Origin of the sequence: Gordonia oleivorans, assembly GCF_040044975.1 — a bacterium.
Lineage (GTDB): Bacteria > Actinomycetota > Actinomycetes > Mycobacteriales > Mycobacteriaceae > Gordonia > Gordonia oleivorans.
Map to the genome: position 1 here is coordinate 1 of NZ_JBDZDI010000027.1, position 57,671 is coordinate 57,671.

35 protein-coding genes and 3 pseudogenes (1 of these 38 running past the window's edge) are annotated in these 57,671 nt (G+C 67.2%); 12 read left to right on the forward strand and 26 right to left on the reverse strand.

The window, feature by feature from the left end; all coding sequences use genetic code 11:
* The 5 genes and pseudogenes from ABLE92_RS23715 to aroQ all read right to left on the reverse strand — a co-directional run.
* Positions 1 to 212 (reverse strand): annotated as a pseudogene (locus ABLE92_RS23715) (hypothetical protein); the annotation flags it as partial.
* A gap of 486 nt (positions 213 to 698) precedes the next feature.
* The gene (locus tag ABLE92_RS23720; RefSeq protein ID WP_348807263.1) at positions 699 to 1,022 is read right to left on the reverse strand and encodes an ArsR/SmtB family transcription factor; all 324 of its coding nucleotides are present in this window, start codon (positions 1,020 to 1,022) and stop codon (positions 699 to 701) included.
* The gene (locus tag ABLE92_RS23725; protein ID WP_348807264.1) at positions 1,015 to 1,467 is read right to left on the reverse strand and encodes an SRPBCC domain-containing protein; all 453 of its coding nucleotides are present in this window, start codon (positions 1,465 to 1,467) and stop codon (positions 1,015 to 1,017) included. The genes ABLE92_RS23720 and ABLE92_RS23725 overlap by 8 nt, the downstream gene beginning before the upstream one ends.
* A gap of 82 nt (positions 1,468 to 1,549) precedes the next feature.
* Positions 1,550 to 3,322, reverse strand: coding sequence for a protein kinase domain-containing protein (locus ABLE92_RS23730; RefSeq protein WP_348807265.1), 1,773 nt, complete (start codon positions 3,320 to 3,322; stop codon positions 1,550 to 1,552).
* Between the two features lie 328 nt (positions 3,323 to 3,650).
* Positions 3,651 to 4,115, reverse strand: a complete 465-nt coding sequence (gene aroQ, locus ABLE92_RS23735) for a type II 3-dehydroquinate dehydratase (protein ID WP_348807266.1) — start codon at positions 4,113 to 4,115, stop codon at positions 3,651 to 3,653.
* Between the two features lie 36 nt (positions 4,116 to 4,151).
* On the opposite strand from aroQ, the gene ABLE92_RS23740 reads away from it, so the two are divergent.
* Complete coding sequence (locus ABLE92_RS23740) at positions 4,152 to 7,499, forward strand: arabinosyltransferase domain-containing protein (protein ID WP_348807267.1); 3,348 nt, start codon at positions 4,152 to 4,154, stop codon at positions 7,497 to 7,499.
* Positions 7,500 to 7,697: 198 nt separating this feature from the next.
* Here ABLE92_RS23740 and ABLE92_RS23745 read toward each other — a convergent pair whose 3' ends face one another.
* The 3 genes from ABLE92_RS23745 to ABLE92_RS23755 all read right to left on the reverse strand — a co-directional run bounded on the left by ABLE92_RS23745 (position 7,698) and on the right by ABLE92_RS23755 (position 15,196).
* The gene (locus ABLE92_RS23745; RefSeq protein WP_348807268.1) at positions 7,698 to 11,033 is read right to left on the reverse strand and encodes an arabinosyltransferase domain-containing protein; all 3,336 of its coding nucleotides are present in this window, start codon (positions 11,031 to 11,033) and stop codon (positions 7,698 to 7,700) included.
* Positions 11,026 to 14,400: an arabinosyltransferase domain-containing protein gene (locus tag ABLE92_RS23750; protein WP_348807269.1), complete on the reverse strand. Its 3,375-nt coding sequence runs from the start codon at positions 14,398 to 14,400 to the stop codon at positions 11,026 to 11,028. The genes ABLE92_RS23745 and ABLE92_RS23750 overlap by 8 nt, the downstream gene beginning before the upstream one ends.
* 100 nt (positions 14,401 to 14,500) lie before the next feature.
* A complete protein-coding gene (locus ABLE92_RS23755) occupies positions 14,501 to 15,196 on the reverse strand; it encodes a hypothetical protein (protein WP_348807270.1) in 696 nt (231 codons plus the stop codon).
* 110 nt (positions 15,197 to 15,306) lie between these two features.
* On the opposite strand from ABLE92_RS23755, the gene ABLE92_RS23760 reads away from it, so the two are divergent.
* The 7 genes from ABLE92_RS23760 to ABLE92_RS23790 all read left to right on the forward strand — a co-directional run bounded on the left by ABLE92_RS23760 (position 15,307) and on the right by ABLE92_RS23790 (position 28,241).
* Positions 15,307 to 18,726, forward strand: coding sequence for an arabinosyltransferase domain-containing protein (locus ABLE92_RS23760; protein ID WP_496560842.1), 3,420 nt, complete (start codon positions 15,307 to 15,309; stop codon positions 18,724 to 18,726).
* A gap of 118 nt (positions 18,727 to 18,844) precedes the next feature.
* Complete coding sequence (locus tag ABLE92_RS23765; protein ID WP_348807297.1) at positions 18,845 to 22,102, forward strand: arabinosyltransferase domain-containing protein; 3,258 nt, start codon at positions 18,845 to 18,847, stop codon at positions 22,100 to 22,102.
* Between the two features lie 387 nt (positions 22,103 to 22,489).
* A complete protein-coding gene (locus tag ABLE92_RS23770; protein ID WP_348807271.1) occupies positions 22,490 to 23,035 on the forward strand; it encodes a Dps family protein in 546 nt (181 codons plus the stop codon).
* A 121-nt stretch (positions 23,036 to 23,156) separates the two neighbouring features.
* Positions 23,157 to 23,306, forward strand: a complete 150-nt coding sequence (locus ABLE92_RS23775) for a hypothetical protein (protein WP_348807272.1) — start codon at positions 23,157 to 23,159, stop codon at positions 23,304 to 23,306.
* Between the two features lie 119 nt (positions 23,307 to 23,425).
* Positions 23,426 to 24,634, forward strand: coding sequence for a DICT sensory domain-containing protein (locus ABLE92_RS23780; RefSeq protein ID WP_348807273.1), 1,209 nt, complete (start codon positions 23,426 to 23,428; stop codon positions 24,632 to 24,634).
* A gap of 113 nt (positions 24,635 to 24,747) precedes the next feature.
* Positions 24,748 to 25,506 (forward strand): VIT1/CCC1 transporter family protein, encoded by a 759-nt coding sequence (locus ABLE92_RS23785; RefSeq protein ID WP_348807274.1) that lies wholly within the window; start codon positions 24,748 to 24,750, stop codon positions 25,504 to 25,506.
* A gap of 503 nt (positions 25,507 to 26,009) precedes the next feature.
* Positions 26,010 to 28,241 carry an HNH endonuclease signature motif containing protein gene (locus ABLE92_RS23790; protein ID WP_348807275.1) on the forward strand — a complete coding sequence of 744 codons (2,232 nt, stop codon included), beginning with the start codon at positions 26,010 to 26,012 and terminating at the stop codon, positions 28,239 to 28,241.
* A gap of 277 nt (positions 28,242 to 28,518) precedes the next feature.
* Here the strand turns inward: ABLE92_RS23790 and ABLE92_RS23795 are convergent, their stop codons facing one another.
* From ABLE92_RS23795 to ABLE92_RS23805, 3 genes are all read right to left on the reverse strand, one after another.
* Complete coding sequence (locus ABLE92_RS23795; RefSeq protein ID WP_348807276.1) at positions 28,519 to 29,076, reverse strand: TetR/AcrR family transcriptional regulator; 558 nt, start codon at positions 29,074 to 29,076, stop codon at positions 28,519 to 28,521.
* A gap of 31 nt (positions 29,077 to 29,107) precedes the next feature.
* Positions 29,108 to 30,127, reverse strand: coding sequence for a spirocyclase AveC family protein (locus ABLE92_RS23800; protein WP_348807277.1), 1,020 nt, complete (start codon positions 30,125 to 30,127; stop codon positions 29,108 to 29,110).
* Between the two features lie 121 nt (positions 30,128 to 30,248).
* Positions 30,249 to 32,564 carry a class I adenylate-forming enzyme family protein gene (locus tag ABLE92_RS23805; protein WP_348807278.1) on the reverse strand — a complete coding sequence of 772 codons (2,316 nt, stop codon included), beginning with the start codon at positions 32,562 to 32,564 and terminating at the stop codon, positions 30,249 to 30,251.
* Positions 32,565 to 32,641: 77 nt separating this feature from the next.
* On the opposite strand from ABLE92_RS23805, the gene ABLE92_RS23810 reads away from it, so the two are divergent.
* Both ABLE92_RS23810 and ABLE92_RS23815 read left to right on the forward strand, forming a co-directional pair.
* Positions 32,642 to 33,811: an acyl-CoA dehydrogenase family protein gene (locus ABLE92_RS23810; RefSeq protein ID WP_348807279.1), complete on the forward strand. Its 1,170-nt coding sequence runs from the start codon at positions 32,642 to 32,644 to the stop codon at positions 33,809 to 33,811.
* Positions 33,808 to 34,860, forward strand: a complete 1,053-nt coding sequence (locus ABLE92_RS23815; protein ID WP_348807280.1) for an acyl-CoA dehydrogenase family protein — start codon at positions 33,808 to 33,810, stop codon at positions 34,858 to 34,860. Before ABLE92_RS23810 ends, ABLE92_RS23815 begins: the two co-directional genes overlap by 4 nt.
* Positions 34,861 to 34,903: 43 nt before the next feature.
* Here ABLE92_RS23815 and ABLE92_RS23820 read toward each other — a convergent pair whose 3' ends face one another.
* Both ABLE92_RS23820 and ABLE92_RS23825 read right to left on the reverse strand, forming a co-directional pair.
* Positions 34,904 to 35,656, reverse strand: a complete 753-nt coding sequence (locus tag ABLE92_RS23820) for a FadR/GntR family transcriptional regulator (RefSeq protein WP_348807281.1) — start codon at positions 35,654 to 35,656, stop codon at positions 34,904 to 34,906.
* Positions 35,657 to 36,037: 381 nt separating this feature from the next.
* Entirely contained in the window at positions 36,038 to 36,826 is a 789-nt protein-coding gene (locus tag ABLE92_RS23825) for a FadR/GntR family transcriptional regulator (protein ID WP_348807282.1), read from the reverse strand.
* 165 nt (positions 36,827 to 36,991) lie between these two features.
* On the opposite strand from ABLE92_RS23825, the pseudogene ABLE92_RS23830 reads away from it, so the two are divergent.
* Positions 36,992 to 37,222: pseudogene (locus ABLE92_RS23830) on the forward strand (FAD/NAD(P)-binding protein); the annotation flags it as partial.
* Here ABLE92_RS23830 and ABLE92_RS23835 read toward each other — a convergent pair.
* Entirely contained in the window at positions 37,198 to 37,389 is a 192-nt protein-coding gene (locus tag ABLE92_RS23835) for a hypothetical protein (protein WP_348807301.1), read from the reverse strand. The pseudogene ABLE92_RS23830 and the gene ABLE92_RS23835 sit on opposite strands and share 25 nt — an antisense overlap.
* Between ABLE92_RS23835 and ABLE92_RS23840 the strand changes: the two are divergent.
* Positions 37,343 to 37,725 (forward strand): annotated as a pseudogene (locus ABLE92_RS23840) (ferredoxin); the annotation flags it as partial. The gene ABLE92_RS23835 and the pseudogene ABLE92_RS23840 sit on opposite strands and share 47 nt — an antisense overlap.
* Before the next feature lie 146 nt (positions 37,726 to 37,871).
* Here ABLE92_RS23840 and ABLE92_RS23845 read toward each other — a convergent pair.
* The 12 genes from ABLE92_RS23845 to ABLE92_RS23900 form a co-directional block, all read right to left on the reverse strand.
* A complete protein-coding gene (locus ABLE92_RS23845) occupies positions 37,872 to 39,419 on the reverse strand; it encodes an acyl-CoA carboxylase subunit beta (RefSeq protein ID WP_348807283.1) in 1,548 nt (515 codons plus the stop codon).
* 19 nt (positions 39,420 to 39,438) lie between these two features.
* Positions 39,439 to 44,769, reverse strand: coding sequence for a polyketide synthase Pks13 (gene pks13 / locus ABLE92_RS23850; protein WP_348807284.1), 5,331 nt, complete (start codon positions 44,767 to 44,769; stop codon positions 39,439 to 39,441).
* Positions 44,770 to 45,037: 268 nt separating this feature from the next.
* Entirely contained in the window at positions 45,038 to 46,960 is a 1,923-nt protein-coding gene (gene fadD32, locus ABLE92_RS23855) for a long-chain-fatty-acid--AMP ligase FadD32 (RefSeq protein WP_348807285.1), read from the reverse strand.
* A 319-nt stretch (positions 46,961 to 47,279) separates the two neighbouring features.
* On the reverse strand, positions 47,280 to 48,287 hold the full coding sequence (locus ABLE92_RS23860; protein ID WP_348807286.1) for an LLM class F420-dependent oxidoreductase: 1,008 nt from the start codon (positions 48,285 to 48,287) through the stop codon (positions 47,280 to 47,282).
* 284 nt (positions 48,288 to 48,571) lie between these two features.
* Complete coding sequence (locus tag ABLE92_RS23865) at positions 48,572 to 49,585, reverse strand: cutinase family protein (protein WP_425476277.1); 1,014 nt, start codon at positions 49,583 to 49,585, stop codon at positions 48,572 to 48,574.
* A gap of 37 nt (positions 49,586 to 49,622) precedes the next feature.
* Complete coding sequence (locus ABLE92_RS23870; protein ID WP_348807288.1) at positions 49,623 to 50,165, reverse strand: DUF732 domain-containing protein; 543 nt, start codon at positions 50,163 to 50,165, stop codon at positions 49,623 to 49,625.
* Positions 50,166 to 50,435: 270 nt separating this feature from the next.
* Positions 50,436 to 51,848: an alpha/beta hydrolase-fold protein gene (locus ABLE92_RS23875; protein ID WP_348807298.1), complete on the reverse strand. Its 1,413-nt coding sequence runs from the start codon at positions 51,846 to 51,848 to the stop codon at positions 50,436 to 50,438.
* A 349-nt stretch (positions 51,849 to 52,197) separates the two neighbouring features.
* Entirely contained in the window at positions 52,198 to 53,226 is a 1,029-nt protein-coding gene (locus ABLE92_RS23880; protein ID WP_348807289.1) for an alpha/beta hydrolase, read from the reverse strand.
* A 318-nt stretch (positions 53,227 to 53,544) separates the two neighbouring features.
* Entirely contained in the window at positions 53,545 to 55,917 is a 2,373-nt protein-coding gene (locus ABLE92_RS23885) for an arabinofuranosyltransferase AftB family protein (protein WP_348807290.1), read from the reverse strand.
* On the reverse strand, positions 55,904 to 56,824 hold the full coding sequence (locus ABLE92_RS23890; RefSeq protein WP_348807291.1) for a decaprenyl-phosphate phosphoribosyltransferase: 921 nt from the start codon (positions 56,822 to 56,824) through the stop codon (positions 55,904 to 55,906). Before ABLE92_RS23890 ends, ABLE92_RS23885 begins: the two co-directional genes overlap by 14 nt.
* Positions 56,821 to 57,558, reverse strand: coding sequence for a phosphatase PAP2 family protein (locus ABLE92_RS23895; protein WP_496560843.1), 738 nt, complete (start codon positions 57,556 to 57,558; stop codon positions 56,821 to 56,823). The genes ABLE92_RS23890 and ABLE92_RS23895 overlap by 4 nt, the downstream gene beginning before the upstream one ends.
* A protein-coding gene (locus ABLE92_RS23900; protein ID WP_348807300.1) for a glycosyltransferase crosses the window boundary here: on the reverse strand, positions 57,539 to 57,671 show its end. Its footprint extends 1,766 nt past the window's final position; only the last 133 of its 1,899 coding nucleotides appear in the window; its start codon lies beyond the right edge, outside the window; its stop codon occupies positions 57,539 to 57,541. Before ABLE92_RS23900 ends, ABLE92_RS23895 begins: the two co-directional genes overlap by 20 nt.

Genomic DNA, 57,671 nt, shown 5'->3' on the forward strand with positions numbered 1-57,671 from the left:
TGCAGTAGCTCTTGAAGTTTGCGGCCTTCCTTCTCTGCGACCTTGAGGTGATCGCAGAGTCCGACAAGCACACTGGCGTGGTGATCGACCAGGTTGCGGATCAGCAGGATGGCGTGCAGTGCGCGCTTTGCGTCCTCGCGGGTGAGGCTGCTGTTGGTGTAGTCGAGTTCGGATAAGAAGTCGATGGTGGTGTCAAGTTCCCCCGATGTCATGTTCACCACAGTACGCCTCGTTGGCGGTCGACGCAAGGGTCAATTTCGTGAATCCTGTTGCTGTGCATAACTTTTGATCTATGGATAACTTGTTCGTGGCGGGATCTTCTTGTCGGTGGGGTGTGGTATGGCGCGGCGCGTTTCGTGGGAGATGTTGTGGTGGTGGGGGTTCCAGCATCATGTTGCGAGGTCTCGACTCGGACTTCGCTAGCGCTCCGTCCGGCTCGACCGGCGGGATGGGGTCGGCTCGACCGGCGGGATGGGTCGGCTCGACCGGCGGGATGGGGTCGGCTCGACCGGCGGGGCGGGGTCGCATCACCGTAAACAGAGCGCTGTCAACGAGGTTCAGGGCGCTGTCAACGTAGCCAAGAGCGCTGTCAACGGAATAGAGAGCGCTGTCAGTGAAGAACCGGGCGCTGTCGGTTCGGCAGGACTGTCACCGTCGGATCCACGACCCAGCAACCCGAAGGCGAGTCGCAACCTCGGTCAGTCGTCGCCCTCGGCGAGATCCTTGATGCGCGAGAGCCGTCGCTCCCACCCACCGGCGATCTTCTCCAGCTGGCGCGCGACATCGGACAACCGCGCTCCGACTGCCTCGTAACGGATTTCGCGCCCCACCTTCATCGGCTCGACGAGTCCGACGTCGGCAAGTATCCGCAGGTGTTTCGCGATGGCCTGGCGTGTGATGGGCAGTCGGTCTGCCAGCGCCGACGCCGATGCTGGCCGGCGGCCGAGTTCTGCGAGGACCTGCCAACGGCTGTCGTCGGCCAAAGCCGCGAAGACGTCGACCGGCGACGAGACCTCAGGCATGCGAAGTCGATTCGGTGAGAGCTTCTTTGGCGAGATTCAGTTCGAGTCGCCAGCCCTCGCTGTGATCGTCGAAACGTGAACGACGATCCATCTCGGGTTCGTCCAGCGAGGCGAATCCGCTCTCGGCGACCTTGAGCTCGACACCGCCGTCGGTCTGGGTCAGCCAGAACTCGACGAGAGTCGCTGCGCTGTCCAGATTCTCGGCATCGGTCAGCCATCGGAAGGCGGCGTACCGAGGTTCGTCGAGTTCGATGATCCGCATGGCGAAGGAGCCGTGAGTCGGGTCGTGGACGATGGTGACGTCGCCGCGGGTCTCGATGCGATGTTCGGTGAGTGCGCGATCGTTGATGTACCAGCCCGGTTCACTGACCAGCGCCCACACGCGGTCGATGGGGGCGCTGATGGTGACCTGGTGCTCAATGCGGTCGAAATCGGTGGTGGACATGGCGACTCCTGGATTGATCGGTTATATGCAACTCTATGGTTGCACTCAATCCACCTCAATGCAACCCCCCGGTTGCAGTTAGTCAGTGCCCCGGCGGCTTGAGGAGCCCCATGCAGAACAGATCACCGCTGCGGATCGCGCACATACCTCGGAATGGCACCACCACTTTCGAGGCACCGTCGAGCCCGTCGATTTTCACCGGTGTCGGGACGTTGTCCCCCAGAGTGCCGTTGGGGTTGGGAATGTAGTCGTAGTTGCTGCCCCAGCAATAGACCTCGTGAGCAGACGAGATTCCACAGATGAGCGGTCCCGAACCGACAGCGATGTCCAGGTACCCATGGACACCGGGCACCGGGGTGGGCTTCGGCACGTCGGCGTACTGACCGTCATCGCCGAGAAGGTGGCCCCAACATTCCGGGGTGCCATTCTGCAGGACGCAGAATGCTCCGCCGCCACCGCTGATCTTGGTGATGCCGGCAATCCCGGTCATATCGACGACCGGTCGTGGAGTCGACTCCACTGCGTTCTCGTCGACGCGGCCGTTGCCGAGGAGCCCGTACGCATTGTTTCCCCAGCAGTAGGGCGTGCCGTCGCTCAACGCGCAATACGCAGAACCCGAGATCGCGACGTCCGTGACATGACCGAGTCCGGGCACCTTGGTCGGTACGGCAACGTAGTCCGTGTCGTCGGGGTACTCCAGCGAGTCGGCCACCCGGTAGCCCTTGTTGTGGCCCCAGCAGTAGACGTCACCTTCGCTCAGTGCACACCCCGTCGACGCGCCGACGATCTTTGTCACCTTGTCGATGCCGGCCAGTCGGGTGGGCGTGGTCACCGGCGGCGAGTAGTCGGCAGACCCGTAGCTGCCCCAGCAGTACACCTCCCCACCCGCGACCGCACAGCCCGCCTTGCCATCAAAGCTGACGTCGGTGACATCCTGTAGCGAGCCGAATGGCGCAGGGTTCGCATCGGGGAAGAAGTCGATGTACGTGTGCGACCACTCCTCGTCGGCCCAGCAGTACAACTCGCCGCCGTCGACGCCGCAAGCGGTTCCCATGAATCCGTCCACAGCCGTCCAATTCGATCCCGCGGCCGGATTGGCGATCTGACGAGGATCGGGGTCGCCACCACCACCCCGCACGACCACCACCGCGACGATCGCGATCACCGCAAGCAGCGCCACCACACCAACAGGAATGGCCCACAACCACTTCCGCCGCGACGAGGGTCGGGCAGGCGGAACCACCGGCCCACCCGGCGCAACGGGAGCAGCCGGCGCACCCGCCTCCTTGGTCAACGACACACTGCGCTGCCCAACCGAACCCGCAACCCCCACAGCAGCTTTCAACGCACCCGCGAACTCACCACACGACACGAACCGCGCCCGCGGATCCTTCGCCAACGCACGCGCCAGCACCGCATCGACCGCCGGATCACCCACCGACGGCACCGGCGCCGACAACTGCGCCATCATCAGTCCCGCCGGGGTCGGCGCCTCGAACGGGAGTCGTCCTGTGAGGCAGGCGAATACCAGCACCGCCAACGCATACTGATCCGACGCCGGCGACGGCATCCCACCCTGCAACAACTCCGGCGCCGCGAACGACAACGACTCCGGACCCGAATCAGCGCCGGCAACACCGAAGTCGGTCACCACCACCCGAGCGATGGCACCGTCGTCGCCGCGTGTCACGATCACGTTCGCCGGCGTCACCGCCCGATGGAGAACACCTTGGGCGTGCGCCGCATCCAACGCCGCGGCCACATCGCCGACGACCCGCGACAGGTCGGTCGGCGACAGTCCGCCGGCGTGGGCCAGGTCCGGCCCGTCGACGAACTCCGTCGCGCACCACGGCACCCACCGGACGCGAGGTCACCCTCCACCCCGAACCGGGTGATCGTCGCAATGCTCGGATGCGACAGCCCCGACACCGCTCGCATCGAAGCGATGAACTGCTCGGGCACAGGCCCACCACGATCGGGCTCGATCACATGCAGCGCGACCCGAGACCCGTCCTCCAGATACTCGGCCTCATACATCGTCCCGGTGCGGCTCGACCCCAGCGTGCGCACCACCCGGTAACCGGCGAATTCCTCGTCGGGCTGCATGACCGTCCCCCTCGATCTACTACGGTTCGCAGCAGAATACCGACGCCAGTCCGGACGGGAAGAACCGCGTCAGCTCGTCAACCGACCAACTCGACCAATCGTCGGATGGCGAACTCATAGCCCCGGATGCCGTAGCCGACGACGATGCCGGCCGCGATCGGCGAGACATACGAGTGATGCCGGAACGCCTCGCGCTTGTGCACATTGCTGATGTGCACCTCCATCACCGGAACCTCGGGGATGACGAGTGCGTCGGCCAGGGCGACGGAGGTGTGCGTCCAGCCGGCCGGGTTGATCACGATGCCGGACACGTTCCCACGCGCCTCGTGAATCCAGTCGATCATCTCGCCCTCATGATTGGTCTGGGCGGCACGCAGTCCGTAGCCGAGTTCGGCGGCGGTACGTTCGGCCAGGTCGACGACGTCGGCGAGGGTGTCGGCACCGTAGATCTCGGGCTGCCGCAAGCCGAGCGTGTTCAGGTTCGGGCCGTTGAGCAGCAGGATCGGCAAGGGTGTGGCGTCGGGAGCGGCATCGGTCGACATGACGGTCAGCGTACCGGCGGCGAAATGCGTCGCGTGATGCAACTACGATCACTCTTTGTGCCAGCAGCGTCGACGGTAAGGCGAGCAAGACTCCTCGCCATCATCACCGGACTGCTCGGGGTGTTCCTCGCTCTGGCGACTCCCCTGATGCCGGTCAAGCAGACCACCGCGGAGATCTCGTGGCCGCAGCACGGCGAGATCACCTCGGTGACCGCGCCGCTGGTCAGCTACGTACCCATCGACCTGGACGTGAGCGTCCCGTGCTCGGCGGTCGACGACCTGACGCCCGGCGAGTCGGTGCTCCTGTCGACCACACCCAAGAGCGCGGAGAAGGCACCCGAACGTGGCCTCTTCATCCGCACGACCGGCCCGACCGGCGGCGGGCAGACCGTCGAGGTGGTCAACCGCAACGTGCCGCTGGTCTCGGCCACGCTCGATCAGATCCGGGCACAGGACTGCCGCGAGATCGTCGTCCACGCCGATCACGACGAGGTGACCGCCGAATTCGTCGGCATGACCAACGACAAGGGCGAATCGCTCACCGGCACGACCGCCGACCGCGAGCTCTACACCTCCGACCAGCGACCGCAGGTCACCGGCCTGTTCACCGATCTGTCCGGCGCGGCGTCGGCGATCCCCGGGCTGACGGCCCACGTCACCATCGACTCGCGGTACACGTCGACGCCGACGATCCTCAAGTGGCTCGTCCTCATCGTCGGCATCATCTGCACGTTGCTGTCACTGTCGGCGCTGGCGGTGCTCGATTCGACCGACGGCCGCAAACACCGTCGTATCTTCCCGGCCCGCTGGTGGCGTCTGAATACCCGCGACTACGTGGTCATCGGCGCGCTCATCATCTGGCATTTCGTCGGACCCAACACCTCCGACGACGGGTATCTGCTCACCATGTCGCGGGTCGCGCAGAACAGTGAGTACACCGCCAACTACTTCCGGTGGTTCGGCGCACCCGAAGCGCCGTTCGGGTGGTATTACCAGGTCTTCGGACTGCTCAGCCACGTCTCGGTGGCCAGCCCCTGGATGCGGCTGCCGGCACTGCTGTGTGGCATCTGTTCGTGGTTGATCATCAGCCATGAGGTGCTGCCGCGACTCGGTCGGGCCGCGATCATCCGCCCCGGGGTGGGCTGGACGGCCGCCTTCGTGTTCCTGGCGTCGTGGTTCCCGTTCAACAACGGCCTGCGTCCGGAGCCGATCATCTGCCTCGGCGCGCTGCTGACGTGGTGCTCGGTGGAACGCTCGATCGCGACCGGCCGGCTCCTGCCCGCAGCGCTGGCGTGCCTGTTCGGTGCGTTCAGCCTCGCCGCCGGTCCGACCGGTCTGCTCGCCGTCGCCGCATTGATCGCCGGGGCGCGGCCGATGATCCTGGCGCTGATCAAACGCGCCCGGGCCATCGGTGGTGGCTGGCGCGCCTACCTGGCGCTGCTCGCCCCGATCGGGGCGGCCGGGACCTTCGTGGTCTTCGTCGTCTTCTCCAATCTGACGCTCCGTTCCTTCATGGAGGCGTCGAGCATGAAATCGGCGCTCGGGCCGTCGCTGCACTGGTACAACGAGATCGATCGCTACTCGTCGTTGTTCGCGTTCTCCGCCGACGGTTCCATCGCCCGACGCTTCGCGGTGCTCGCGATGATCCTCGGCCTGGTGGTCTCCGCGGCCGTGCTGATCCGCAAGTCCCGCATCCCGGGCACGGCACTCGGCCCGTCCCGACGCATCGTCGGAATCACCTTCGCGTCGTTGGTGTTCCTGATGTTCACCCCGACCAAGTGGACCCACCACTTCGGTGTGTTCGCCGGTCTGGCAGCCGCTTTGGCGGCCATCGCCGCCATCGCGGCCAGCCAGAGCGCCATGCATTCACGCCGCAACCGCACCCTGTACGCGGCGCTGGTGTTCTTCATCGTCGGCCTTGCGTTCACCGGCCCCAACTCGTACTACTACTCGTCGGCCTGGGGTATGCCGTGGGGCGTCGACCAGGTGACCATCGTCGTCCGCATCGGCACCGCGATGCTGGCCGTCTCACTGGTCTTGTTGTTGCTGGCGTTGTGGTTTCACTTCCGGGAGCCGTTCACCGGCACCGATCCGGAGGCCGACGAAGAAGCCCACTGGACCGAGAGGCCGCATCCCTGGTATCGACGCGTCTGGCATTCGCTGGCCGGGTCTCCCCTGGCCTGGGTGGCCGCGGTGGTGGTGGCCTTCGAACTGATCACCGCCGCCTTCGCCGGAATCCATCAGGCCGAGTCGTATTCGGTGCCGCGTTCCAACCTCGAGGCCCTGACCGGCAAGCAGTGCGGCATGGCCGACAAGATCTGGGTCGAGCAGAACCCGAGCGATTACCAACTCACCCCGGTTGATTCGACGCTGGCCGATCCGCTCGCCGGACCCGCCACGCAGCCCGCGGATTCGACCCGGCAGGCGACCACGGGGTTCACCCCCGACGGTATGCACGACGACCTCAACGCGAACGCCCCGGCCGGATCGCTCGGCGTCCTCGCCGGCGACGCCGCCGCCGACCCGGATGTGCTGATCGCCAACGCCGGCGGCACCGGCGGTGGCGAGGAGACCACACCCGGCATCAACGGCAGCCACGCATCGTTGCCGTTCGAGCTCGACCGGTCGAAAACCCCTGTGCTCGGCAGCTATTCGGATACCGACCAGACCACCGCGCGGCTCACCTCCGGCTGGTACCGGATGCCCGCCGACTACAAGTCGTTCCCGCTGGTGACGTTCTCGGTGGCCGGGATGTTCGACTATCCGCAGAATCTGCAGCTCGAGTACACCACCGATCCCATCGGTGACGGCACCCGGGACGCAGACCTCACCGCCGCCGGCGCGAAGGACATGATCGATCCCGGTCCGCGTCCGTCGTGGCGCAACGTGCGACTACCCACCAGCGACCTGCCCGATGGAGTGACCGCGGTGCGCATCGTCGCCACCGACGACAACCTGTCCCAGGACCGCTACATCATGGTCACCCCGCCGCGGCTACCGAAGATGCAGACCCTGCAAGAGGTTGTCGGAAGCAGCGATCCGGTGCACGTCGACTGGACCTCCGGCCTGGTGTTCCCCTGCCAACGTCCCTTCACCCATCACGACGGCGTCGCCGAAATCCCCCAGTGGCGCATCGAACCCGGCGCCGATCTCTCGGCCGCCGTGTCGGCGTGGCAGGACAGCTTCGGCGGCGGACCCTTGGGGTGGGAGCAGGTCCTCCTCGACCCGACCGCCGTCGGCACTTACCTGCAGGGCGACGTCGGACGCGACTGGGGATCGCTGGAACGTCTTGTCCCGTACGACGATGTGACCACGAACGCGGACATCACCACCGGAACACAGACCCGCAGCGGGCTGTGGAGTCCCGCGCCGATTCGGTACTGAGCTGGATCGCTTTCACGTTGGGGTGGTCTCGATACGCCCTTCGTTCCTCGGGGCTACTCGACCGGCGGGGGGATGGGCGCTCAACCGGCGGGGGATGGGCGCTCACCCGGCGGGGGGTAGGGTGCTCGACCGGCGGGGGATGGGCGCTCAACCGGCGGGGGGATGGTGCTCAACCGGCGGCGGTGAGCACGGTCAGCGTCAGTTGGTGATCGCCCGCATCGGTCCGGGGGTCCAGAGTCCGGTGTGGACGTCCTGCGTCACTTCGAGATTCGCCACCGGAACCTGATCGACAAGCGGGGTCAGCTTCTGCAGACTGCCCCAGTCCTTGGCCCAAGCGTTGCGTAGATAGGACGGCAACACCGTCGGCCGCAGATCGTTCTCGACGATGCCGAGCGGGCCGCCATAGTCACCGGCCATCCAGCGCCGCGAATTCACCCGCTCACCCTCGGCGTCCGGGGTGATCCGCCATTGCGGAACCTCCAGGATGCCGTTGTGCACACCGGCCGGCCGCTGACATGGGAAGGCGAAGGCCACCTCCCAGTCCAGCAGCACCGGATCCTCGCTGCCGACAAGATCATTCAGTGTCGTCATCGGCGTGACGCGCGGCGGGGTGAGCGCCAGCCACTGCGCCGGGTCCGAGCTCGTGTCGGCGGCGACGACGCGAACGACAGTGGCGCGCGGCGGCGCGGATTCCAACGGGAAACGCAGGTTTCGCCACTCGGGGGCGGTGTCGATACCCAGCGGCACCATCGAGGCGACGGTCGTCACCCGGCCGTCGGGCTCCACCCGCCCGAACTCCATCGTGAGCTTCTGCCCCGGATGCGTCACCGCGAGCTCGTCCACGTACTGCACCTGCCCGGCCACCGACATCGTGACGAGGGGCTTGTCCTCGCCGCGTGCGGGCAACTGATACCAGTCGGAGGTCAACTGCGCCCGGCCATTCGGCGCCCCGAAGCTTCCAAGGACGGGCACCTGGGACTGGTCCAGGCCGAACGGCAGCTTCACCGACGAACCGTTCACGCCCTGGTTGGCGGTGGTGCCGCCACCGGTGTCCGACGATCCCGCGGTGCCCGACGACAGATCCTGCGACGTGGTCGGTTCGGTCTGCGCCGGGTCCTGTGTGGTCGCATCCGAGCCATCGGAATCGTCGTAGGTGTCCTCGAGATTCGTGGCCACACCATTGGGTGTGAAGCCGGTCATCCCGGCGCCGGCCAACGCCGCCCCGGGCGACGGATTGTTCTGTCCGGCAACCTGTGCCGGTGCGAGAATCCCCTTGTTCGGGTCGGCCTCGACGAGTACCGCGTCGGCCAATGCGCACGGATCACCCCGCAGCGCGTTGACGTTGGAACTCGCCCATGACCACGAACCTCGCTGTGTCTGAATCGCTTTCGCGAACGAGATCATGTTGAACACGAGCACGATCGCCAACACGATGGCCAGCGAGTACGTCGGCATCCGCCCGAGCCACCCGCGCACACCCGTGCTCGACTCCTCGACCGGCTCGCCGGCCTGGGCGCGACGGTCGTCCCGGTAGTACTGCCACGCACCGAGAATCGTCAACGCCACCGCGACGAGCAGGATCGGAATGTACAGTTCGATACCCGCGACGTTGGGGGTGTCGTCGCCCCAGGGGATTCCGTAACTGCCGACGTACCACCACTGATTGCGGCCGGCGAAGGTGACGGCGAGCACGTAGGTCGCGGCGGCCGCGATGAACGTGCGATTGCATCGGCGTCGGATCACCTGCGGCGAGATCATCGCCGTCGCCGACGCCACCAGCACGCCGGTCATGCAGGCGAACGCGCCCATCTGGTGGGTGGCCTTGGTGGGCGAAAATGCCAGCACCAGAACGGCTCCGGCCAGGATCGCGACCACTCGCCACAGCGGCGCCGTCGCGATGCGCGGCACCCGGCGTTTGCTCAGCAGGGTGAGCACGATGATGATGACCGCGAGGAAGGTCACGAAGATACCGATGCGTCGGGCGATGGAGCCGTCGGTGGTCGGATTCTGCAGGATGTAGTACCGCATCGCCTCGGTCCACCACTTGTTGGTGGGTCCGACGATGCCCTGCACCTTGACGCCCTCGAGGATCGATGCGAGGGGCTGATCGGCGAAGATCTCGTACAGCACCAGCAGACCCGACGCGAGAATCGGCACCAGCACCGGTAGCCAGCCGTCGCGCCGGATGCGGTAGCGCAGGCGTGTGACGATGGGCCGCAACGCCGCAACGAGTGCGAGTGCGGCGATCGCGCCGGCCGGGTGCACGGTGAGCGTGAACGCGGCGACGATGATCGCCAGCGTCAGCGGGAACAGCCGTCCGGTGGCCACCGTGCGTTCGACGAGCAGCCAGGTCGCGAGGATGCCGACCGCCAGGATCGGCTCGACGCGCAATCCGTTGTTGAACGCCAGCCACACCGCCAGGAACCCGAACGCACCCGCCCACCGTGCGGCGGTCGAGGTTCGCACGGCCGCACCGATCCGTCCGAACGCGGCCCGCGACAACAGGAACCACCCGGCAAGGGCGAACAGTAACGGCAGCAGTCGCAACCACGGCGTGGCCGTACTGACCTGCATCCACAGCGCGAGGTACTGGTAGTGCCATCCGAAGGGGTCCTGCGGCACACCGAAATACCGGTAGTAGTTGTCGAGGTATCCGGCGCCGGGCGCGATGCGTCCGACGGTCAGCTGATATCCGTCGTCGGCGGTGTTGCCACCGATGAACAGCCAGATCACCAGGGTGGCAACGACCACCACGTCGGCGAGGGTGATCCGCCACCACCGTCGAGGCAGCCAGCGACGCACCTTGCGGCCATCCTGCGAGTCGAGGATCGCCAATGCGACCAGCGAGGCGATCGTCATGATCACGCCGACGATCGCGGCGATCAGTTTCAGCGCCGTCGGGCTCGACACGAAGCGGGTGTCCACCGTGGAGCTGTACGAGAGGCCTTGGGCGTCAACATCCTTGGGCAGGTCGGTGAAGACGCCGATGATCTGCGGACGCGCATTGGGGTCGCGCAGATCGAAACTCGGCGGTGCCCCACCGTCGGTGGACAGGCCCCGGATCTCGCCGCGGGTGCCATCGGTGTCGGCATGAATGACCACCGTGCAGTCGGGGGTGCTCTGTGCCTGCTCTCGCGGTGCGTTGAGCAGCACCGCATTTCGCTGCGTCACCAGCAGACGATCCGAGGTGGCCCGGACGAACAGGCCCACCTTGCCGGCCTCGACCCCACTCTGCGGGACCGTCGACACCAACACCCCACCCTCGGCGGGCAGGTCGGCGGCCAATCGGCACGGCACCGTGATGTCCATGTTCGTCGGCGTGTAGGACACGTTGGGCGCCACCACATTCTCGACACCCTGCTGCGGCCAGTTGAGCACCACCTTGGTGAAGCTCACCGGTAGCAGCGGCATGGCCACGGCCAGCAGAATGCCGATCGCGCCGGCGACGACGGCAACGATCCGAGCGATCCGGATTCTGCGGTCGGACACCCCGGTCTCGGACACCCCGGACTCGGTCACCTCGCGGTCAGTCATTCTCTGCCACCACTCTGATCGCACCGTCGCGGGTCCATCCCCATTGTGTCGCCTCGCCGGTGGCGATCCGGGCCGCCGGGGCGTCGGGCACCAGCGGTGTGAGGCGTTGCAGGCTGCCCCAATCGCGGTACCAGTCACCCTCGAGGTAGGTCGCCAACGTGTCCGGCTTCGTCAACGCATCGGCTGTGGTGAGGGCACCACCACCGATCGCCGATTGCCATGACTTGGATTTGGAGAACGTCGTCGTGCGATCCGGGGTGATCCGCCACTGCGGGATCTGGCTGACGCCGTTGCTGACGGTGGCCGGCTGCTGGCACGGGAACTGGCTACCCACCGACAGATCCAGCAGCACCGGGGCGTCGGAGCCGACGAGGTCCTGCAGGGTCGTCAGCTGCGGTGCGCGTGGCGGGGTGAACGCCAGCCACTGGTCGTTCGCCAGGTTGTCGTCGACGGCGACGATCCGCATCGCGGTGGCCTGCGCGGGCACCGCGGACATTGGGATGCGCAGGTTCCGCCACGGCCGATTCGGGCGGTCGGGCCCGGGATCGATCGGCACGTACGAGGCGCCGATGCGCCGGAAGTCGTTGCCCGACACCGTGCCGAACTCGACGGTCAACGACCGTCCGGGGGTGATCACGCCGTCCTGGTCGACCGAGAACACCGGTCCGGCGGCGGTGATGACGAGCAGCGGTGAGGAATCGCGGGCCGGCAATCGGTACGGCAGCGAGGTCAATTCGGCGGTGCCGTTGTCGTGGCCGTAACTGCCGAGCACCGGTGTGGTGGCCGGGTCCAGACCGAAGGGCAGCGCCGCCGTGGAGCCGTTGACCCCGGCCGGGCCGACGCCGCCGATCGTGCCGGGCATTCCCCCGGTCACCACGTAGGGTCGCGCGAGATTGCCTGCGGTGTTGATGGTTCCGGCGCCCAGCGTCGTCGACTCCGGGGTGAGGTCGCCGGCGACACCGTCGGGGGTGAAGCCACTCTGTTCCCCGGCCAGCGCCGCGGAGACGTCGGTGGTGCCGATCGGTTGCAGCGCACCGGCATTCGCGTCCGGCTCGACGAGCACCTTGTCGGCCATGCCGCACGGGTTGCCGGTGACGGCGGCGACGTTGGCTCCGAAGGTGGTGTAGGTGTCACTGCGGTCGGCGGCGGCCTTGGCGAACAGCACCAACTCGGCCAGCACCACCACCGAGACGATCACCACCATCGGCGCCGAGGCGAGACCGGTCCGCCAACCACCCGCCGACGCGGAATCTGTTCGCACCCGACCTTTTTCGGCGTCGATGTCGATACGCAGGTGGAACCACACCGCTACTGCCAGGGACAGGACCGTGAGCACCAGGAACACCGACGACAGCGGCCGCCCGGCGATGACGGGCGCCTTGTCGAACCAGGCGATACCGAAGTCGTAGGCCCAGCCCCAGGCGTTCTGGCCGGCCACCGACACCGCGCACACGAACATCAGGCCGGCGATGTAAATCCACAGATTGCGCGGTGAGCGGCGGGCGATCTGCGCCACCGCCACCGTGGTCACCGCGGCCATCGCCGCCGCGAGTCCGGTGTAGATCCCGAACTGCACCGTCCACTTGGTCGGGGTGAACGACAGCAGCAGGACGGTCAGTCCGACGGCACCGATGAGACGCCACACCGGTGCCGAGTCGACACCGCGGATGTGTTTGCGGCGCAGCATGATCGCCACGGTCACGAAGATCGCCGCGAAGAACAGCAGCACCGGAACGCGACGCACCATGGTGCCGTCGGTGGTGGTCAGGGTGAGGTAGTAGTACCGCAGGAACTCCTGGTACCAGGACAGTGTCGGGCCGACGGTCTCCCGCACGCGCAGCGCCTCGGCGACGGTGGCCAGGCTCTGGTCGCGGAAGACCACCATCACCACGAGCCCGGCGGCCGCGGCGAGCGGCGCGAGCAGCGGTACCAGTCCCGATCCCCAGAGTGTGCGCCCACGCCACCGTAGGTGCAGGTCGGCCGAACGCAGGCGCAGGGTGCGCAGCATCGGCCGGGAACCGGCCAGCAGCAGCGCGACCGCAATCACTCCGTGCGGCGCCAGGGCCAACGTCATCCCGGCGGCGAGGGTCGCACCGGCGGCCGGTAGCAGTCGCCGGGTGGCGACCGTCTGCTCGACGCCCCACCAGGTGAGCAGCGAACCCAGCACGATGATCGGTTCGGCGCGCAGCCCGCTGCACAGCGGCATCCAGAAGGCCACGAACACCGCCGCAGCGGTGAACATCGCCCACTGCGACCGACGGATCGCGCCACCGAGTCGCGGCAGCAGGATGCGGCTGAGGATGAACCAGCTCGCCAGCCCGGCCAGCAGGGCCGGTAACCGCATCCACACGCCGGCGGTCGACACCTGCGACCAGAGCGCGAGGAAGGAGTAGTACCAGTCGAACGGCGCCTCGGGGATGCCGAAGAATCGGTAGTAATCGGCCAGGTATCCGGCATCGACGCTGTTGCGCGCCATCCCGAGGATGTAGCCGTCATCCGACGATCCGGCGCCCAGGAAATGCCAGATCACCAGCACCGCCGTCACGACGATGTCGACGGCCCGCGGCATCAGCAGTCGACGGACGTCGATCCGGCCGATCCGCCGGTGATATCCGCCGATGACGTCGAGGGCCGCGATCGCGACGAAGGACAGCAGCGCCGCGAGCACCCCGAGGATCATCACCACGAGTTTCAGCGCCGACGGACTGGTGTCGAAGCGGTTGTCGATGTCGACGCGCACGGCCAGACCGGTGGTCGAGTCCAGGTCGGTGAACAGTCCGGCGATCTGTGGCTGGTCGGCGGGTTCGGCGGTGCCCGCCGCGTCCGGGCCGCCCACGCCGAGGAATCGGGCGCCGACCCCGTCACGAGCCGACCACACGTGCAGCCGGCGGCAGGTGTTGAGCTGGTCGGCGGTGGCCGCGGCGATCTCCGTGCCGCGGGTCACCACGGTGACCCCGGTGCGGGTGGCGGTGATGACCAGGGCGCCGTCGCGGGCGCGCTGGGCGTCGGCGGGCATGGTCGTCAGGACGGTGCGACCACTCGTGTGCGCTGCGCGCACAGCGTCGGCGAGCAGTCCGCAGTCGGCGCTGACGTCGAGCCTGGCGGCGGTCTGCGCGGCCAGCGGCGCGGTGACCCCGGGTGTCGCCTGCTGCGACTGACCCTGCGGCCACGTGATGGTGGCCGTGTGGGCGGTGACCGGCAGGAACGGGGTCAGGATGGCCGCGATGACGGCGACGCACCCGGCGACGGCGCTGAGCAGGGCCCAGAACCTCGGATCGGAGTGGATCCGGCGGCCGCCGATGTGGAGTGCACGAGTATCGCCACGCCGATCGGGCGTGACGGACGTCGGCGTCTGGGGCTCACTCATCTCAGTCGGACACAGTAGTGGACGATCCTGGGTGGTCGTCTCGGTGCATCGGATTGCGGCATCGGATCATGCCGGGGAATCCGACAGGCCGGACTCCGCGTCAGCGCTGTGCAGACGAATACCTGAGCAGTTCCAGGGCCGTGTTCTTGATCATGATCTCGGCCTGCACCCGCATCCTCGCCTCGACGGGTTCACCGTTGCGCGCGGCCACCTCGACGGCGGCGGCAGCCGACTGGACGCATCGTGAACACCAGTCGCGGGCGATCACGTCGCCGGCGGGCAGGGGTTTGCCGAACGGATAGAGCACCCGCGGGCCGATCTCGACGTCGGCGGGACCGGTCTCGATCGCCGGGTTCACCGACTGACAGGCGAAGGGACTCCCCCAGTGTTTGACGAGGCCGACGACACCCTTGGATTCGACGACGTCGAGTGCCGGGACCTCCACGCAGTACACCGCCGGCACCCCGTGGACGTCGGGCGCGATGAAGTGCAGTCGTGGCGCGCGCTGCCCGCAGCGCTCACAGACCCACGGGTCGTCGGAGTCGAACACCCGCGCGGCGAGCTCCTCGGCCGCGGTCAGTTTCTCCTGATCGGGCTCGTCCGGATGCCCGTCGGTGGTGCCGGGCCGTTTGAGGAAGGTGTCGCGGCTCTGAACGCGGCCGTCCCGGGACCGCAACCAGTCCTGATAGCGCGGCGACCACAACACGCGACGTGTGGCGCTGTGCGCATGCGGCAGGACCACCGCGTAGAACTGCGAGAACAGTTCGGGACCCGACATATCGCCTTCGAAGTGCATGCCGCCCATTATCGTGGCCCGACGGGCTCTGCGGCACCGACCGACACGCATCCGCCCGCAGTACGCGCCCGCTCGGTTCCTCTCAGTTCCGTCACATAGCATCAATCATCGTGCCCGCGACAGCCCCGCCTCCCGCGTCGGGATCACCTCAGCAGGCGTCGGCGGCGGACGCTCGGCGCGGCGTTCCGGTCGGCGTGATCGCCGTCGTCTCCGGTGTGCTCGGGGCACTGCTGTGTCTGCTGACCCCGCTGCTGCCGGTGACGGTGAAACAGTCGTCGTTCGACTGGCCGCAGGCACAACTCGCCGGTGACACCTCACCCGACGTGGTGGCCCCGCTGATCGCGCAGACCCCGCAGTCATTGGACATCTCGATTCCGTGCACCTTGCTGAGCGCGACACCCGCCGACGGCGCGGTCGTCCTGTCGACGATGCCGACCGCCGCGCCGGACAGCAAGAACAAGGCCCTGTACGTGACGGCGAGCCGCGACGCGGTGTCGGTGACCTTCCGCAACACCCAGGCGGCGAGTGCCCCGCGGTCGGCTCTGGGGCGGTGCTCGCACGTGCAGATCACCTCGTCGGCGACGGGCACCGGCGCCCGGTTCGTCGACGCGGCGGGCGCCGAGCCCGAGGGTGTGCGGTCGGCGGGCGATCTCGGTGCCGATGCCCGCCCGCAGGTGGACGGCATGTTCACCGCACTGCCCACCCAGCAGATCAGTGCGGCCGTCGACCAGGGTCTGCGTGCCCACGTCGAGATCGACAGCCGGTTCACGAGTTCGCCGTCGACGATCAAACTCGTCGTGATGATCCTCGCGGTGATCTGCGTGATCATCTCGCTGATCGCGCTGTTCCTGCTCGATCGCGAGCACGGGTATCGACGCCGGATCACCGCCGGACGGTCCTGGTGGACGGTGCTGTGTCCGCGACCCACCGACGTCGTCGTCACCGCGACGCTGATCGTGTGGTTGTTCCTCGGTGCCGGTTCACCCGACGACGGTTACATCCTGACGATGGGGCGGACCGCGGACTCGTTCGGGTACCTTGCGAACTATTACCGCTTCTACGGCATCCCCGAGGCGCCGTTCGACTGGTATTACTCCTTCCTCGCGCACTGGGCGGGCGTGTCGCCGTCGCTGCTCTGGATGCACATCCCGCCGCTGATCGCCGGGCTGGTCTCGTGGTTCGTGCTGTCGCGGGTGTTGCTGCCCCGCCTGGGCCCGGCCGTGGCCGGAAACCTGTCGCGGGTGCGCCGGTGGGAGGGCTGGGCGTGCTGGGCCGCGGCGACGGTGTTCACCGCGTTCTGGCTGCCGTTCTGCAGCGGACTGCGCAGTGAGCCGATCATCGTGGTGGGGTCGCTCCTGACATGGTGGGCGGCGGAGCGGGCGATCGCGACGCGGCGCCTGTTGCCGGCCGCGGCCGCCGCCATCGCCGCCGGTTTCACCCTCGCCTTGGCACCGCACGGCATCATCGGCGTCGCCGTCCTCGTCGTCGCGGCACGGCCGTTGCTGCGGGTGGTGCTCGCCCGTCGCGCCGCCGGACAATCCGTGGCCGCCCTCGTCGCGCCGATCGTCGCGGCCGGTCTGTTGATCCTCGTCGTCGTCTTCCGCGATCAGTCGTTGGCCTCGGTCGTCGACGCGGTGCGCATCCGCTATCTCACCGGTCCGGTGATCTCGTGGAATCAGGAGTACCTGCGGTACTACTTCATCGCGGTGGAGACCAAGGACGGCGCCCTCACCCGACGGGTACCGCTGCTGCTCTTGTTGGCCGGACTCATCGTCTGCGTCGCGGTCATGTTGCGGCGTGGGCACATTCGCGGCATCGCACCCGGACCGGTGTGGCGCCTGATCGGCACCATCGGCGTGACCATGCTGCTGTTCGCCTTCACCCCGACCAAGTGGACCATCCAATTCGGGGTGTTCGCGGGTGTCGGCGCGGGGATCGCGGCGTGCGCGACGGTGGCCGTCGCGCAGTCGGCGGCACGCTCCACCCGCAACCTGACCGTCTTCGTGTCCGCATTGTTCTTCGCGCTCGCCGCGGCGATGGCGGGCAAGAATGCCTGGCCGTTCGCCTACGAATTCGGCATCTCCTGGTTCGACCGGGCCCCGGTGGTCGCCGGCGTCGGAGTGTCGACGATCTTCCTGATCCTGGCCGTCGTCGCCGCGATTGTCGCTGTGTGGCAACACCTTCGGCTCGACTACGTGACCAACAAGGGTCTCGCCCACGGCGGCGGTGACAGCCGGTCGGATCAACGTCGCCTGTTCCTCGCGTCGTCGCCGATCGCGGTGATCGCCGCGCTGATGGTGATCTCGGAGGTCCTGGTGTTCGCCAAGGCCGCGGCGGTCCGGTATCCGGCGTTCACCGTGCTCGGGGAGAACCTGAACACGGTGCGCGGCAACAGTTGTGGGCTGGCCGACGACGTGCTCGTCGAACCGGACCCGAACGCGGGCATGCTCGTCCCGGCGGGCGGCGAGTCGGCCTCGGCGGCGCTGGCGGGTGCCGGCAGTGGCGTGACGTCAACGGGTTTCAGCCCCGACGGGGTTCCCGACGACCTGTCACCGAAGTCCGGCAGCGCCCGCCCCGGCCAGATGAATGTGGCCGCACCGTTTTCCCAGCCGTTCGTCGTCTCCGGCGGACTGGAGGCCGGCACCACCGGTGGACGCGGGCCCGAAACCGTCAACGGATCGACCGTCGCCCTGCCCTATGGCCTCGATCCGGCGACCACGCCCGTCCTGGGCAGCTACGGGTACGTGGGGCAGGCCACCCTCACCACCGGCTGGTATGACCTCCCGGCCCGCGCGTCCTCTCCGCTGCTGGTGTTCTCGGCGGCCGGATCGGTGGCCAGTGTCGACATGTTCGGGGTGTACCAATTCGGTCAGAAGCTGGTGGTCCAGTTCGGTCGCCCCGGTGCGGGCGGCGGCGAGCAGGGTGGTTTCGAGCAGATCGGCCCCGACGTCGTACCCCTCGACGCCGGACCGACCATCATCAACCGCCCGTGGCGCAACCTGCGGGTGCCGATGTCGGCGGTCCCGCCGGCCGCGACGGTCATGCGATTGTCGTTGTCGGACAACAATCTCGGCGCCGATCAGTTCCTCGCCATCACACCGCCGCGGGCGCCGCGCCTGGAGACCCTGCAGCGGGTCGTCGGGACCGCGCCGGCACTCATCGACTTCACCGTCGCATCGCATTTCCCGTGCCAGCAACCGCTGCAGGTGACAGGCGGTGTGGCACAGGTACCCCGGTGGCGCATCCTGCCGGATTACGTCGCGGCCAACTCGCAGTCCAAGACATGGCAGGACGCCGACGACGGTGGGCTGCTCGCGGTGTCGGAGGCCACCACCTCCGCACAGGCGGTGCCCACCTACCTGAAAGACGACTGGCATCGATCCTGGGGTGCACTGGAGAAGCTGACGCCACTGGAACCCGAAGCCGTACCGGCACAGGTGAACACCACCGGCCGCTCGCAATGGGGATGGTCCGGACTGCGCGTGTCCGGGCCGACGACGATCCGGGTGGAGTCCTCCGATGACAACTGATCCCCAGCCGACCGAGCCCCAGACCACCGTGTCCCAGACCACCGAACCCCCGCCAACCCCGTCACCCGGCAATGCTCGTCTGATCAGGATCGGCGCCGTCGTCTTCGGTCTGCTCGGGATGCTGCTGGCCGTCGGAACCCCGCTGTTGCCGGTGAATCAGACGACCGCCGAACTGCGGTGGCCGCAGGGCGACGCGGTGGGCAATGTGAGTGCACCGCTGGTGTCGTTCGTGCCGATCGACATGGACGTCGCCGCGCCGTGTGCACTGGCACGCGCATTACCCGCGAGCGGTGGGGTGCTGCTCTCGACACTGCCCGAGGGCGGGCAGGACGCCGCGGCACGCGCCCTGTTCATCCGCGCCACCGCCGACGCGCTGGTGGTGACCGACCGTGACGTCGTGATCCTTTCGGCTCCCCGGGACACGGCCCAGGACAATCCCGACTGCCGCATCCTCTTTCACGCCGACGGGTCGGGAGTGTCGGCGCGTTTCGCGGCCGGACCGGGCAGCGCGTCGGACGCGCCCGTCCTCACCGGCGACGACGCCCAGTCGAGTTTCACGGTGCCCGACCAGCAGATGCGCCCGCAGATCGTCGGCATCTACACCGACCTGCCTGCCGAGACGCCGCGTGACGGGCTGTCGGCGCACGCCACCATCGACACCCGCTACGTGAGCACACCGACCCCGCTGAAGGTGACGGCGATCGTCCTCGGCATCCTGATGACCCTCGCATCGCTGGTGATGCTCGGTCTGCTGGACCGCCGGGATGGCCGCAGCCACAAGCGGTTCCTGCCGTCGGGCTGGTGGACGATCCGGCCGCCCGACGTCGCGGTGTTCGTCATCCTGGCCCTCTGGTGGCTGATGGGTGCCAACACCTCCGACGACGGCTACAACTTCGTCGTCGGCCGGATCGCCGGCGACGCCGGATACGCCGACAACTACTTCCGCTACTTCGGCGTGCCGCAGGATCCCTTCGGATGGCACTTCCAGGTCATCTCGGCGATGACCCACGTCAGCCTGGCCGCACCCTGGATGCGGTTGCCCGCCTTCCTGCTCGGACTCCTGGGGTGGTGGCTCATCTCGCGCGAGGTGATCCCTCGCCTGGGTCGCGCCGTCCGCCACAGCACGCCCGCGGTGTGGTCGGCGGCGTTCGTGTTCCTCGCGATCTGGTTGCCGTACAACAACGGATTGCGCCCGGAGCCGGCCGAGGCGGTCGGCGCCCTGCTCACCTGGTGCTGTGTCGAACGTGCCATCGCCACCCGCCGCCTGCTGCCCTATGCGATCGCCGTGGTCACCGCCGCCTTCACCCTGGCGTTGGCGCCGGGCGGATTGATGGCCGTGGCAGCACTTCTCGCGGGTGTGCGGCCCATCGTCAAGACCCTGGTGACCCGACGCCGCCGCGACGGTCTGCTGCCGATGCTGGCGCCCATCCTGGCCGCCGGTACCGCGGTGCTGTTCCAGATCTTCGCCGACCAGCCGTTGATGCCGCTGCTCGTCGGCAATCAGGTGGCCACCTCCGTCGGTCCGACCCTGGAATGGTGGGAGGAGCCGGTGCGGTACTATTACCTGATCCTGCCGACCGCCGACGGCACGCTGTCCCGGCGCTTCGGCATCCTGGTGATGATCCTGTGCCTCATCGTGGTCCTGCTCCGCCTGCTGCGTCGGGTACATCCCAACGGGGTTGCACGGGCACCGATCTGGCGACTCATCGCGGTCACCCTGGGCACCATGTTCTTCATCGCGTTCACCCCGACCAAGTGGACCCACCATTTCGGGGTGTACGCCGGCATCGCCGGCGGCCTGGCCGCCGCGGCCGGAGCGATGATGGCACCGGCCATCCTGCGATCCCGGCGCAATCGGACCTTCTTCGCCGCGGCCGTCCTCGCGGTCACCGGGATCTCGTTCACCGGCACCAACGGATGGTGGTTCGTCGGCAGTTACGGCATCCCGTGGTGGGATCGTCCGCCGTCGCTGGCCGGAATCCAGTTCGGCACGGTGTTCCTCGTCCTCGCGGTGATCACCGCACTGGTCGGATTGTGGTTCCACTTCCGCGACGACTACGTCGACGAGGCCACCCGTGCGGGCCGGGCCGACCATTGGTACACCAGGCTGACGTTCTCACCCCTGCCGGTCATCTCGGCATTCGTGGTGATCTTCATGGTCGTGACCTTCGCCAAGGCCGCATACGTCCAACGCGACTCGTTCTCCTGGCTCAACTCCAATGTGCGGGCGCTGACCGGGAACTCCTGCGGCCTGGCCAATGACGTTCTCGTCGAGGCGGATCCGACAGCCGGCCTGCTGCGCCCCGCCGCCGTCGACGGAGCGCCGGCGCCGGACGTCTCGGCAGCACTCGCCGGCACACCGTCCGGACAACCCCCGAGCGGGTTCTCCCCCAACGGGGTTCCCGACCAGCTCAGCGTGGACGCCACCGAGGACTCCGATACGACGACGACGTCGTCGGGCACCAACAGTGCCGCATCCGGGGCGGGCGCCGATGAGTCCGGGTCCTCCGACGAGTCGGCACAGGGCGGTACCGAGGGCGGTCAGGGACAGCGAGGGGTCAACGGATCGACGGTGCGGCTTCCCTTCGCTCTGAACCCCGCCGCCACACCCGTACTCGGCACCTACGGATCACCCACCGGCACAGGTCATCTGACCACCTCGTGGTACACCATGCCGACGCGTTCGGACACCGCCCCGCTGCTGACCGTCGCGGTCGCCGGTTCCGTGGAGGCCGTCGACGGGATCGGCGTGGTCCATCCGCGACAGAAGGTCATCGCCCAGTTCGGACGGACCCGGCCCGACGGCGGCGTCACCCCACTCGGGACGATGTCGCCGATCGACATCGGGGAGGCCCCCACGTGGCGCAATCTCCGCTTCCCCCTTGCCGAGTCACCCGCCGGCGCCACCGTCGTACGTATCGACGTGGTCGACACCGCGGGCGCCCCGGCCGAATGGGTGGCGATCACTCCCCCGCGGATCAGCACCCTCGGAACGCTGAACGATGTTGTCGGACGCACCGATCCGGTGTTCATCGACTGGCTGCCCGGGATGGTGTTCCCCTGCCAGCAGCCCATGAAGGTCGTCAACGGCGTTCTGCAGGTACCGAAGTGGCGCATCATGCCCGACGCCGAGGCCACCCGGAAGAACAGTCAGACCTGGATGGCCGGTACCGCCGGAGGGCCGCTCGGCATCACCGAGGCGATGCTCACGCCGACGCTGCTGCCGACCTATCTGCGCAACAACTGGGGCCGGGATTGGGGTGGGCTGCAACGGTTCACCGAGATCGATCCGGCGCCGCCGGCCGACCTGGAGATCGGCACGGCACGGCGATCCGGGCTCTACAATCCGGCACCGATGCGATCCAGCGGGTACTGATCGGCCGCGGCATCGGACTCCAGGAACCGGATCGTCTCGGTGATCGTCTCCGGCGCGTCATTCTGCGGCAGCCGCTGCAGTTCGTCTTCGACGATCCACGGCCACCGCCACCCGATCCGGCGTCACCGACTTGACCGCGGCGTCGACGACGGTGCCCTTGCTGGTCGCCCTTGTTGTCGAGGAGCAACTCCTTGAGGTTGTTGCTCGACCGCGAGTACATGTCACGGAACTCACCGGTGGAACCGTTGGTGACGGCAAATGCTGTCACCGCGAGACGGGATCGCTTGCGCGCTTGCGTCGTGACCATACCGTGATCATCCGTCTCGGTTGCGTTGCGCAGCGCCGCTGAGGGTGTGCGGCGGTCGGCGGCACTCGTAGCGTGGGGTCATGACCACATTCACCGCTCCCGGACTTGACTCCGACGCCGCATCGACGGTCACCACTCTGCTGCAAGAGCGTCTGTCGGCGCTCAACGACCTGCACCTCACCCTCAAGCATGTGCACTGGAATGTGGTGGGCGCCAATTTCATCGGCGTGCACGAGATGATCGACCCGCAGGTCGAACTGGTCCGCGGATATGCCGACACCATCGCCGAACGCATCGCCACCCTCGGCGCGTCGCCACGTGGCACCGCCAAGGCCATTGAGGTCGACCGCTCCTGGGATGACTACTCGATCGGTCGGGACACGGCGCAGGCGCACCTCGGCGCGCTCGATGTGGTGTACGACGGCTTCATCACCTCCCATCGTGACGCCATCACAAAGACCGGTGATCTCGACCCGGTCACCGAGGACATCCTCATCGGGCAGACCGCCGAGCTGGAGAAGTTCCAGTGGTTCGTGCGGGCGCATCTGGAGAGCTACACCGGCGAACTCGCCACCGCGGGACAGACCACCGAAAGCGGTGCCGCCGCCGCTGCACGTAACGCCTGACCTCTGACACGACGTCGGACACATGTCACCCGAACCCGCTGTTGAGAACCACACCGCCGCCGGTGGTGCCGAGGTCGATCCGATTCCGGCACCATCGGATCCCGCGGACCGCGGAGTCCGGGTGCTGTGGATCGCCGCCTTTCTCGCAGTCATTCTCTGGGTCTTCGTGATGGCGATCGGCTTCACCGGGTCGGTGACGGTCGCCGCCGCCCTCGTCGCATTTCTTGTTACCCTGGCCGCAGGCACCATGTTTGCCCTGTCACGGTTATGAGCCACCTCATGTGACGTTCACAAGGGGATGTGAAACAGCTGCATCCATCCGGTTGCGCCTCGGCGCGCCAAGGGAAGGCCGATGGACGTGGTTCTGCGATGACCCCCGATTCTGCACAGATGTCAGTCGAAAGTGGATTCACTCTCTTCGATGACCTGGAGCTCCACATGCAATTCGCGCCGGTGTGCCGGTTGAGCGACGGTGCCGTCGCCGCGGTCGAACTCACCCTGCGCGGCCCGACCGGCACACGAGTCGGCACCTCCCGCGCCTTGCGGCGAGCGGCCCGGCTGATGGATCAGCACCGCGTCCTCGACAACCGCAAACGCGAGTTCGCGACGTCCCCGCAGGCACAGTCCCTGGCCAAGATCCTGCCGCTGCTCGTCCACCTCGATCTCGAACTCGTCGACGGCCTCGACGACGACACTCTCGACGTCCTCGAGCGGCACGTCATGGTCGTGCTTCCCGACGCCGTCGAACGCAGCCCGCAACGCACCCTCGCGCGGGTCGCCCGAGCCCGCAGCGAGGGACGGGTGATCTGTGTCGACGGCCTGACCACCAGCGATCAGGCCGCCACACTGCTGTCGCTCATCGAACCCGACATCATCGTCACCGGGCCCGAGCTACTTGCCGCCGACGCCAATCCGGACGGCGCGCGGATCGCACACACCTTGGCCGCCCACATCGAACGCACGCATGCGGTGGTCGTCGCCGACGGCGTCGACGACGAGGCCAAGCGGATCACCGCGATGACGATGGGCGCGTCCTACGGCACCGGCAGCCTGTATCCCGCCGTCGAGTCGCCGTCGGTGTTCGGAACGGCGACCATCGTTCCGCTGCCGGATCTGCCGGTGTGGTCGACACCGGCACCGGACGGCGCCACCCCGTACGCCATCGCGTCGGCCCTGCACGTCCCGCGCCGCGGCAGCAAACGGTTGCTGATCGAGATGAGCAAGGCGTTGGAAGAACAGGCCGCCGCCGGTGGGGCGGCCATCGTGCTCGGCACCTTCCAGCACGCCCGGCACTTCACCGACCGAACCGCGGCACGATGGCGGTCGATGTCGATGCGCACCGGACTGGCCGGCGTCTACGGGGTCGACCTCGTCGACATCCGCGACGGCAACGTGCACCGCGCACCGCTGGCACCCGACGACGACCTCGTCGAGGAATGGAATGTCGCGGTGCTGGGGCCTCATTTCGCCGCTCTGCTGTCGGCGCGCGATCAGCATTGCGGATCGGCGGACCTCGACCGCACCTTCGATTTCGTGCAGAGCTACGACCGGGTGACGGTCACCCAGGCGGTGCACTCCATCCTGCAGCGGTTCGCGTGAGTGCGGTCGCCATGGATTCGCCCATCCGAGACACACGAAAATCGCGGCAAAACTGCAGCTAGGTTCGGCTTTCCTGACTTGCGGCTCCCGACAATTCGGGCTTGAGTTGAGTCATGCGCAACGTCGAGGACACTGCTGCCGAGCATGACGATGCCGATCCGCCGCATCAGCATCCGGGTGAACCCCACGCCGGCGGCTCACTGAAGAATCGTCTCAACTGGCTACGTGCCGGTGTGCTCGGCGCCAACGACGGCATCGTCTCCACCGCGGGCATCGTCGTCGGTGTCGCCGCCGCCACCACCGAGCGCGGTCCGGTGTTCACCGCCGGTCTCGCGGGCCTCTGCGCCGGCGCGGTGTCGATGGCACTCGGCGAGTACGTGTCGGTGAGCACCCAACGCGACACCGAACAGGCACTCCTGGCCAAGGAAACCCGCGAACTCCGTGAGGAACCCGAGGCCGAGTTCGAGGAACTGGTGGGCTTGTACGAGGCCAAGGGCCTCAGCCACGACACCGCCTGCCGTGTGGCGACCGAACTGACCGACCGTGATGCGTTCGAGGCCCACGCCGACATCGAACTCGGCATCGACCCCCACGAACTCACCAACCCGTGGATGGCCGCGGTGTCCTCTGCGGTGTCGTTCCTGTCCGGCGCCCTGCTGCCGATGCTGGCGATCCTGTTGCCGCCAATCAATGTTCGGGTGCCGATCACCTTCGCAGCGGTGATCGTCGCCCTGGCCTTGACCGGCTACGTCGGCGCCGTCCTCGGCGGCTCATCGCCGTGGCGGCCGATGTGCCGGGTCGTCGTCGGAGGCGCCATCGCGATGATCGTGACGTTCGCGATCGGAAAAGCACTCGGCACCGCAGTGGGCTAGGAAGACCCGACGCGGGTCGCTCCGGTCTCGGCGAGGACTGCACCGCCGATGTCGGTGGGAATGATCCGGGTCAACTCGCTGAAGTGAACTGCCGCAATCGCGTTCGATCTTCGCGCCCCGGGGAGTATTGTATCTGTCGCCGGCAGAACCCATCTCGCCGGGGCGGGGCGATAGCCGCCGCGTTGGGCTCCGCCTAGACGACGAACCGCGTCGACACCCCATCCCGTCGGTCGAGCCCCTCATCCCCGCCGGTCGAGCCCCTCATCCCCGCCGGTCGAGCCCCTCATCCCCGCCGGTCGAGCCCCTCATCCCCGCCGGTCGAGCCGACCGGAGCGCTAGCGGAGGTCGTGTCGAGACCACGCAAGCTAGCGCTGAAACCCGCCCACCCCAACCACATTCACTCATCCACACCCTGTGGATAGAAAACCCTTGCGATTCACGTAGAAGACGGCTATAATAGAACACACAGCCACAACGGCCTTCTCGGGGGAGGTGACATCAGCATGACAGACACCACCGACAGTCCCATGTCACGACCACTGCAGCTGATGCATCAACTCTCCGAGATCTTGGACGAGTTGGCCGACACTCCGATGACCGCCTGCTCCGACCTTGAGGTGGTGGAGGCGGCGAAACTGTCCGAACAGATCGCGACCCGCACCCACTTCCAAGGCGATCGGGCGATCCTGGAAATCTCTGATCGTGGTGTGCACCGCAAGGTCGGCAAAGTCAGTCTGTCGAACTTTCTGAACTACGATCTGCGGATCGCGCAACCCACCATGCGCATCGCGCACATGAAGGCCACCGCCCGATTCCTCGGTTTGACCGGGCAACCCGAGGAACCGAAGTTCCCGACGCTGTCGGCCGCGTATGAGCAGGGTTTGATCGGTCATACCCACCTGTCGGCGGCGTTGGAAGCGTTGGACAACATTCCGAATGCGGTTCCGCATGACAAGAAGGTCGCCGCCGAAGCCACCCTCGGGGAGAAAGCCACCGAACACATCCCCGCCGACATCACCAAGATGGGTGCCCGAATTCTGGCGCACCTCGACCCCGACGGACAGTTGGTGGAAGAGAAGGAACGCCAACAGCGCCGCAACCTGTGGATCAACCAGTCCCGTGTCGATGGGATGGCGAAACTCAACGGGCACCTGCCGCCGATCACCCGTGCCCTGTGGGACACCATGCTCGACGCCTGGGCCAAACCCGGGATGAATAATCTCGCCGATCCGGAATCGCCGACCGGCGCCATCGGCGATGCTGACCCCGATGTGTTGGCGGCGGCGGTCAAACGTGACGACCGTTCCCAGGCGCAACGCAATCATGATGCCATGCACGTGTTGTTGGTGTCGGCGATGAAAGAAGGCGTGCTCGGCAAAACGCATCGTGGTCTGCCGGTCGCGTTGATCATCAAAACCTTCCTGCAAGATCTCCTGGCCGGCGCCGGGTATGCCACCACCGCCTCCGGATCCACCATTCCTATTCCGGATTTGCTGAGTGCGTTGGGGGACATCAAGGATCCCAACGATGTGCAGCAGTTCCTGGCGGTGTTCTCCGACGCCATCGACCTCCCGTTGTATCTGGGGCGGGCCCGACGGTTGGCGTCGACCGAGCAGCGGATCGCGTCGTTCTCCCGCACCGGTGGTGAAGTGTGCTCCTTCCCCGGTTGCGGGCAACCCGCCTCGCATTCGGAAATGCATCACGCCAAAGAAGACTGGGCCAACGGCGGGAAAACCGACATCACCGACCTGGCCCCGGCGTGCGGGCCGCACAACCGGATGGTCGGCCCCAACCCCGGCCAGTACACCACCGGCATCTACGAAGACGGACCCCTGGCCGGTCGCTGCTGGTGGCAACTCAACGCCGCACCCGGCATGCCCGAGAACCCGAAGATCGTCAACGATCACCCCGACATCACCGCACTCTACGAGCAGAAACTCGACCAGATCCGGGATCAGATCCACGGTGACCTCACCACGAGCGACGCTGATAGCGGTTCCGGCGCAACTGAAGCCGCAGACTCCGACGCGGTTGACGCCGGCACCGTCGATGCCGAAGCGGCTGGCATCGAAGCCGAAGCCGAAGCCGCTGACGGTGACGTAAATGGTGAGGCCGAGTCGGTCGATACCCACATCGACGAACCGGCCGATTACGACGCTGGCCACGACCACGAGGACGCGGCACCGACCGTCGAGGCCGAAAGCGCTTCCGATCGTGGGGTTTCGAGGGACGATCAGGCTCCGGCCGCCGACTCGTCGAGCATCGGCGACAGCGTCGATCAGGATGACGATCACGATGCCAACATCTGCGATCAGCCCGAACCAGCCGTCGACGAATACGATTCAGGCCCAGCCCAATCCGATCCGGTCGAGCCCCGACCACCCGACCAGCGGGACGGGCCTGGCGGGCACTCTGACGAACCTGGTGTCACCAACACCGGGGAGATCGACCTGGTCATCTTCGACGGAGACGGTGTCCCTCTTAGCGACGATCCCGACGACCCTGACACCGTTGCCGGACTGGATCGTGCCTCACGCACCCGCGTCCGTGTCCGCGACACGGCTACTGAAAGTCAGGCACGCGAGCGCCGCATCCGTGATGGCGGCATTCGTAGCAGCGATGCCGACCGGGAACGTGAGCTCGAGGAACTCGCCGCCATCGGCATGAACCCACGCAACAGCCGCATCGAACGTGTCCTGGCCGCCCGGCTCCACCACCGGCTCGACACCTCCTGAAGCAGCCCGCCCACCGGACTGTTCGAGCCGCACTGCCACAGAAACGTTGTGGCGGTGGGGAGTTCCAGCCTTGCCTTACGAGGGTCTCGACACGGTCCTCCGCTATCGCTCCGGACCGGCTCGACCAACGGGACGGTCGGCTCGACCAACGGGACGGTCGGCTCGACCAACGGGACGGTCGGCTCGACCAACGGGACGGTCGGCTCGACCAACGGGACGGTCGGCTCGACCAACGGGACGGACGGCTCGAGCAACGGGACGAGCCTGTCCCGAGGATTCAGGAACCCTGAGCGTCCATCCCGATACCGAAGGCGACCGCGAGTTCGGTGAAGATGGCGCGGGCGGCGTCGGGATCGTCGGCGCGCCCGGTGACCTGCAGCCCCGCCAACATCGCCGACGCGATCGCCGCGCAGGTCGCGGCACGCTCCTCCGTCAGTCCCGACGCGCGTAACGACGCCACCAGTGCGGTGTAGCGCAACTCGTCGACGCGGGCCTGGGCGGCCGCCACCACCGGGTCGACGGTCGCCCAGGCCCGCAGCGCCGCCTCGGCACGATGCGGCAATCCGGTGGCCAGATCCATCTGACGCAACGCCACCCCGTCGGCGCCACCGTCGACCGACTTGCTGACCAACTCGGTGCTGTAGTGCTCGCACCAGTACTGCAGGAATCGGCTCAGGAAATCGTCGAACCCGGTGAAGTGGTGATAGAACGAGCCGCGCGACACCCCGAGCCTGGTGCACATCTGCACCGCCGACACGTCGGGGAATCCCGACTCGGCCAGGATCGCCATCGCCTCGTCAAAGTAGTCGTTCGCGGTGATCCTGGTCTGCACCATGGCTGCCATTATTCTCGCCCGGGTCCGGTGGTCACTTCGGGATCGGGCACGGCGGGTTGTCGGCCATGCCGCACATGTTGACGTGGAAGTAGCTCGGGATGGACGGCGGCTGGGTGTCGGCGTGCTGGTTGACCAGGTTGAACCCCAGGTTGAACACCAGCATGATCGCGTTGACGACGGTGGTCAGGGCGAGGATTCGCACGATCGGCCGCGATCGCCGGCCGAGGTTCACCCGGTCGATGCCGGCGTCGGAGATGAGGTGCCCGTCGCTGCGGCGGAACACGTAGATCGAGATCGACAGCACGCTGACCGTCGCCCCGAACACGATGCCCTCATACAGCGGGAACTGATTCAGGGTCCCGGTGAAGATCGACCAGTTGTGGTTCACTCGCACATAGGTCCACAGCCCCATCCGCTGGAAGATCTGCTCGATGGCGGTGTCGAGGACGAGGAACAGCAGGAACATGATCGCGACGATCCCGGCCTTGTTCAGCCGAGGCCAGCGCTTCCGCATCGCCACCACCATCTTGTCGATGCCGACGACGGCCAACGGCAGGAACAGGAAGTAGTCGGCGACGGTGTAGAGGATCGGCTGCGGGGTCTCGGCGCCCTTGGCGCCCCAGCCGGGAATGTAGTGCCCCCAGTTGCCCATCTCGAAAAAGGCGCTGTTGTAGGCGAATACGGGCCTGACCATGTTGACGCCGGCGTCCTGCCAGGCGGCCAGCAGCCACGCCGTGACGAACACGCCGATCGTCGGGAACTCGCCGTCGGCGCGTGTGCGGCGGGCCAGCCAGATCAGGAATCCGATCATCCCGACCACGCAGATCACCTCGGAGATCCGGATGACCGCGAGGGTGAACGTGGGCACCGGATCGGCACCCTCGGGGGTGTTGGCGAAGTTGTCGGAGAAGATCCACCGCAGATAGATGTAGGCCTGCAGGACGACGATCAGCGCACCGACGCGGGCCAGCCAGATGACCGGCGGGCTGTCGTGGGCGCCCGGTGGGGTCGCGGGATCGGACTGGATGGTCACACGGTCGGATGCGGTCATCGGCTGTTCCTCTCCGAGAACATACAGGGGTGCATGTCGGAAAAGATACAGGGGTGTATGGCGCTCGGTGGGCGAATCAGGGAAATAGGTTAGTTGATTGTGGCGCGCATGCCCGCCGGGCTCACACCGGATCGAACTTGGAGATCAGCCACCGCCCGTCCTGCTTGACCAGATCGACACGCACGCTGCTGGCACTCAACGACGGAGTGGCGTTGTCCCGGGTCACCGTCGACTGATTGATGAACAGCAAGACCGTGGCAGTGTCGGGTGTGGAGCTCTGCACGGCCGTACCGACGACCGTCGCGGTGGTGTCGACCGCCTCCTCCTTCGCCGCCGGCGCCACCACGTTGGCGGTGAAATCGCGATAATAGTCGCCGAACTCGCCGGTCAACAGTTTCTGTGCGGCGGCGTTGTCCTGATCGACGGAACCGTGCTTGTACGACAGGATCGCCACGGCTCCACTCGATGCGGCGGCCGCGGCATCGGCGCGTGCCGACACCGCCTGCTGTTGCGGTCGGAGCTCACCGAAGTACTGATACGCCGCACCCGCGCCGAGGAGGATGAGCAGCGCAACCGCCGCCGTCGCCACCCAATGCCGGCGTATCCATCGGATCACCCGACGTCCCCTGGAGACCTTGGCGGCCGCCTCGGGCGTCGACGCCGTCCCCTTCGTGCCGACCGACCCCTCGTCGGTCGCCACTTGTTCTGCCACCTGCTCCGTCGCCTTGTCGGGTGCCGACGACTTGGTCAACCGCACCGCGGGACCGTCGGTCGTCGTGACGTCGGAATCTGCGGCGTGAGCGTCGGCCGTGTGATCGTCGGCCTTGTGATCGTCGGCCGCAGCACCGCGATTGCCCGTTCGGGATGCAATTTTCGTGCTCATCATCACGCCGGGCTCCATTCCGCAGATCTCACATAAAGCGAAATTATTAAGCGATGAGATCCACACCGGGTTCGGGCCGCACCGCGGCGGCACCACCTCCCCCAGCCGACGGTCGGCGATCGCGAACACCGCGGCCTCGGCCACCCCCGGCATGGTGGTCAGGACGTGTTCCACCTCGGCCGGGTAGATGTTCTCTCCACTGCGAATGATGACCTCGCGCAGGCGGGCCCGGAAATGCAGCAGACCACGGCTGTCGAGCAGACAGAGATCCCCGGTCGGCATCCACCCCTGCTCGTCGACGACCGGGCGGATCCGGCCGTCGGCGTCGAGGTAGTCAGATATGACCAGCGGGCCGCGTACGTGGAGTTCACCGACCTCCCCGACCGCCACGATGTGCCCCTGCGCGTCGCGCACGCAGAAGTCCCGTCCGCCCAGCGGCCGGCCCAGTGTCCGGGTGCGCGCCTCGGTGGGATCGTCGCGTGCGCTCAGCGCCAGACACGGCGCCTCGCTCTGCCCGTATCGCACCAGGAAGGTGATGCCAGCGCGACGTTCGATCTCGTCGATGAGCGACGGATCGACGGCGGTGGCACCGCCGACCACCGAGACCACCGACGCGAAGTCGGCGACGTCGACATCGTCGCGATCGAGCAGATCGAGCAGATCGAGCAGATCGAGCAGATCGATGATCATCGTCGGCACCAGTCCCACCACCGTCGGCCGCAGGTGCCGGATGACCTCGATGGCGATGGCCGGATCGAAGCGCGGCACCACGAGATAGGTGCCACCGGCCGAGAGCGCCCCGAGGACGCCGGCGACCGATCCACCGACGTGGTCGAGGGGAAGCGGATTGAAGAACACCGCACCGTCGGTGCCGCCGGCGCCGCGCGCGTAGAACTCGGCGCTGCCGATGGCCGCACGCGCCGAGAGCACCGCCGCCTTCGGTACGCCGGTGGTGCCGGAGGTGAACTGGATGATCGCCGGTGTCTGCGGTGTCTGGGTCTGCGGTGTCTGGGTCTGCGGTGTCTGGGTCTGCGGTGTCCGGCCGGCGTGGGAGATGTGCGGGTCCTCCTGCGCGAGCACCGAACCCGTCGGCAGCTCGGACACCGGGACACATCTGATCGTCTCGCCGAGATCGCGATCGCCGTCGGTGATCACCAGATCCGCGGCGATCTGGCGGGCCCGCTGCGCCACCACGTCGTCGGCGGCCGATGCCGGCACCGGGGCGATCGCGAGTCCGTGCAGCGCACAGCCCAGGAAGGTGAGGACCCACTCGACCCGATCCTCGATGGCGACAACCACGCGGCCACCGGCCGGGCCCCGCGCCGCCACGGCGGCCCCACGAGCCGACGCGCGGCGCACGGCGTCGGACCAGGAGAGTTCCGTCGGCCCATCGTCGCCGAGCCAGCGCAATAGCGGGCGCGAGGGATGTTCACCGACCCCGGCGAGCAGGCACTCGGCGATGGAGTTCCACTGCGGCGCACCGTCGGACAACTCGACCACCGCGGGCGTACCCTGACACCCCGGCCCGTCCACCACACCACCGCTCTCGTCCACCCGACCATCTTATGCTTGAATTAGGTAGATTGTTTTAATTTTTATCTCCGGCCGCGCCGGAGAGGAAGGGTGAGCAGATGGCCGCAATCGTCCCCGAGGTCCGTCCGCTGCCGCCATCCACCGATGACCTCCGAATGGCGGTGCGTGAGTTCCTGTCCGCGGACCGGGAGGCCTTCGGATGGGAACCCCGCGTCGACTCGTGGATCTCCTCGTGGGATCCGGGGTTCAGTCACCGCCTCGGACAACAGGGCTGGGTCGGCATGACGATCCCGACCGAGTACGGCGGGGCCGGGCTGACCCACATCGACCGGTATGTGGTGACCGAGGAGGTGCTCGCCGCCGGGGCACCGGTGGCCGCCCACTGGGTGGCCGACCGCCAGGTGGCGCCGGCACTGCTGACGCACGGTTCGGCCGACCAGCGTGACCGTTACCTGTCCCGGATCGCCGCGGGTGACTGCCATTTCGCGATCGGGATGAGCGAGCCGGAGTCCGGCTCGGACCTGGCCAGCGTGCGTACCCGTGGGGTCCGGGTCGACGGCGGGTGGAAGGTGAGCGGAACCAAGGTGTGGACGTCGGGGGCCCACCACAGCGAGGCGTTCTTCGTGCTCGCGCGCACCGACGATCTCGATCCGGCACATCGCCATGCCGGCCTGAGCCAGTTCCTCATCCCGCTGGACTCCGCGGGCATCGACATCCGCCCGATCCGACTGCTCACCGGGGCCCACCACTTCAACGAGGTGGTTCTCGACAACGTCTTCGTCCCCGACGACATGGTGGTCGGCGACGTCGGCGCCGGCTGGGCCCAGGTCACCTCCGAACTCGGTTTCGAACGCAGCGGACCCGAACGCTTCCTCTCCTCGCACCCGCTGACCGAGCAGGCCGTCGACGCCGCGCGGAGCGCACCCGAGGACACCGCGGTGATCTCCGACATCGGCGAACTCGCCGCCGATCTGATGACACTGCGGGGGCTGTCCATGTCGATCGCCCAGACCCTGTCCGCCGGGCAGGCCGCCGATACGGCGGCGGCCCTCGTCAAGGATCTGGGCACCACATACGAGCAGCACGCGGTGACGGTGTGCGCCGACCTGATCGCCGACCTCGCCACCACCGATCAGCAGTCGTGGGCGGCGCCACCGTTGACTCGGCTCGAAGCCGAAGGACTGCTGCACGCACCGGGATTCACCCTGCGCGGCGGAACCACCGAGATACTTCGCGGGGTGATCGCGAAGGGATTGGGATTGCGATGACCACCGCCACCACATCGTCGAGCGCCGAGGAACGTGCCGCACTGCGGGAACTCGCCGACGACCTGTTCACCTCGATCACCGGACCCCACCTCAACGACCAGACCACGGCGCTGACCTCGACGGAGAGCCAGTGGACCAGCCTGCACGAGTCCGGTCTGACGCTGCTGACGACCCCGGAGGAATGCGGCGGCAACGGAGCCGGGCCGGCCGACGCCGCCATCGTCGCCGAACGCGCCGGCTACCACGCGCTGCCGCGGGCGCTCGGCGACAACGACCTGCTCGGTGCGTGGCTGCTGTACTCGACGGGACTCGACGTGCCCACCGGTTCGATGGTGGTGGCGCTCACCGATTCCGACCTGTCGGGAACCGTCGAGGTCGACTCCGTGCCGTTCGTCGAGAGCAGCGACTGGCTGCTGGTCGTCGGTCCGGGCGGCCTCGCGCAGATCGCGACCTCGGCGATCTCGGCCACCCCCACCCCGGATCTCGGCGGTGAGCAGCGTGCCCGGGTGAGCTTCGACGCGGCCGCGGCCACCGTCACCTCACTGCCGACCGACATGCGTCCCGAGGTACGTCTGCGGGGTGCGCTGGTGCGTTCCTGGCAGATCTCCGGCGCGGTGCAACGCTGCCTGGACCTGGCGATCGACCATGTGCAGACGCGCGAGCAGTTCGGCCGTCCGCTCGCCCGATTCCAGGCGGTGGGGCAACTCATCGCCCGCTCGGCGGGAGCCGTCGCGATGGCCAGGACCGCCGCCGACCAGGCCACCAGCGCGGTCGCCGAGAACGGCTTCGGCGCGCCGTCGACCGTCATGGCGATCGCCGCGGCCAAGATCCAGGCGGGCAAGGCGGCCACGCAGGTCGCCCGCCAGACGCACCAGGCGCACGGCGCGATCGGCTTCACCCTCGACCATCAGCTCCGTCACTTCTCCGGTCGGGCCCAGGCCTGGGGCCGGGACTTCGGCACCGCGCGCGCATGGCAGCGCGAACTCGGGTCGATGGTGCTGGCGAATCCGGCGCCGCTGTGGGAGCAGATCTCCTCGCCGTCGGCGTGAGGCGCCGCCGGGACGGCACTGCCGGTCAGGACAGCACTGCCGGTCAGGACAGCACGTCGACCAGTGTCGCCTCGGAGTCGCCCACCATGAAGCGTTCGACGGCGTCGAGGTGTTTGCGCCAATGCACCTCGGCGCCGACGAGATCGCCGGCCCGCAACAGTGCCACCAGCTTGGCGTATGCCTTGACCGCAGACCTGTTGGCCTGCTGCTCGAATCCCGGCGGATGTGCGGCGATGAACTGGGTGTTGTGCGCCGACAGTATTCGGTAGAGCATGTCGGCGAGCATCGCCAGGGTCACGTTTCCGGCGTTCTCGACGACCGCGCGGTGAAACCGCACACTGATTCCGGCGAAGGATGCCTCGTCGTCGGCGGACTGGGCCTCGGTGACGATCTCGTCCAGGGCCGCCAGCGCGGCCTTGCGTGGCCGTTTCCCGTAGAGCCCGATCGCCGAGACCTCGAGTTCGGTGCGGGCCTGATAGACGTCGCGCAGCGGCGTTCCGTGATACTGCAGCAGCGCACCGGTGTGCCGGGCCGCGACCGCGCCGTCCGGTTCGAGGACCCGGGCTCCGCCTCGCGCACCTCGGAGCACGGTGATGATCGCCTCGGATTCGAGGATCCGAAACGCCTCTCGCAGCGAGGGCCGCGACACGCCGAACTCCGCCATCAGTTCAGACTCACTGGGCAGCGGGTCGCCGGGTTGCACGTCACCCTGCACGATCCGGCGCCGCAATTCCATCGCGACGAGCTCCGCCGCCTTGGGCACCTTGACTATCGACGATCGTGCGGCGTTGGTCATCCGCTAGCTCCTCACCTGCGCGGCCACCCGTCGGCCGGAGAATCAAGTGTCTCCAGCATGTACGGTTTACGTTTAATCATCTACTGTATTAACCTAATGGACTTGGTGGGGTCTCGTGTGTCCCGAAGGAGAATCCGATCGGTGAGGAGAACCGCGGCGTCTATCACCTGATGCGCAACCTGCCCGCCGAACGACTCGGGATCGCCATCCACGCGGTGGCCGAGGCGCGTCGCGCCGTCGATCTGTCAACCGGATCATGCGCACGACCGCAAGGCATTTGGATAGGAGATCGGCAAGTTCCAGGTGAACCGGCATGCGTTGGCACAGATGCGCGTGGAGGTCGATGTGATTTTTCGGACACTCCGGAGCGAGCGGGGTGATCTACCCGAGGAGGTCGAGCACCGATTCGCCGACGCCGGATTCCTTCAGGTAGGCACCCGTCGCGCTCACCTGCCGGCGCCGGAGTTGGGCGGCACCATCGGCGTCGCGCTGCTCAATCAGGTCGACCAGCTTGGCGTGCGCGCGCACGCCCTTGGCCGAGGCCACCAGGCGCTGCTCCTCGCTCAGCGCCGATTCGACGAGCTGGCTGCGGGTGGCGGCGTCGATGACCTCCCGTAACTGACCGATCAAGACCGCCAGGGTCGTGTTGCCGACCAGGTCGATCAGCAATCGGTGGAAGTCGTTCTGCGCGTCCAGCAGGGCGGCCGGGTCGTCACGATGCTGCCGCTCGGTCTCCACCGCGGCACGCAGCAACGTCAGATCCTCCTCCGTGCGCGAGCGCGCCAGCATCGCCGCGCAGTTCGCCTCGAGGACGCACGCGGCGCCGAAGACATCGTCGATCGTCGCGTGCCGATACTCGAGAATGACCCCGAGGTAACCGGCGGCGGTGTGCACACCCGGCACGCTCACCACCGCACCGCCGTGCGAACCCCGTTTGATGTCGATGAGTGATTCCGAGTCGAGCACGCGCAACGCCTCGCGCAGCGTCGGCCGGGATACCCCGAACTCCTCGATCAGCTCACGTTCGGACGGAAGCGGGAACCCCGCGGCCAGCCGGCCGGACACGATGCGCCGGCGCAGTTCGTCTGCGATACGCGCCGAGGCTCGGGGCACCGACGCTGATGGCTGCTCGGCACGGTCGAGGCCACGGTGTTCGGGGTCAGGGTCCACGAGGGTCACCTTACGTCGATGCACGTGGTGTTCGATGGCCGATCACGACGCCACGACCGTCGTCGACACGCGGTCGGGCCGGCGCGATCGGCGTGGTGGATCACCCCGATGTTGCCGAGCCACCACGCCCTGACACGTTATGATGTAAATCATTACACTGATCTAGTTCGTGTGGCCATCGTGGGAGCCGGTCCGGACGGGTTCTATCTGGCCGAGAACTTTTCCGCCATTCCCAGATCACGGTGCATATCTTCGATCGGCTACCGACCCCCGTACGGATTGGTCCGGGCCGGGGTCGCCCCCGATCACGCCGCCACCAAGGGGGTCGAGGCCGGATTCGCGTCGGTGGCCGACAAACGCAACTTCGAGTACTACCGCAGTGTCGAGGTGGGCAGTGTCGAGGTGGGCAGTGTCGAGGTGGGCAGTGTCGAGGTGGGCAGTGTCGAGGTGGGCAGTGTCGAGGTGGGCAGTGTCGAGGTGGGCAGTGTCGAGGTGGGCAGTGTCGAGGCCGGCGCGGACGTGTCGCACGACGAGTCGTCCGCCCACCACGACGCGGTCGTCAACTCCGTCGGTGCCGCACACGACGGTCGCTGCGCATCCCGGCGAGGAACTCCGCGGTTCGATCGCCGCCACCGATCTCGTGGCGTGGTACAACGGACATCCCGATCACGCCGCGGACACCTACGACCTCTCGGCAGCCGGGCGGTCGTCGTGGGCAACGGAAACGTGGCCCTCGACGTCGCCCGCATTCTCGTCTGGGACCCCGACGACCGGCTCGCAGCGACATGGCCGACCACGCCATCGACCTGCTGCGGGAGTCCGCGATCGAGGAGGTCGTCATCATCGGCCGGCGCGGCATCGCCCAAGCGGCCCACCCCAACAGCGATTTCCTTGCCCTGGCAAGCCGATGAAGCGTCGGCGTCGCAAGATCGTCGACACCGCCGAACTACTCGACTGCGCCAGCCCGGTGAGCACGCCGGGCTGATCGTCCCGGGCGACTTCGCCGAGGCCGATCGTCCCGGGGCGAACGCTCCCCGCGGGGTGATCAGATGGGCATCAGGAAGTGCTTGCGGTCGGTGCGGAGCATCTGCTTGTCACGCAACTGCGCCAACGCCTTTCGCAACTGCAGCCGGGTTTCGGCGGGCTCGATGACCGCGTCGATGTAACCGCGTTCGGCAGCCAGATACGGCGTGGCCATCATCGTGTTGTAGAAGTCGATGAAGTCGCGGCGCACCTTGTCGGCGTCGTGCGCACTCATCCCCTCGGTTTGCCGTCGGGTCAGCACCGCCGCGGCCGACTCGGCACCCATCACCGCGATCTTCGCCGACGGCCACGCGAAGTTGATGTCGGCGCCGAGTTGCTTGGATCCCATCACCGCATACGCGCCGCCGTAGGCCTTGCGCAGGACCACGGTGATCTTCGGGACGTCGGCCTCGACGTAGGCGTAGAGGAATCGGCCGGACCGCCGGATCGTCGCCTTCTGCTCCTCCACCAGGCCCGGCAGGATGCCGGGGGTGTCGACGAGGAAGATCAGCGGGATCCCGAAGGCGTTGCAGATCCGCACGAATCGCGCGGCCTTCTCCGACGAATCGGTGTCCAGGGTCCCGGCCATCACACTCGGCTGGTTGGCCACCACACCCACCGACTGGCCGTCCACCCGGGCGTACCCGGTGATGATGTTGGGCGCGAACAACTCTCCGACCTCGAGGAAGGCGCCGTCGTCGAAGAGTTTGATGATGATGTCGTGCATGTCGTAGCCCGCGTTGTCGTAATCGGGCATGAACTCGTTGAGGGAGAGATCGCTGGCGGTGATCTCCGGCTCGAGGCCCGGGTTGATCACCGGCGGGCGCTCGTAGCAACTCGACGGCATGTACTGCAGGTAGTCCCGCACCCACTCGAAGGCGGCCTTCTCGTCGGCGGCGACGTGGTGGATGTTGCCCCACCGCGCCTGATTGTGCGCACTGCCGAGGTCCTCGGCCGAGATCTCTTCTCCGGTGGTCTGTTTGATGATGTCCGGCCCGGTGACGAACATGTAGGACTTGTCCTCGACGGCCACCAGGATGTCGGTGTTGGCCGGGGTGTACACGGCACCGCCCGCGCACTTGCCGAGGATCACCGAGATCTGCGGCGCCAGACCGGACAGCAGATCGTTACGCCGGCCCATCTCCGCGTACCAGGCCAGTGACGTCACCGCGTCCTGGATGCGCGCACCGGCCGAGTCGTTGATGCCGACCATGGGGCAGCCGATCCGCCCGGCCCACTCCATCAGCGCGGCGACCTTGCGGCCGAACATCTCACCGACGGTGCCGCCGAGGACGGACTGATCGTGGGAGAACGCGGCGACCGGACGGCCGTGGACCAAGCCGTGGCCGGTGACGACGCCGTCGCCGTAACCGGTCTCCGCCGCACCCGGCATCTTGGCCAGCGCACCGATCTCGACGAAGGTCCCAGGGTCGAACAGCATCGCCAAACGCTCACGGGGAGAGAAAATCCCCTTCTTGGCTCGCTTGGCGATCGCCTTCTCGCCGGCCGGTTCCTTCGCCAGTTCGAGCTTGGCCCGAAGGTCGGCGAGTTTCGCTGCGGTCGTCTCCACGGTCTACTCCTAGCCGTTGTCAGTGGGTGCTGGGCGCCGGAACGTCGCTCAGGCGGCGGGTCAGGTCGGCACCGATCTTGCCGATGAACGGTTCGTCGACGATCGAGAGGTGATCGCCACCGATGTGGATGATCTCCAGATCGTCGACGACCTCACCCCAGCGGCCGTCCTCGTCGATCTCGGCCCATTGCGGCTCGAGTTCGATGGCGCCGTCGTGCATCCGGTCGGCGCGGTAGAGCACCACCTTGCCGTCGTAGCGGGTCGGCCGGATGTTGGTGAGCGCACGATTGTCGATGAACGAGGTGCGCTGATGCTCGATGATCCCGCCGGGGATCTTGGTGCCCGACATCGACATCATCTCCATGATGATCGCGAACTGCCCCTCGTCGTCGGCCTCGACCAGCCGATCCATCGGGATCGGGATGTCGGCGTCGAGATCGTAGTTGCGGATCGCGAACTCCTTCCATCGTTCCAGCCGTTGACGTTTGGTGTCCGAGGTCTCCGCCACGTCGTGGCGCGGCCGGACGACGTCGATCAGGCCGACGAACGCGACGTCCTCACCCTCCTCGGCGAGCACCTGCGCGCAGCCGTAGGCGAGAGCACCGCCGAGGGACCAGCCGATCAGCACGTACGGGCCGTGCGGCTGCACCTCGCGCAGGCGTGGCATGTATTGGCGCACACGCTCTTCGATGCTGCCCTCGACGCGGTCGAAACCGATCACCGGCCGATCGTCGGGCAGCCGCTTCAGCAGCGCCTCATACGCCGAGGTGTTGCCGCCGGCGGGATGGAACAGCAACGCCGGCACCGGATCTCCGGCGCTCGGGTCGTAGCTCTTCTTGCCCGCCGGCGTCAGCCGCAGGTATCGGATGAAGCCGTCGGTGTCGGCGGCGGCGTCGAGGAACTCGCGAACGTAGTTCGACATCTCCTCGATCGTCTCCGAGTCGAGGATGTCCTCGACGTCGATATCGCCACCGGTGCGCTCGTTGAGCTTGTCGGTGAGTGCTTGTGCCACTTCCTCTTCCAGCACCGGCAGCTTGTTGAAGATGCCGCCCGCGGACCGCTTGGTGATCACCGCGTACACCCCGAAGGTCAGACGCTCGGCCGCGTCACGCGGCGGGACGTCGGAGCCCGCGGCGTCGGCCACGGCCTTCTGATCGGTGAGGTCGGGGGCAGGGGAAGGTGTGGCCTCCACGGCGGGGGGTTCAGCCGCAGGGGAAGCTGTGGCCTCCACGGCGGGGGGTTCAGCCACGGGGGAAGGTGCGGCTGCCTCGGCAGGAGTGGGGGCGGCGGCACGCTTGGCGTTCTGCTCGTCGATGTAGGCGTTGAGTGCGGCGGTGTCGAGTTCGCCTCCGCCGGCGGCATTCTCGGCCAGCGAGTCCAGTTCGTCACGGTGGGCGACCGCGTACTCGACGAACTTGGTGACGTCGGCGAGGTTGGCCTGACGCATCGCCTGCAGCTGCAGTTGCGGGATGTCGAACTCGAACTCGACGCGGTTCTTGATGCGCACCGCCATCAGCGAATCCAGTCCGAGTTCGATGAGCGGGATCTCGCGCGGCAGGTCTTCGGGGTCATAGCCCATCGACTCACCGACGATGATCGCGAGCCGATCCTCCACCGACTCGCCCGACGCCGGGTCCCAGCGGTTGCCGATGTCGTCGATCACCTCGTCCTCGACGACCACCGAGGTGTCGGTGTAGCCGATCTTCTCCGGATCCACCTTCGCCGGAGCGCTGTCAGTGGAATTCTGGGCGCCGTCAGCGAGATTCTGGGCGCTGTCAACGGAATTCGGGGCGCCGTCGGCGAGGTCGCCGGTCACCGCGGCCTCGAAGAGCAGCCGGAAGTTCTTGCCGCCGTGGTCTGCGTCGTCCCGGCCGTGCACCGTCACCGACGCGCCACCCGGGTGCGGGCTCAGCGTCGTCGTCAGGGTTCCCGCCGACGGCAGCTCACCATGGGCGCGGGCCGCACCGACCGTGGCTCCGGAGAGGACCTGAGCGGCCGCCGCCCGGACCAGTTCCCGCGGGTCGGTGACCGCCGAGGCGTTGACCTCCCAGGCATGCCGGCCGTCCGGCAGCGCCACGTGGGCGCCGGGAATCTTGCCGGCACCCGACCCCGACGACAGCGAGGCGGAGAGCCAGTATTCCTTGCGTTCGAAGCGGGTTCGCGGGATGTCGGCGAAATCGCCTGCACCGAACAGTGATCCGACGTCCACCGGATGTCCGTGCACGTAGAGCTTCATCAGGGCGTTGATCAGCCCGTAGCTCTCGTCCTCCTTGCGGCGCAACGTCTCGATCAGCTCCGCATCGTGCAGACCCGACGAGAAGGTCACCGCGGCAACGGAGATGAGGACGGCCGGGTTGGGTGAGAGTTCCAGGAAGGTGCGGTGCCCGTTCTCCACCGACTTCGCGATGGCCTGGGAGAACCACACACTGTGGCGCAGACCCTTGAGGAAGTAGTCGATGGTGTGCACCGGCTCGTGACCGGGACGGTAGAAGGTCTCCCGATCCACCGAACTGTAGAAGCCGACGGTGGGGCGCCGCGGCTCGATTCCGGTGAGCTCATACGACAATTCGCCGAGCAGCGGGTCCATCTGCGAGGTGTGGCTGGCACCCTTGGTCTGCAGTTTGCGACCCAGCTTGCCCTCGGATTCGGCGCGCGCGACGATCGCGTCGACCTGCGATTCCGGCCCGCCGATCACGGTGTGCGTCGGCGCCGCGTACACACAGATCTCCAGATCCGGGTAATCGGTGAGCACACCGGTGATGTCGTCGGCGGAGTACTCGACCAGCGCCATCAGGCGGATGTCGTCGCCCTGCAGCATCGACTCACCCTCACCCATCAAGCGGGAACGCTGACAGATGACGCGGGTGGCGTCCTCCAGCGACAGTCCACCGCTGATGTAGGCGGCGGACGCCTCACCCATCGAATGGGGAACCAGCACACCGGGTTCGGCGCCGAAGTGACGCAGCGCGTCGGCCAGGGCCACCTGGATGGTGTAGATGCCGACCTGGCTGGTCTCGATGCCGTAGGTCTGTGCGTCGTCGAGGAACATCTCGACGATCGAGTAGCCGAGTTCCTGCTGCACGAAGGCGTCGACCCGGTCGACATACTTGGCGAACACCGGATTCTCGGTGTAAAGCTGCTTGGCCATTTTGCGATGCTGCGATCCGAAGCCGGAGAGCAACCACACCGCCGACGCCGCATCCGGTGAATCCACCGAATACACGGTCGGATTGGCCTTGCCCTCGGCGACCGCGCGAACACCCTTGATCGCGTCGTCGTGGCTGCGGGCCATCACCACCGCACGGGACCGCCCGTGATTGCGGTGTGCCAGCGCGCGGCCGATGTCGGCGAGCGGAGTCGCCTGTCCCGCATCGGATTCCAGCCATGACAGGAGGTCGGCGGCGGCCTTGCGGCGACGCGACGGCAGGAATGCCGAGATCACCAGCGGCACCACCGAGCCCTCGGCCGCGGCCGGTGCGAACCCCTCGGCGGGATCGGATTCGGCGACGGCGGCAGGCGCCTCGGCGGCCGGGTTCTGCGCGGCGAGGACCGCACGCTCGGCCTCGGTGAGGAATTCGTCGTCGTCATCGTCGTCGGCCACGGGGGTCTCGGCGGCCGCCGCGTCGAGCGCGGGGATGTCGACGTCGCCGCGGGTCAGATCACCCGGCAGCACCTCACGCACGATGACATGCGCATTGGTGCCACCGAATCCGAAGCCGGAGACGCCGGCGATGGCGTGCCCGGAGTACCGCGGCCATTCGGTGACCTCGGGGGTCACCTTGAGTCCGGTCGCCTCGAACTGGATGTACGGGTTGGGGCCCGCGTAGTTGAGGGATGCGGGAATCGTGTTGTGTTGCAACGACAGCACCACCTTGGCCAGTGCGCCGGCACCGGCCGCCGATTCCATGTGACCGAAGTTGGTCTTGGCCGACCCGAGCAGGGCGGGCGCACCGACCACGCGGCCACGGCCGACCACGCGGCCGAGGGCGTCGGCCTCGATGGGGTCACCGAGGATGGTGCCGGTGCCGTGGGCCTCGATGTAGTCGACCTGACGCGGGTCGAGCGCGGCGTCGACGTAGGCCGATCGCAGCACCTCCACCTGCGCTTCGGGATTGGGGGCGAAGATGCCGTTGGAGCGGCCGTCGGAGTTGACCGCGGAACCGGACACGACGGCCAGCACCTGATCACCGTCGCGGCGGGCGTCGGCGAGGCGTTTGAGGACGAACATGCCGCCACCCTCGGAACGCACCATGCCGTCGGCGTCAGAGGAGAAGGCCTTGATGTGACCGTCCTTGGCGACCGCGCCGATGGTGTCGAAGCCGACGGTCGCGGCGGGGGTGAGGATCATGTTGACGCCACCGGCCAGCGCGACGTCGGATTCGCCGGAGCGCAGGCTTCGGACGGCCTGATGCACGGCGACCAGCGACGAGGAGCACGCGGTGTCGATGGCCACCGACGGGCCGTGGAAGTCGAAGAAGTAGGAGACGCGGTTGGCGATGATCGAGGTCGCGGTGCCGGTCAGGGCGTAGGCGGCGGTCTCGTCGGAACCCTCGCCGAGGCCGAGGGCGGCCATCAGCTGATAGTCGTTGGTGGAGGTGCCGACGAAGACGCCGACCTGCCCGCCCTTGAGATCGCTGGCCGGGATGTGGGCGTGCTCGAGCGCCTCCCAGGTCAGTTCCATCGCGAGACGCTGCTGCGGGTCGACCATCTCGACCTCACGCGGACTCATCTGGAAGAAGTCGGCGTCGAAGGACTTCACGTCGTCGAGGTAGCCGCCGCGCAGGTTGCGCTTGGCGAGCACCTCGGCCATCTGCGGATCGGAACGGAATTCCGTCCACCGGTCCTCGGGCAGGTCCGAGATGCCGTCACGGCCGGTGATCAGTGCGTCCCACGTCGAGTCCGGGGTGTCGCCGGCCTTCGGGAATCGTGTCGACAGGCCCACGATGGCGATGTCGTCGGCGTCGTCGCGGTCGCGTTCCCAGAAGCGGTCGGCGTCGACGTCGACATCCTCGTCGGGATCGCCCTCGATGATGCGTTTGGCCAGCATCGCGATGGTCGGATGGTTGTAGGCGACGGTCGCGGTGAGGATGACGCCGGTCTTGTCCTCGACGTCGGCGGCCAGGGCCACCGCATCGCGTGAGGACAGGCCGAGCTCTTCCATCGGCCGGTCGTCGTTGATCTGGTCGGCGGGGACACCGGTCGCCTCCGACACCCAGTTCCGCAGCCAGTCGCGCAGTTCGCCGACGGTCAGGCCACCGGCGGTCTCGCCGTCGGGGGAAGCGGGAGCCGCGGCACCCTCGTTGACGGTGTCGTCGGACCCAGTGTTGGCGTCGTTATGCAGTTCAGACATCAGTACCCAAAATACTCATCAGTGGGCCGGTACTGGACCGGCCCTGCGGAAATGGAGTGGCGCACCGCTACCACCAGGTGTTCGGGCCGCGCCGCGATGCAGGAGGAAGAGCGAGGAGCGAAGCCGTCGGGTTGAGTGGCGCCTCCGGGCCCGAACACTCGCGGACGCGGAGCGGACGCCACATCTTCGCGGCGTCGTCTTCGACGACGAGCGGTGCTCAAGGGCGCAAACACCCGCGCCGCCGGAAGCGGCGCCAGTCAGCACGCCGCTAAGCGCCCGCATCCGGGAAAGCTGTTTGCTTGTACCCACCCCGCAGGCTGCCGTCGATGTAGGCGGCCTTGGTGGCGCGCCGGGCGATCTTGCCGCTGGAGGTGCGGGGGATGGAGCCGGCGGGCACGAGGAGGATGTCGCGGGCCATGACGCCGTGGCGCTGTGCGATGGCGGCGCGGACGGTGTCGGCGATCTCCTGCGGGTCGGTCTTCTTGCCCGGTCCGCGCTCAGCGACGATGACGAGTTGTTCGGAGGCGTCGTCGGGGTCGAAGCTCAGACCGCTGGTCGACTGTTCGAAGACGACGGCGGGGAGTTGGTTGGCCGGGACCGCGAAGGCGGCGACGAAACCGGGGCGCAGCGCGGTGCTGGCCTCTTGGGCGCTGAACTCGATGTCCTGCGGGTAGTGGTTGCGGCCGTCGACGATGACGAGGTCCTTGACGCGGCCGGTGATGTAGAGCTCACCTTCGAACCAGACGCCGTAGTCGCCGGTGCGCATCCATTCGGCGCCCTCGGGTGCCCCGTCGGTGTGGCTGCCCTGGGGCAGCGGCACGTCGATCGTGTTGTGGAAGGTTCGCTGGGATTCGGTGGGCTTGTTCCAGTAGCCGGCGCCGATATTGAGTCCGTGCAGCCAGATCTCGCCGACCTGGCCGTCGGCCTTCTCGGTGGCGGTGCCGGTCTCGTCGTAGTCGGCGGCGTCGACGATGGCGGCCCACTGGCTCAGGGCGACCTGGCCGCAGGACACCTGTGCGACGGCACTGGGGGCGTCGGAGTCGATGATCTTCATTCGTCCGGCGCTGAGTTCGTCGCGGTCGACGTAGATGATCTTGGCCTCGTTGTCGCGCTGAGTGGCGGAGACGAACAGGGTGGCCTCGGCCATGCCGTAGCAGGGTTTGATCGCGGTCTTCGGCAGGCCGTAGGGACCGAAGGCGTCGTTGAACTTCTTCATCGAGCCGACCGTGACCGGCTCGGAACCGTTGATGAGTCCGATCACGTTGGACAGGTCGAGGGTCTCGCCGGGCTTGGGCAGTCCGCGTGCGGCGGCGTGCTCGTAGGCGAAGTTCGGTGCGGCGGCGTAGGTGGGGGCGTTGTCGTCGTCGGCGGCGAGTTCACGGATCCAGCGGCCGGGGCGGCGCACGAAGGCCTGCGGGCTCATGATCGTGATGTATTTTCCGCCGAGCGCGGGCAGGATCACCGTCAGCAGTCCCATGTCGTGGAACATCGGCAGCCAGGTGACGCCGCGGGCGTTGCGGTCGATCTCGATGCAGTCGTAGATCTGCAGAACGTTGGCGGCGACGGCCTGGTAGGTGATCTCCACGCCGGCCGGTACGCGGGTGGAGCCGGAGGTGTACTGCAGGTAGGCGACGGTGTCCTTGTTGTGGTCCTTGCCGGCGACGGGGGCGACCCAGCCGGAGCCGACGGAGTCGGGGACCGCGTCGACGGCGATGACACGAGGACGTTCCTTGGCGGGGCGGTCGGCGAAGAAGTTGCGGACCGCCTCGGCGGATTTGGTGGAGGTGAGGATGGCGGTCGGTTCGCAGTCGGCGAGGACCGCGGTCAGGCGGTCGGTGTGGCCGGGCTCATCGGGGCTGAACAGGGGTACGGCGACGTTGCTGGCGTAGAGCGCGGCGAAGAAGCCGATGACGTACTCCAACGACTGCGGGGCGAGAATGGCGACCCGGTCCCCGTGCTTGGTGACCTGCTGGAGTCGGGCGGCCACCGCGCGCAGTCGCTTGCCGAACTGTGCCCAGGTGAGGTCCTGACGCTCACCGTCACGTTCACGGCTGTAATCGATGAATCGGTACGCGAGGGTGTCGGCCGCGTCGCGGACGTTGCGCTCGACATAGTCGACGAGCGTCGCGTCCTCGGTGAAGTGCAGCTGACCGTTCTCGTCGAGGAACTGGTCGAATTCAGTGTTCAGCATCCATCTACTCCTGTGGCCCCCACGTCACTCCCCTGCCGGGCAGGTGAGTGCGTACCTTTCTCGTGGCACACCCCGCGGCGCCCACGAACAACGATGACGCTCGACTGCTCGGGCATCGGTGTTCGCATCGGTACTCATCTCGCGACTACCGCCTCACGGTAGTGCAGTCGCGTCTTCGGTTTCGCTTCGCGTGATCGTCATGTCCGCTTTTTGTGATCCTGCAGCCCGATCACGTGACTGCAGGCCCCTCACCTGGGCGGACACCACCGGGTTCACGCATATCCGGTGTCCGGGTGCGCCGCCAGACCGAGGTCACACATTACTCTCCCTTGAGGAGCGAGATCACCGGCGCGAACGCGTCCATCTGGGTCGGGAACACCCCGACGTACGACATCGACGTCCGGCGCCGGATCTCGCGGATCTGATCGGCGATCTCCTCGAAGGAGCCGATCGCGATGTACGGCGAGCTCAGCACATCGTCGACGGTGAACTCGGCGTCGCGGGCGATGTTCGGCGGATACCCCTGATCAAGCGCCTTGAGAGCCATCTCGGCGGTGGCCTGCCGATCGTCGGTGATGACGATGACCGCGATGGTCCAATTGATCTCGATGTCGTCGAATCGGTCGCCGGCCGCCGCACGGATGCGGTCCACGCGCTCGGCGGTCTTCTCGATCGTCATGTCGGAGAGCTTCATCTTGCCGTCGGGTGTGGTGCCCGGCGCCACCGAGATGATGTCGGCGTGCTTGGCTGCCAGCGCGAGCATCTTGGGGCCGCCACCGCCGACGGCGATCGGCGGGCGCGGTCCCTGCCGGGGCCGCGGCGTGCCCTCGAGTCCCTTGATCTGATAGAACTCGCCGTCGAAGTCCACGGTCTCGCCGCGCATCAGCTTGTCGAGGATGGTCAGCGACTCGTCGAGACGCCGGATGCGTACGCCGGGCGATTCGAACGGGATACCCGCCTTGTCGAATTCCTCTTTCATCCAGCCTGCGCCGATGCCGAGTTCGAGGCGTCCCTTGCTCAGCACGTCGATCGTGTTGGCCTCCTTGGCCAGGATCGCCGGATTGCGGAAGCCGTTGGCCAGCACCGAGGTGGCGAGGCGGATACGGCTGGTGGCCTGACTGAGTGCACCCAGCGCGGCCAGCGGTCCGACCTGATTACCGAGGTGATCCGGTACCGCGAACGTGTCGTATCCGTACTCTTCGGCGGTTTGCGCGAGTTTGACGAACTTACGGGCGCCGCCCTCGTCCTTGTTGCCCTCGCCACCCGCGCCGAACCGGAACTTGCGCACAGTGCTCTGGCCCGGCCCGGCGGGCTCGACCTGGGTCATACGCGTCTCTCCTCGTGCCCGGCGGTACCTGCCCGGCGTCGTCGATGTTCCGGCGGAGGATCTCCCCCACTTTGGGGGACATCGCCGAACCAGCCCACAACGTTAATGCAGGCCCGTGAGCTCACCAAACGGTGCTTGGTTGCGATCGCTCCGCGAATCGCGCGTGCGTGCGCCCACCTGCACCGCTCGTCGTCGTCATCGCATCGTCGCTACGCTCCTCGCTCTTCCTCCTGCATCGCGGCGCGGCGCACACACGGGCTCGTAGGCGGCGCTTGTTGCGCCCGTCAGTTGTGGGCCGGGCGGGGCGCCGCGTCGATCAGGTTCTGCGACCAGCCGAGCATCCACTGGGTGGCGGTGGCGCCGTCGTGGGACCAGTACCGCGGTGTCGCGTAGAGGGCGTGCACCGGGTTGTTCAATGCGCCGAGCAACTGGTTGACCGCGCCCAGCGGATTGGTGACGGTGGGCGCGTCACATATGAGATCGCCTGGCGCACAGATGGATACGACCTTGTCGCGAACGCTGCCGAATCCGCCGGTGCGTGGTCCGGTCATCGTGATTCCCGGTACGAGCGTACCCATTCCACTCAGCGAGATCTCGGCTCCGACGCCCGGCGGGCTCGGGGTGATGTCGCGCTGATCGCCGGGTTGCCGACGACCGTCGGCGATCAATCCGACGCCGAGGACGAGATCGGCATCCTCGGCGGGTAGCACCCCGCCCCGCCCGTTTCCGATCGCCGAGGCGAGATCACCGGAGATCACCGCACCCTGTGAGAAGCCCATGATCACGTAACGGGTCAGCGGGCAACGCTCGTGCGTGCTGATGATCTTGCCCGCGGCCCGCTTGTAGCCCTGGGTCCGCGAGTCGTTGTAGTCGGCCTGGTGGTCGTTGAGGTTGGTCGGGTTACGGAACTGCGCCACGTAGGGAACCGTGTACACCTCGGTCCGCGATTCGGGGAACTGCTCCTTGAGCGCCGAGGAGACGCGCAGCATCAACGATCGCGGATTGGCCGTGGGGTTGTCCGGGTCGTCATCGGCGGCCGACTCCCAGGTACCCGGCACCACCAGGGTCAACACGTCCGGACAGTCGGCAGACTGCGCCTCGGGGCGGGTGGACGGCGTCGACGGCGTGGTCGAGGTGCCCGGCGGTTGCGGCGCACCGCCACGCAGACCCTGCACCCACAGCACGACGAGAACGATGGCGATGATCGCGAGCAGGGCGACCGCTGCGAGCATCAGCGGCAGGATGCGTCGGCGGGCCGGGCGCGATCGGGCACGGCGAGATCGGCGGGCGGCGTTCACCGGTCAGGGTGTCCGCTCAGAAGCGGTGATCCCGCGCTCAACAGTAGTAATCCTCGGCGGCCTTGATCACCTTGTCGGCCTTGGCGTTGGCCTCCTGCGTGCTGTTGGTGCCGGGCGCCACCAGCGCCACCACATACCCCTTGGTGGTCACCGGATCGGTGTTCTTGCGTTGGGCCTCACACACCCAGATCGCGACGCTCAACGCGACGCCGTTGTCCTCGTCGCCGAGCAGGGTGACGTTCTGATCGCGCAGGGCCTGCAGATACCGCTTGGCCTTGGGATCGAGGGCCTGACCCGACGGTGCGACGAACGAACCCGACGCCGCCGCGGTGGTACGCGGTGCCGTGGCGGGCAGACTCGAACCAGCGGTGGTCGATGTCGCCGAATCGGGGGACGAGGAGTCGGCGGCGGCCGACGACGAGGGCGCACTGGACGACGCCGAGTACAGCGAGGTGGTGGTGACCGGGTTGCTGGTGATCGGGGCACTCGCGGTCGAATCATCCGAACACGCCGTCAGCGAGCCGAACGCCAACGCGGCGCCCATCATCATCAGGCCGAGCCTGAGGTACTTGGTCATCATCACTTCGTCATCGCTTCCACGTCTCGCGCCGTGAAAACAGCACGGCACAAACAACATCGGGCCAACGCTCACCGGTCGGTGTGCGGACCGCCAGCGCAAGGCTACCCAACACCTCCGACGAATCCGGCCGCGGGAACACGTGATCTGCGGAAAACCCATGGATTCCACAGAGAGCTCTCAGGCCCGGCACACTCCGATGTCCCCGGGATCACACGCGGGAGCCGCCCCACGTGGTGTGGAGCGGCTCCTGCGTGTTCATGTCGGGTTCGGTCACCGGGCGAGTACGGCACCTCCGCGCGGTGTCCAGTTGATCCGACCGTGCTCAAACGTCTGGAACTTGCCGCCGTCGCGCCAGTTCTGTTCGTCCCCGGTGGGCAGGCCGAGCTTGCCGCCCGGTCCGCCGGCACCCGCGTAGGCGCCGCCGATGGCCCCACCCACCACCTTCGGGCCCTTGGGTCCGGTGATGATGCGTCCGCCGGCGAAGTCCTGTGCCCGACCGCCTGGCACGGCGTACTCCGGCGTGAGGCAGGCACCGATCCGGGCGCGGTCGGCGACCTTCTTGAACGCGGCGCTGGGACGGCAGCTGACCTTGTCGCCGGACAGGCCGAGTGCGGCGGCGGCCTGCGGCCATGCCTGATGCATCTCGAACTCCCAGTACGGCCAGGTGTGGGTGCCCGATGCCCGGTAGACGGCCTGACCGGGAATCCCCAACTGGTTCAGCTTGATCGCGAACTGCTGCGAGGTGACCCGGGAGAGTAGTTCCAGGCCGACGCCGGAGTAGTTGGTGGCCAGCATCGGGATGTCCGACGGTGAGTCGTGCGGGCCGATCATTCCGTTCCCGGAGGAGATATAGAGGCTGGTGCCCTGGAGCTTGTCGGCCAGCAGGTAGGGATCGTGTTCCTTCCAGGCCGGATCGCTGGGCGGCCCGAACATCTTCATCGCGTCGTAGCCGCCACCGTCGCGCAGGGCGAACTGAATCGCCTGCGGCATGCCGTAGGACGTCATCTGAAGGATGCCGGAGAACGAACCGGCGAACTTGTAGAAACCGGGATTGCGGGCCGCGAGCATCATCGCCGCGGAGCCACCCATCGACAGCCCCTCGATCCCGCGGACGTCGGTCGACCGCCAGTCGCCCTCCAGGATCGGCGGGAGCTCATGGATGAGGAAGGTCTCCCACTTGTAGGTCTTGCCCTTGTCCGGCTGCTGCCAGTCGGTGTAGAAGCTGGATTCGCCACCGATCGGCAGGATGACGTTGACGTTCTTGTCCTGATAGAAGTTCACGATGTCGGTGTTGATGATCCAGCCGCTCTGGTCATCCTGGGCACGCAGGCCGTCGAGCATCGTCAGTTGGGCGAACTTGGCCCGAGGATTGGCCCACCAGTCGCGGGCGAGCAGGATCTGCACCTGGATCTCGGTGTTCATCGCCGGCGAGAACACCCACAGGGCGACCCGGCGGTCGGTGTACCAGTACGTCTTGGTGACGCGGGCGGGTGCCGTCGCCGCGGGCGCTGCGGCCGGCGCGGGACTGGCCGCCGGGGCCGGAGATTCCGCCGGTGCCGGGGAGGCGGGTGACGGTGCCGGGGAGGTCGCCGGTGGCGCGGCCGGCGCGGGTGCCGGTGCGCCGTGTGCGGTTTGCTGCCCGATCAACGTCCACGCCGCTGCCACCACGGCGATCACCACCATCGTGATGATCATTCGGACGGGGTTGCGCCACCGTGGCCGCCCCGCACTCGCTGTTCGCATTCCCTTGAGCTCCTTCGCACCCCGACGACCCGTCGCCACGGGGGATTGTCCTCCCGAACACCACATGAGTCACAAAAATCTCACTGGTGTCATTTAGCCTCAGGTGTTTCTTACACGGTCATGCGCGTCGGGCGGGGACGCCACGCTGTGGCAGATGAGATTTTTGTGACTTCTGTGATCTAGGCGGACAGATGTAGCGTCCCGACCGGGTGACCGGCCGATGCGAAAACCCCGGCCGGAACCAGTGGTTCCGACCGGGGTCGGTAGAGCAGTTGCCGCGTCTAGCGGATCAGCGGAAGAAGCCCTGTGCGTAGGCGTTCCACACCATGTCCTGCCAGTAGCCCCAGGCATGGGTGCCGTTGGCGTAGTGACTCATCACCGGCAGACCGTTGATCAGTGCCAGCCCCTCGAAGGCCTTGGCCTGGGTGAAGGCGAGCACCTCGAGCGTCGAACCCTTGAAGAGGTCGTCGAACACGTTCGGCAGTGCGTTGTACCGACCGAACAGGCCGTTACCCGAGCCGACGAAGATCTTCATCCCGTGCATCCGGTTGATGAGCATCGACGGGTCGTTGTCGTACCAGCGCGGATCCCACGGCGGGCCCCACATCGCGTCGACGTTCCACGGCGCCGGTGCGACGTCGAGCATCGCGAGCCGGATCATCGTGTGCATGCCCGGGGCGCTCAAAAAGTTGTAGCCCGACAGCGAGCCGGCGGCGTAGTAGAGGTCGGGGCGGTGCGCGGCCAGCGACAGCGCGGCGTTACCACCCGAGGAGATACCCATGATGGCGTACTTGCCGTTCTTGCCCTGGTAGCCACGCTTCTTCAGCGCCGGCACCAGACGATTCTGGATAACGCAATCCCACATGTACCGGCGCTGCTGGCCGTTGAAATTACTGGGTGCATTCCAGTTGGTGTAGAAGCTGGCGGGGCCGCCGATCGGCTCGACGACGTTGACGCCGCGCTTGACCAGTTCCTGGATGTTGGTGTTGATCTCCCAGCCCGAGTAGTCGTACTGGGCGCGCATACCGTCGAGCATGATGACGGTGCGCTGATTGCCCGGCTTGAACCAGGTGCGGACGTTGACCCGGCCCGGTGCCATCGACTTGTTGCCGAACGCCCCATTGGTGGGCATTCCGCAGGCGTCGATACTGAAGTTGTTCTGGAGGCCGGTGCCGTTGATCCGGGCATCCGCCTGACCGGAACCGGCAACCACTCCCACAAGTCCGGCCACCGTCAGCGCGGCGACCACGACCGCCACCAGCCGACTGCGGAGCCGGAACCCACCGGTCGCCTTCGGTTTCATCTCACCTGCACCCATCGACTGAAATCTCCCTCTGTCACCGGTGTCACGGACCCGTCAGATCGGTCCGCCCACGCCGGATTACAACGACGACCTCCGGTTGACCCCCAACACCACATGCTCGTGCGATCGCTCGCACACGACTTTCGGCAGCCTATGTGAGTTGCCGAACCCTGACAAACTCTGTGATCTCTCTCACATCGCTCTCAGGTTGGTGCTGACAGACGTCACCGGACGTCTTGTTCACGGTCGTTCTATCGATCGCGCCGCGCGGCACGTTACCGATTCGAGATCATTTCTCGCAACTTCTGTGCGCGACCCGTGCGAGACCGCGCATCACCGCGGGTTGAGACGTTCCGGCATCTGCAGGCCACAGCGCTGGATCTCGTATTCGGGATTGCGATTGATCCGGTAGTCGGTGAACCCGAAAGACTGCACCAGATTGCGCTTGAACCGCGACCACGACCACGGCTCCTCGAACGAGGCGAACCGGTCCTGGGTGGCGGGGCAGGTGAGAGCCACCTGAGCCTGACGCACCACGTCCTCGTCGAGGTATCCCGGCAGCACCGGCTTGCGTGGGTTGGCACCGGCCTCGGCGACCACCCACTCCGACGGCAACACCTTGTCGTGCCCGATGCGGCCGTCCTCGAGCCGCTCGGTGTGAGCGGCCAGCGGGTACGCCAGGCCCATCTGATCGACGACGCGCACGTCGAGCGGCGCGTTCATGCTCGTCATACCGAGATTGAGGAAGTACACCGTGAGTTGCCGCTTGTCGGCCGGGGTCCGCTCCGGCAGCTTGGCGATGTACCACTCGTCGTAGTTGAACGACGCCAGCAGTACCCCGCCCTCGGTGCGGTACTTCTCGATGTTTTCGACCATCGCCTGCATCCGCGGGTAGTGCAGATAGTCCTCGGCGGTCACCGGATTCTCGTTGCCCATGTTGGTGACGTAGAAACGGCGTTCGTCGACGATGCCGCTACGACCGATGTCGATACCGGCATTGGGCAGCACGGTCTCGTGCGCGGCGACCGCCCAGATTACCGTCGCGACCCACATGCCCAGCATCAGTGCCGAACCGACCAGCTGAAGTCGCGTGCGTCGGTTGCGGTCGGGGTCGGTGCCGGGCTGATCGGAGGCCTCGGAGTTGATGTCATCCGCTGGGGCGTCGGCATCGGCTGCGATGTCGTCGACCGCGTCGGTATCGGCTGCGATGTCGTCGGTGTCTGGCTGCTGCTTCGCGCCCGGGGTCCGCCGGAATGCGGCGAGGATGCCGTGGACCGGGATCGTCACCGGGATGACCATCAGCGGCAGCAACAGGATGAACAGCGGGGTCAGCAGCACTCGGCCGTGCATGAAGTCGCCACCCTGACGCAGCCAGTACACGAAGACGACGGCGCCGGCGAGCAGTACTGCGATCACCACCGCACTCGGCGTCTGCAGGCGCGCCGACCAGCCGGCCACGCGCTCGCGCCGCGACTGCGGGCGAGCAGGCGTCGGGGCGGCGGCCGTCGGCCGGGATCGCCGCAGCCGCACACCGACGATCAGCACGATCCCGGCGACGAACGCCAGGATCACCGGCAGAAGCAGCGTGTACGGACCGAACAGGTTGGCCAGGTAGAGGAATCCCTGATGCCACTTGGAGCCGCTGGCGTCCTTGGCCACCGCCGGATTCGGGACCAGCAGCGCGTAATAGCCCATCCGGAAGATCTGGTAGCCCACCGGCAGCACCGCGGCCACCACGACCACACCGACGCGCATCCTCCATCCGAGCGGGGCGAGAAACACCAACATCAGGGCGATGCCGCCGACGATGGCGAGTTCGGGGCGGATCAACGGTGCCAGACCGGCCCAGAACGCGAGGAACAGCGTGGCCGCGGCACCCCACCGGGTTCCGTCGTCGCCGGAACGTCGTCGGCTAGGCCGCCTGCTCCACGACACCAGCAGGCACCACAGCGTCGCCGCCCAGAAGATGCAGAGACCGTTCTCCAGTCCGCTGGTCGCGAAGTCTCGGGCGGGCGGGAGAGCGATGTAGATGATCGCGCCGAGCGGCAGCAGCAATGTGTAGCCGTCGCCGGTGATGCCACCGACGCGGGTCCCCATCAGTCGGGCCGTGCCGTACATGGCGATCGGGATGGACGCCACCGAGAGCACCAGCGCCACCCATAGCGCGACGTATTCGAGTTGACCGTCGGTCACCCACGCCCAGAACCACAACAGGTAGGTCCAGGCGGTGGAGGTGTTGGCCTCGACCCGCTCCCCCGCGTTGAACACCGGGCCGTTGCCCGCGAAGAGGTTACGCAGGGTACGCAGGACGATGAGGCCGTCGTCGGCGATCCAGCGACGCTGCCAGGCACCGATGGCGAAGAAGATGGTCACGGCGACCGTACCGATCAGGAAACTGATCGTGGCGGTCCACTCGCGACCACCCCAGCGGCGACGCGGCTTGGCGCTCTCGTCCCCGTTGACAGCGCCCTCGTCGTCACTGACAGCGCTCTCGTCGTCGCTGACAGCGCCCTTGTCGTCGCTGACAGCGCTCTCGTCCCCGTTGACAGCGCTCTCGTCATCGCTGACAGCGCCCTCGTCGTCGAGATTCAGTCGCAGCCACCGCGTCGGGTTGTCGTCCGGCTCGGGTTGGGCTCTGCGCGCCGAGCTCCGCGGCGCCTCGTCGGCCGCGCGACGATCGTCAGCGGGTCGATCAGGAGACTGCATAGACCGCGACACCCACGCATACTATCCAGGCCACGGCCAGGACCTGCAGTACGCGGTCCCCCAGCGCGATCTCCTCGGGTTCACCTGCCTCGCCGCCGTCCACGTCGACCGCATACCGCAGAATCGCGATGGTGAACGGCACCATCGACAGTGCGTAGGCGACGTTGGTGTCGTGGCCGGAGTTCTTGTCGAAGGCCCACAGACCGTAGAAGAGGACGACGGCGGTAGCCGCGAGTGTCCAGACGAAACGCAGGTATGTGGTGGTGTAGTACTGCAGCGCCTTGCGGATCTTCGCGCCGGTGCGTTCGGCGAGTTGCAGCTCGGCGTAACGCTTGCCGGCGGCCATGAACAGCGACCCGAACGCCATGACCAGCAGGAACCACTGCGACAAGCGGATCTCGGCGGCGACGCCACCGGCGATGGCCCGCAGCAGGAAGCCCGACGACACGATGCAGATGTCGATGACGGCCTGGTTCTTCAGGCCGAAGCAGTAGCCGAGCTGGATCACCAGATAGATGGCGATGACCACCGCGGTCTGCCAGTTCGCGATGAAGGCCACCGCGAGCGATCCGGCGCCGAGGATGACCGCGAGGGTGTAGGCCAACGGCACCGGGACCACGCCGGCCGCGATCGGACGGAAACGCTTCGTCGGGTGATTGCGGTCGGACTCGACGTCCATCGAGTCGTTGACCAGGTAGATGCACGACGCCACCATGCAGAAGGCGATGAAGGCGATGCCGGCCCGCCACAGGACGGTGGAGTCGGTGATGTTGCCCGCGGCCAGCGGCGCGGCGAGAACCAGGACGTTCTTCACCCACTGACGTGGACGGACCGCCTTGATGAGCCCGGCGGTCAGGTTCTTGGGCGGACCCAGGACCTTCCCGTGCTCGATCGGCTCCTCGCTCATGCGTTCTCCCTGTTGCTGAACTTCCCACCGGCCAGTTGCGACATCACCAGGCGGGCCGTCGATCCCGGCACCAGTGCGAGCGCACCGACGCGGGCGGCCACGCCGGCGAGCCGGGTCGTGGTCGGATGGCGGGCCGCGGTGTCGGCGGCGCGCTCGATGAACTGATCGCCGACAACGACGGCACCGGCGCTCAGGGCACCGATCGCTGCACCGGCGGCGACGTCGCTCGGATAGTGCACACCGAGTACCAGTCGCGAGGTGAGCATAGGCGGCACCAGTACGGCCGGGAGCAGGTAGGGCGGCAATCCGGCGGCGCGACCGATCAGGATGGCCGCCGCCGTCGTCGACGTGGCATGCGACGACGGGAAGCTCAACCGGCTCGGCGTCGACACCCCGACGACGATGCGCGGGTCGTGCGGTCGCCGGCGCCGCACGATGCGCTTGATGATCACCGACGCGGCGTGGGCGCCGAAGGCACCGACACCGGCCTCGATCCAGCGGCGTTGGGCCACCTCGTCGTCGCGGTGTACCGCCAGGGCCCACCCGAGGCCGCTGATCGCCAGCCACCCCAGTGCGTGCTCGCCGACGTGCGAGAGCCCACGCGCCGCGGGCAGCACCCCGGGCCGATCCGCCAGGGCACCCTGGATCGCGACGAGGGCCGCGGCCTCCCCGGTGGGTGCCGGGCCGATCACGCTGACCGTTCTGACGTCACTGTCAGTCGATTCCGAAGACACCCGCCCAGCTCTCCTTACTGGTCAATTCCTGATGTTTGCCGCGATAGAGCGCGCGCATCTCGTCGAATCGCTCGTTCAGCTCCCGGACCAGAGCCGCCGACTCGCGGGCCAGT

Bases quoted from the DNA above. Each gene is read 5' to 3' on its own strand.
- ABLE92_RS23725 (WP_348807264.1), bottom strand. From the start codon at position 1,467: ATGTCCACCACCGATTTCGACCGCATTGAGCACCAGGTCACCATCAGC.
- ABLE92_RS23875 (WP_348807298.1), bottom strand. From the start codon at position 51,848: ATGGTGGTGATCGCCGTGGTGGCAGCGGCGTGGACGTTGATCGGGCAG.
- ABLE92_RS23890 (WP_348807291.1), bottom strand. From the start codon at position 56,824: ATGAGCGAGGAGCCGATCGAGCACGGGAAGGTCCTGGGTCCGCCCAAG.
- ABLE92_RS23885 (WP_348807290.1), bottom strand. From the start codon at position 55,917: ATGCAGTCTCCTGATCGACCCGCTGACGATCGTCGCGCGGCCGACGAG.
- ABLE92_RS23740 (WP_348807267.1), top strand. From the start codon at position 4,152: ATGCAACTACGATCACTCTTTGTGCCAGCAGCGTCGACGGTAAGGCGA.
- ABLE92_RS23880 (WP_348807289.1), bottom strand. From the start codon at position 53,226: ATGGGTGCAGGTGAGATGAAACCGAAGGCGACCGGTGGGTTCCGGCTC.
- ABLE92_RS23815 (WP_348807280.1), top strand. From the start codon at position 33,808: ATGACCACCGCCACCACATCGTCGAGCGCCGAGGAACGTGCCGCACTG.
- ABLE92_RS23870 (WP_348807288.1), bottom strand. From the start codon at position 50,165: ATGATGACCAAGTACCTCAGGCTCGGCCTGATGATGATGGGCGCCGCG.
- ABLE92_RS23810 (WP_348807279.1), top strand. From the start codon at position 32,642: ATGGCCGCAATCGTCCCCGAGGTCCGTCCGCTGCCGCCATCCACCGAT.
- ABLE92_RS23790 (WP_348807275.1), top strand. From the start codon at position 26,010: ATGACAGACACCACCGACAGTCCCATGTCACGACCACTGCAGCTGATG.
- fadD32 (WP_348807285.1), bottom strand. From the start codon at position 46,960: ATGCTGAACACTGAATTCGACCAGTTCCTCGACGAGAACGGTCAGCTG.
- pks13 (WP_348807284.1), bottom strand. From the start codon at position 44,769: ATGTCTGAACTGCATAACGACGCCAACACTGGGTCCGACGACACCGTC.
- ABLE92_RS23860 (WP_348807286.1), bottom strand. From the start codon at position 48,287: ATGACCCAGGTCGAGCCCGCCGGGCCGGGCCAGAGCACTGTGCGCAAG.
- ABLE92_RS23785 (WP_348807274.1), top strand. From the start codon at position 24,748: ATGCGCAACGTCGAGGACACTGCTGCCGAGCATGACGATGCCGATCCG.
- ABLE92_RS23750 (WP_348807269.1), bottom strand. From the start codon at position 14,400: ATGAGTGAGCCCCAGACGCCGACGTCCGTCACGCCCGATCGGCGTGGC.
- ABLE92_RS23770 (WP_348807271.1), top strand. From the start codon at position 22,490: ATGACCACATTCACCGCTCCCGGACTTGACTCCGACGCCGCATCGACG.
- ABLE92_RS23795 (WP_348807276.1), bottom strand. From the start codon at position 29,076: ATGGTGCAGACCAGGATCACCGCGAACGACTACTTTGACGAGGCGATG.
- aroQ (WP_348807266.1), bottom strand. From the start codon at position 4,115: ATGTCGACCGATGCCGCTCCCGACGCCACACCCTTGCCGATCCTGCTG.
- ABLE92_RS23780 (WP_348807273.1), top strand. From the start codon at position 23,426: ATGTCAGTCGAAAGTGGATTCACTCTCTTCGATGACCTGGAGCTCCAC.
- ABLE92_RS23800 (WP_348807277.1), bottom strand. From the start codon at position 30,127: ATGACCGCATCCGACCGTGTGACCATCCAGTCCGATCCCGCGACCCCA.
- ABLE92_RS23720 (WP_348807263.1), bottom strand. From the start codon at position 1,022: ATGCCTGAGGTCTCGTCGCCGGTCGACGTCTTCGCGGCTTTGGCCGAC.
- ABLE92_RS23755 (WP_348807270.1), bottom strand. From the start codon at position 15,196: ATGCACTTCGAAGGCGATATGTCGGGTCCCGAACTGTTCTCGCAGTTC.
- ABLE92_RS23820 (WP_348807281.1), bottom strand. From the start codon at position 35,656: ATGACCAACGCCGCACGATCGTCGATAGTCAAGGTGCCCAAGGCGGCG.
- ABLE92_RS23765 (WP_348807297.1), top strand. From the start codon at position 18,845: ATGCTGCTGGCCGTCGGAACCCCGCTGTTGCCGGTGAATCAGACGACC.
- ABLE92_RS23745 (WP_348807268.1), bottom strand. From the start codon at position 11,033: ATGACTGACCGCGAGGTGACCGAGTCCGGGGTGTCCGAGACCGGGGTG.